We start from the raw sequence: 57671 nt of genomic DNA on the forward strand, positions 1-57671 counted from the left end.
CATTACCTTGGTGGCCAATGGGTTGTCGCTCAATAACGATGCAACAATTGAGGCCGATACGATTGCCGCCAATAACAACCTAGGTAATATTGTATTAAATTTAGACACCCTGACCTTACAACAGGGGAGCCGCATTAGCACCAATGCCCAAGGTAGTTCCACGGGGGGAAATATTACCATTGATGCTACTATCGCCCTGATTGCAAAAGACAACAGCGATATTTCCGCCAATGCGCAGCAGGGGGCAGGGGGGCGCATTGTGGTTAATGCCAGCCAAATTTGGGGCACCGAATTTCGGCCCCAGCTCACCCCAGACAATGACATTACCGCAAGTTCTGACCTCGGGCCTAGCTTTGGGGGCACCGTTGAGCTAAATACCTCCTATCTTGAACCTACCCAGGGGGTGGCGACACTGCCCGCCGCAACGGTAGATGCTGACCAGCAAGTCGCCCGCCAGTGTTCGGTTGATGATGCCAATTCGTTGGTCGTTAGTGGTCGGGGTGGGGTTGCCGATGACCCCACCCAATCCCTCAGAGACAATCATGTTTGGGCGGATTTGCGCCTGCCTGCCCCAGGTCTGTCCCAGGTAAGTGCATTGCCGGACTCTGTAACTGTTGCCGCAAACCAGCTTGCTCCCTCGGAGGGCGATCGCCTGGTGGAGGCCCAAGCACTCGCCATGGAAGATGGACAGATACAGCTAGTGGCATCAACACAGAGGGAAACCAGTTTTTCAAAAGCAGTAATCTGTGGTGCCGAGGCTTAATACGCTAAGTCGTCCACAAAGATTTCTTCTTCGAGATAAATCACTTCTTCCTTCAGGTAGTCTCCTTCAAAAAAGTCGTCTTCTTCCAGGATGACTTCTTCATCAAACTCGATCTCTTCTATAAGGAATTCTTCTTCAAGGTAGTCTCCTTCTAGATATTCTTCTTCGAAAAAACCGTCTTCTGGGTATACGTTTTGAGCGGCAGTAGGCGAAGCGACTAACAGGGCTATAGCCAGTGCAAATATGATGTGTTTCATAGTTGGTTTCTTAAATGCTGTTGATCGGTAGATCCGTGCCTGATGTATACCAAATCTAAATTCAACAACTTAGATAAAAACTAGATAAATCTGTAGATTCAGCGCCTTCTAGTTCCTCGCTGATGGCTGATAGCATTAACCAGGATTGCCGTTGCTGATTTAGAAGATCAATCGGTCGGTCAACTATTCACTCTTTTGGAATTTATCGGATAATATTATCGAGAGAATGAGCAACGCCCAGAATTTTATCTAAGGTTATTCATCAGAGTACCCTGAGATATTTGTAGACTAACCTGTAATACAAAAAACAATGGAGATTGTTGTTCCCCTGTGGGTTTATAATTGTTTACATTGAAATTCTTGGGTTAGGTGTCACCACTACTGACGAGCTGATGACGTTAGGCTAAATTTTTTGTAGCAGAACGATGCAGCAGCAAATGAGCCGATGGAATAAAGTACAGTGCCAACAGCGTTGCCCCACTTAACCCGCCTGCAATAGAAATCGCCAACGGTGGCCAAAACCCAGTCGAGTCCAATAAGAGTGGCGTGAATCCAATAATTGTGGTGACTGTGGTAGCGACCACATGGCGTGTTGCCTTAACGACGACATGGCGTGTTGCGGCGGGGTCTCCTTTGCGCGCCAGCGGATCATCACGGAGGGCGGCTAAAACAACAATTGAATCATTAATGGCAAGGCCAATTAAGCCTAATGTTCCGAGGATAGCCGTAAAGCCAAATAGCGAGTTGAACAGCCACAGGGCCATGGCTGCTAGACCTACTGCCGCTATGGCAACAACTGCGAGCAACCCGGCGAGGGCAAAGGAGTTAAATGACAACACCAGGGTGGCTGTCATCAGAACCATTAAAACACCCACGGTGGATAACAAACTCCCCACCGCTGAGCCCCGGGCATCCGCTTCACCGCCATAGCTCAGGCGATATCCTGCGGGTAGCTCGAAGTTTTGTTGTGCTAGCGCTGTTTGGAAATCAGCTAAAACACTGCTGGGCAGCGAGCCAGCGGTCAGAAATGCTTGGACCGTATTTACCCGTTGGCCGTCTGTGCGGGCAATCGTACTCAGTTCTGGTTTGAGCTCTACGGCGGCTACGGCAGAAAATGGAATTGTCGTGCCAGTGGGGCTGAGTAAATCTAAGGACTCAATGCTGGGTAGGTCGCCCCGCTCGGTGGTTGGTAGCTGTACCCGCACAGGAATGTTTTCCGTATCTTCGAGAATAGAGCCCCCGAGCTGTCCATCGAGCAGAGTGCTGAGTTGAGCGGCGATGTCACCATTGCTGAGACCCACCCGCTGTGCCGCCACCTCATCTACGGCTATGGCTAGTTTGGGTGACAATTCTGTCAGCGTTGCCCGTGTGTGGGTAACATTGTTGAGCTGGGATAAGGTTAGCCGTAAATCGTTGCCTAGGGTTCTTAGGATTTCTAGATCTGGCCCATACAGGCTAACCTCAATGGGGGCATCAAATGGGGGCCCTTGTTCTAGCTGTTTTACTAAGATTTGGGCATCAGGAAATGCGGCATCCAGCTCGCTCTGTAGGGTGCGGATGGTGCCACGCAGGTCGTCTGTGGAGTTTAGTTGGACAATACCCTGGGCATATTCAGCCGCGTTGCGACGACTGCCCACGACGTTATAGAAAAATGTTGGGGCACTTTTGCCGAGAAACCAGTGGATATCTTGGACCGCTGGATGTTGTTGAATTAATTCGCGAATGGCTAAGGTTTCTTGTCGGGTGGTTGCGATCGCACTTGCAGCCGGACGTTCCACTTCAATCTGAAACTGATCGCGGTTGGTGGGAGGAAAAAACTGTTGCGGCAGGCTAGCAAATTGGATAAACCCCACAACTGGCAACACCATGGCCACCAATATCCCTAGAACTGGCCGTCGAAAAACGACCCTAAGACTGCCCTCATAAAGGCTAGCCAGCTTCGGATTAGACCACCCTCCCATGCTCCAGTGTTGCGATTGGGGCCGTAACGGTTTCCAACGATACACTAAACCTGCCAAGGCCACGAGCACGGTTAGCGATAAAGTGAGTGAACTAAGCAGGGCCAAAATAACCGTCGTGCCAATGGTGCCAATAAATTCTCCTGTGCCCCCAGGGGAGGTGGCAATGGGCACAAAGGCCAACACCGTTGTGAGCGTCGAAGCCAGTAGCGGCACCGCCAAATGCTTCACGGTGGTAGAGACAGCCTCAGCTGGGCGGCTACCATTTTGCAGATGTGAGCTGACCTCATCCACCACCACAATGGCATTGTCAATCAGTAGGCCCAACGCAATAATCAGCCCGGTAACTGACATTTGGTGCAATGGAATGCCCAACACCTTCATGCTGCCAAATACCATGAGCGTTGACAGCGGTAATGCTAGGCCAACAATCAGGGCAGATCGCCAGCCCAAAACCACGAGCGATATGCCTATTACCAACAGCGAACTCAGCAGCAGGTTGCCAATGACGCCATTTAAGCGCTCTTGCACATACCGACTCTGATCCAGCACAATGCTGATCCCTAACCCGTCGGATAGCTCCGCTTCAAATTCTTTTAGCGCCTTTCTTGCCTGGTGGGCCCATTGGTCTACGCGATAATCAGATTCCACCGTTGTCGCAATCACAATGGCTGGTTTGCCCGCCACCAGGGCCAAATCAGACACCGGATTTTGGATTCCCTTTTCTACCCGGGCAATGTCCCCTAGCTGGGCGATTTGGCCCTCGGTGCCTAGCCGGATAGGAATGGCCCGAATCCGATCTAATGAATCCAGGGCGCTATCGACCTCAAACAAGAGTTCGGTATTGTCCCCTTGCAGTTCTCCGGTAGACACCTTGGCATCACTGGCCGCAATCTGTTGCGAGAGCTGTTGCGCACTGATGCCCAGCTGGACTAAATCCGCCTGGCTAATTTCCACGCGAATCTCTTCAGCGGGCTCCCCAAATAGTTCCACACTGTCGGTGCCTGGCAAGTTCCGCAGGCTGGCATCCAGACCCTCTGCCACCCGTCGTAAAATCGTATAGTTGGCGGGGGTGTCTAGGTCCCACGTCAGACCCACAATCATGGCACTGGCCTTAACCTCTGAATCCTCATAGTCTGGGCGGCTCGCTTCAGCCGGCAAGGCCGGAATGACATCGTCAATTTGGCTGCGCACCCTGGCCCATACTGGCTCCACATTGGCGATGGTTTCCTTTAGCTCTACGGTGACGACAGATAGGCCCGGACTGGACGATGACTGAATTTCTTCAATTGCTTCAATGTCCGCTAGTTCTTCTTCGATTTTGTCTGTGACTAGAGACTCTACCCGCTCGGCACTGGCCCCCGGTAAAACAGTGGTTACCGTTGAGACACGCTGCACAATTTCAGGATCCTCTAGTCGGGGTAAGGAGAGAAACGCCGATAGGCCCCAAACAATTACTAAGGTGAGGGTCAGAAATAATAACTGACGATTTCGGAAGAACAGATTAAACATAAAAAATCTGGATTTTGTAGAGTTTTTATAGGGCACTAGTTAACCAATCAAAACTCGCTTCACTCGCCTGAGTTTGGCCTCCATGCAGGGAGACCTGTTCGCCTACCCCTGGGGCTAATTTTGCACTAATTGCCCCGGCACCAAACGATGTGCCCCTCCGGTAATCACTTCTTCTCCCGTCTTTAGTAGCCCCCTGACAAACGCCCTATCCCCGTCTGTGTAAAGTACCTCCACCTCCCTCCGGCTGACCTGATGAAACTCTTCATTGGCCGCTTTAGCGTCACCCAGTACATAGGCCGACCATAGCCCCCGTTCCCCGGCCACCAAGGCACTGGTCGGTAGCCAATATCCCAGTTCGTTTTGTTTCTCTGGTAGGTTCCACCGTGCTGTTGCCCCCACAATGGGTTGTGCGTCAGCGGACAGCGTCACCACCACCGTTACCGTTTGGCTAGCGTCATCTATTTCGGGTAATAGTGCCGTGACGTTGCCTGGGTAAGCCTGACCGTTCACTTCAATCACTTGAGCGCTGCCGGTTGTAATGCGACTGGCCAATGGGCTGGGGACTCCAATGCGGGCTTCAAGGGCTTGGTTTTCTACCAAACGCAGCACCGTTTGCCCTGGCCCGACCACCGCACCTTCATCCACCATGCGGGCTGAGACTCGACCATTAAAGGGGGCATAGATCACACTTTTGGCAATGGACACATCCATATTTTTTAGCTGTGCATCAATTTGTTCTACTTGGGCATCCTGGGCCGTAATTTGTTCTACTCGGGTGCCCGTATTCAGCTCATTTAACTGGCTGGTGGCCTGGCTCAGGCGACTTTCTAGGGCATTGGCACCAAAGACAGCCTGGTCTCGTTCTTCTAGGGAAATGGCACCTTTGAGGTATAGCTCTTCCCGGCGTTTCTGTTGTAGCCTTGCTAGATCTAGCTGAGCTTGTAAATCTTCCACGGCGGCGGCGGCGGCAGAAATGTCTTCCTGGCGAGGCCCCTGTTCTAATTCTTGAAATTGGGCCTGGGCCTGGCGACGTTGGGCTTCTAGCTGTTGTCGTTGGGCTGCCAGATTACGGGTATCGAGTCGGGCTAGGGGGGTACCTTGGGGGACGGTGTCGCCATCTTCGACGAAAACTTCCATCAGGGTGCCGGTTTGCTCAAACCCTAAATCGCTGCTGCGTCGGGCAACGATGGTGCCGGTATAGGTGCGTTCTACCTGGTATTGGGTGACTGGTTTGAGTACTTGGGTTTGGACGGGAAGCGGAGACCCGGTGTCCTCTGCGATCGCAGAGTCAGAGCGAAAGCGTCCTAACCATAGGGCGGGCACGGCCAGCATCGGCAGCAACCACAGCCATTGTATGGACCGACCGCTTTTGCCCTGATCAGACCTGGAGTCGGATGTTGGGGAAACCATGGCATCATATCCAAAAGGTTGATATTCAAATAGTTGATATTCAAATAGTTGAATATATGTCCGTAGCGTATACTCAACAAGTTGGATATGTCAATGTGAACTTGCAACGCCTATGGCCATAGCCCATACCATCCTTGCGCTGCTTGCCCAGCGACCCAATAGCGGATACGACATCAGCAAACGTTTTGATGAAGGATTAAGCTGCTATTGGCAAGCGTCCCAGCAGCAGATCTATCGAGAACTTGGCAAAATGGAAGTCCAGGGCTGGGTGGATTTTGAGAAAGTGCCCCAAGCTGGCAAGCCCGATAAAAAGGTCTACAACATCACCGATGCCGGATGGGTAGAACTGACTCGTTGGTATGCAGAGCCAACGGAGCCGACTCAAATCCGTGAGGATTTGCTGGTCAAGGTGATGATTGGCTATAAAGTGCCTCGGAAACTGTTATTGCAGGAGCTACACCACCGTCAGGTGTTACATCAGTCTCAGTTAGACGACTATCGTGCCATCGAAGCGGCCTGTTTAGGAGAGCCCGACCCTTCGGTGGAAATGCAGTTTAAGTATCTCACCCTCAAGCGCGGCATTGCCTTTGAAGAAAGCTGGTTGCAGTGGTGTGATGATGTGCTTAATTTTTTAAAGCAGCACGATGCTAATCCGTAGGGAAGGAGACCGCAAAGGCGGAATGCGGAAAGAAGCGTATATGCCGCATCTTGAACTGCAAATGCTTGAAACACATCGTGCGTTGTGTTGATGGATTAGGTGCTGCCTTAGGACTGGCGCGATCGCAAACGCTGCAACGAGACCAAACGATTTTGGCCTGTGGGTTCTCGTTATACTTCTTTACGAAAATATGAGGGTTTACACCAACGTTAATCATTTGCTAAAGACTTCCACGCTCAAATACTTTGGAGCCTGAACGGCCTTAGATAGGCCTCTGTTTTCTGAGAAAAAAGCAACATATTGAAACAAATTGAGTAAATATACTTATCGGTTTGCAGGCTGGGGTCAGTCAATCAAATACAATCTTTTGGACTATAAAGCTCAATGAATTTCAGCTTGTCCATTTATAAAAGTCAATTCAAAATGCAAACTCTTGCCAATAATAATCAGGTTATCCCCGTATCCACCAATGGCTTTATTCGTCTAGAAAGCGGTGATACTAGCGGCATTAAGACGTTTACGAAAATGGATAAAGTCGACTGCCTCCAGGCGGTCTATCGTCGTCTTTTCAAAGACAATCGCAATATTGACTTCCATCACAATGAGTCTCTAGATTCTGCCTACCTCAATGGTGAAATCACCACTCAAGAGTTAGTTCGTGAGCTAATTTGCTCCGATATGTTTATTAACTATATTCTGGCTACTAACAGCAACTATCGCTTTGTGCAGCTTTGCTTTGAGCGTGTGTTGGGGCGCCCCGCCATTCAGTCCGAAACGTTCCAGTGGAGTTCTTTGTTGGCCTCCGAAGGAATTCATTCCTTTGCCGACAAGCTCACGACTTCTGATGAGTACATGGCTGCTTTTGGCGCCTATCAGGTGCCTAGCCGTCGTTCTATCAAGCTATCTTCTAGCAATCAGGATCTGCCTGCCCTACCCAAAGAGCTCAGCATCAAGCGCTATCAGGGTGAAGGTAATCAAGCGCAGTTTAGCTTTGTGGGTGCCGTCAATCCCCTATGGGAAGGCAACATGCCCCCTGCCATTATTCGCAAGCTTGGTGCCGTTATCACCGTTGCTGGTGTGATCGAAGTGACTCGTATTTTGCTAACGGTTGCCGCAGGGGCCGTCACCGCTGGTCACATGTAAAACGCTTGATTGCGGTTTACATCGTTTTCTGAGTAAAAAAGGCCGGTCCATTGACCGGCCTTTTCTTTGGCTATGGCTGGGTGTGGCCTTTAATGGGCTTGGCCTTTAAGGGCTTTGAATTATTTCCCTTCCGGTAGCTGTTGGTTGTTGCCAAAGTTGTTGACGGCGCTGGCAAGGTCGAGGCCAGTACTTTGTTTCAACTGTTCCATAATTGCGATCGCTTGCTTTGCGCCACCGCTAGCACCATCGATCATGGTCACATTCTGCACCTCCACATCCGGCACCGTAGAACTCAACGTCTTCAGCAATACTTCCAACTTTTGCAACAGGAAAATATCCCGTGCATTCTCTCCCGCAGCCCGCCAGGACTCCGCCAGTTTCTTAGTACCTTCCGCCTGGGCCTTGCCATCCTCAATAATCTGAGCGGCGTCACCCTTGGCTTCAGCCATGGCCCGCTTGCAATCCGCTTCAGCCGGCGCAATGACGTCTGCCTTAAGCTGCTCGGTCACCTGCTTGATGCGCTCTTGTTGCACCGGAATCTCAGACTGAAAGCGCACCAGCTCAGAGGCAATCTCCGCTTCCACTTCAGCGACAACGGCCCCTCGCTTGGTTAAAGCATCCTGGATCCGACGTTCCGCTTCCGCTTCGGCAATGCCCGTATCCCGCGAAATGCGTCGCACAGAGGTTATTTTTTCATTTTCTGCGGTTTGAATGGCAGAGGCTGCCTGCGCTTCCGCTTCGGCAATGCGGGCATCTCGCTGGAGCTGGGCCTGCTGTTTACGACCGATGGAATCGAGGTAGCGCACATTGTCAGAAATATTTTGGATCTGCAGCGTATCTAGCACTAGGCCTAGCTTTTCTAGATCCTCTTCGGCTTCATCCAGCAGGCTTTTGGCAAAAGCAATTTTATCTTCGTTGACCTGCTCGGGGGTTAGGCTGGCAAGGACACCGCGTAGATTTCCTTCTAGGGTCTCCTTGGCAATCTTCTCAATCTCTTTTCGACTCTTGCCCAAGAGTCTTTCGATGGCATTGTGGATGGCGGGCTCTTCCCCAGCGACTTTGATATTGGCGACGCCATCCACCTGTAATGGGATGCCGCCCTTAGAATAGGCGTTGGCCACCTTTAGCTCAATAATCATATTGGTGAGGTCCATGCGTAACGCCCGTTCCACCAACGGTTTACGGATGCTACTGCCGCCTTTGACTAAGCGGTAGCCCACTGTTTTTTGCCCTCGGCGTTGCTGGCCCCCGGCAAAAATGAGCACTTCATTGGGCTGGCAGATGTAGTAAAGGTTGCGAATGATTAGGGAGATCACACCAGTGCCTCCCCCGGCAATCAGCAATAAAAGAAAGATAGCTGGCATTAGCGTGTGGTCTCCAAAAGGTTACGAATCATCAGGTAGGTCATGCTAGACCCACCGGCAACAATAATGAGCAGAAAGATCAACCCTGGCATTAGTGGTTATCCTTCGGATTGTCTGCAGCCACGGGGTTGAGGCGCTGTTGAAAATCTAAACTTTGGTGCAGAGTGCCGGTGACATCGATGCCCAACGTGTTGTCCACTTGTTTTAGAAACTGTCGCACCACATCGGGATAAACATTCACCAGGTTGGCGATAGACTGGCCATCGCCGTTGTCGATAACGTTGACATTCTGTAGATGAATGCGAGCGGGGATTTTAGCCGCTTCCCGCAGGACCATGTCAATCTGTTGAATCAAAAAGACTTGGGTGGCGTCGGTGCCGCTTTCGGCCCACACCTCAGCCAGCATGTCATTGACTAGGGCTGCGGCCTTGGCATTTTCTTCTAGGGCTGCGGCTTGGCCCTTGGCATAGAGTTCTTGCGCCTGTTTCGCGGCCTGGGCCGGCAGTACTTCATCGGCTTGCAGGCGTAAGCGCTCTAGTTCAGCCCTTACGGTTTGGAGCTTTTGCTCTGCGCGCGCCCGTGCTTCTTTTGCTGCTGCCGTGGTCCGTTCCTCTTCAGATTTGGCCCGTTCCTCTAGCTCGGCTTTGATTTTACGCAGTTCATTTTGCTTTTGCTGCACCACAGTGAGGGCCTGGGTTTTTGCCACTTCTGCCTGCTTTTGGCAGTCGGCTTCAATCCGGTCTGCTTCACCAACGGCTTCGGCTTCGGCGATCTCTGCATCACGAATGATATTGGCAATTTGGCGACGCCCGATGGAACTGAGGTAGTCCATGTCGTCGGTGACACTTTGGATTTTTAAGGTGTCCAGGTGCAGCCCCAGCTTGCCCAAGTCCTTGGCCACATCAGCGGCGATGCGTTCGGCAAAGTTTAGCCGATCTTCGTTTACCTGTTCTGGTGTGAGCAGGGCGACCACACCACGGAGGTTGCCTTCTAGGGTTTCTCGGACGACGCGTCGGATTTCAGAACGATTGCGCCCCAAAAAGCGCTCAATGGCGTTACCCACAACGCTGGGATTGCTAGAAATTTTGACATTGGCAATGGCCTGAATATTCAGGGGGGTGCCGCCTTTGGCATAGGCATTGGTGACTTCTACGGGAATGGGCATGGTGGTCATATCCATGCTCTGTACCCGCTCAATGATGGGGATAACCAGGGTGCGTTCACCAAAAACCACCCGATAGCCAATGGACTGTCCCCGTTTGTTTTTGTACTTGCGCCCCGAGATAATCAAAATTTGGTTGGGGTTGCAGATACGTAGGCAGGTTTTGAGTAATACAATCAGTGCCCCAACGCCCACTAGGCCCAGCAATAGGGCGCTTCCCCCAATAAATGCACCCACTTGGGCCGTATTTTGGCTGGCGTGGTTTAGGGGAATGGCCTGGGCTACTTCATAGCTGATAATGTCAGCTTCGGTTGTTTCTGTTGATGCTGGTAGCGGTTGTCCCAACAGAATGGGAGGAGTATGTTTCATTGGGTGAGATATAAATTTGTAAACTGTTGTGGAGATTATTGTTGTGTGGCAGTTTCCTCTGAAACGACCCACAGCCGGTTGTTGTCAACATTGATGATGAGTACTTTGTCCCCCGGTGCAAACTGCTTGTGGTCGTCTGTCAGCGCGATCATGTGTAGGACACTGCCGCGCAGTTCTAACTGCACTTTTCCTTTACTGTGTTGGTCAAAGGGGAGTTCGACGATGCCTACTCGACCGGCAAAATCTTCGGTGCGAATTAGGCTATCGGCATGGCGGCGAGCTAGGTGGCGTAGGGCAATGGCCAATGTTCCCCCTAGCAATGTACCCATGGCGAGCGCTGCAATAAATACGAGCAGCGGTGGCAGGTTGGACTGGACCCAACCGAGGCTGAGACCTGTGAGGCCAAAGAAAAAGCCGCCGACGGTCCAAAATTTGAAGCTAGTCAGGATATTGAGGCTAAAGACGTAGACTCCTTTTACTTGGCGTAGGAGCTGGAGGTCCGTGTCAATTTCGGCATCTAAGCTAGCCTCTGGACTGATGCCATCGGGCATACTGCTGTTAAGATCTGTGTCTAGATCTACGTCAGCATCGAGGTCTGCATCAAAGTCGGCATCGATTTCGGCGTCAAAGTTAGCTCCGGCATCGAAGTCGGTATCACTAGCGCCGCCTAGGGTGGCGATCGCAACAAAGACGCCACCGATAACAAAACAAAACCAATAAACTGACTGCACAGTATCTCCTTAGGGCTTATTCCCTAGTGGTAGTTAGATACAGGTTGTGACTTAAAAATTCCCGATATCTTGAACAAAAAAGGCACCCCCTAAGGAGTGCCCGTTGCTTATCTTCTACTGAAGGTGAGTGTGTGTTTCTCCCATTCAGCGGAAGGCTTGATTCACGGAAGAACGGTTGAGGTTTGCCTAACCAGGTTTTTTCTCTGGCAGCAAACACTTGTCAGAGTCACATCCAGCCGGCCCTGCCTCGATGAGTTCACCGGCGTCATAGCCTTCCAAGGCGGAGTGGAAGTTATCGGTTTTACGGCGACCCACAACTTCACTGCACAGTTCCTCATATCGGGCCTTGTCAATGGGCTCGAACGGCAGACGGGGGAACGTTTGTAGGTCATCAAAACGAGCTAGCAGTGCCGAAGAAATATAGCCCTCATCGTTTTCGACCGCCTGGTGAATGCGCTGGGCCAAGGGCTCAATTTCGTTTTCACGGAACTCGATGGTGGCGGAGGTGTTGTGGGCTGTGTAGTTGCTTTGCACCTGCATGTAGAAATCGAACTGGGCCAAGGCCGAGAACTGTTCAATGGCCACGGCATCTGCTCCAGGCAGGTTTGCCCAGGGCACTTCCACGGGCATTTCCACCAGCCACTCCGTGCAGCGTGGATCAAAGGGATCGTTGAGCAGGTTGCCATTTTCATCCTTATCGGATTGGGATGGCACCACCGAATAGCCGTAGTCGATACAGGCTAGGGCTACGGGATCGTCTTTGCGGAATGTGATGCGACGGATAAAGCGCTGGGACTTGGGGGGATGCCAGCCTGAGGAGGCACCACTGAGCAAGCTCTTTGTGCCAGCGGGCTGGACTGTGGTGCAGCGATTGGGGCGCTTGATGCCGTGGCGATCGCAATAGTCCCAAACCGTTTCATGGACAATTTTTTTCCAGCGGCTGAGATACTCTTTTTCCTTGGCCTTAAAGTCCAGTCCCTGCATTGTGTCTGGCCGACCCGCTTCCCACCAGTGGAGCCAGTCTACGCCAAAGGCCCGCACAAAGAAGTCGAATAGCCCGGTGAAGGACACCCCCACGATGGGATCTTCTAAACGGGAGTTTTGATAGCGCTGCTCAATAAACTGATGGTTTAGCAGGGCAGCCACCGCAATGCCACCGGCCCGAAATGCATCGTCCTGTTCCTGCACATTTTTCGGATCGAGCTGGTTCAAATGAATTTCCGCCAGGTTGCAGTGGAAGTTTTGACCAATAATTTCACCACAGGGGTTGAGTCCGTAACGGCCTTCCCCTTGGGCGCGGCGCTCAGCTTCCCCAGCCCACTGGATCGCCCCTTCCCCCGAATAAAACTGCTTGCGCACGGCTTCAGTCATTTCTTCTAGGGACGGCTTGGTGTGGAACACCCGAGTATGGTTGGCCATGCGCAGGGCGTCCCGTTCTGGGTCGATGCGCCAGTTGCCCTCAGAGTCTTGCTGCCACAAATTGTTCTTGGCATTTGCCGCCAGCTCATCCTGGCTGTCAAACTGGCGCATCCCGGCGGAGCGGCGGATATTGCCCGCCACCACGCAGGCCGCGGCTTCATCAATCAGTAGGCAGCATTCCACGGAATTTAGCTGGCGACCGATGGCCTTATTTAAGAGGTTGGCACAGCGGTTATATAGTTCGGGTAGCTTCACCGGGTTGGCCATGCCACCAAAGCCCTTTAGCTTTTCCCCCGCCGGGCGAACATCGCTGAGGCTTACCGTAATTTCAACATCGCCGGTAAAGCCTGCTTCGCTGGAGAGTTCCAAAATTTTCTGATACGACGCCACCCAACCGTTGCGGCTATCTCCCACACGGATTGTCACCCGGTTGCCATCGACGGTAACCTCGGTTTCCTCGCGGCGCTGGTCGGCCGGGGTGGTGCCCACATCCCCCGCCATGGTCACCGTTAAGTGATTGCGAATGGTGGGCAGCTGGTTGATGTACTTGGGCTCAAGGACCGCCCCGGTACCACAGCCCATCATGGCTAGATCCATCATCAACCCAAAGGAGCGCCAGTCCACGACGTTTGTGCTGGTGCAGTTATAGGCTCCCGAAAAATTCTTTTGCTGCTTGCTCCAATCGGTGCCGCCTACCCAGAGCCAACGACCGGACGGCAGTGCTTTCAATTCCCGATGCATACGCTGCACCAGCGTCTTCTCTGCGTCGGTGAGCTGACCTAACTCGACTAAGCCACCCAGGGTGCGATCGCACACGTCGTACCAAGACTCGCGACGACCATCATCTAAACGACGGCTGTAGGTGCGATAAAAAACAGGGTAGGCCGCTGGTGCAGTTTCAGGAAAAGGCGTTTTTGTCCGTAGCCGTTCTAACTCTTGAACCATTCGTCCGAGCTTCCTTGCGAATTTAGGGGGTTGAGTGGAGAAAATTAGAAGACTAACAACGGCACATATAGCGTTAGTCGCATCCTCAACAATCGTTAACACTCTAAATGTGCTTTGCACATGGAAATAAAGACTAACATCCCTAATCAAAAAAATCTAGCGTTTTGTATGGAAGGTAAAACACTAGATGTAGTGATTTGTGTATATAGAGAACTTATTCCTAATAAAGTCAGTCGATTCATACAAGCGGACAGGGTAACGCTGTGGCTTAATTTGTGTAGATATCTATCATTGTTGTCCAATGTAAAATTGGGTGACTGATGCGCATAGCAGCCGATTACATCGGTAAATCCCAGTTGTTAGGGTGTAGTTAGCGAGACATGACCCAAGCAGAATCAATTTGGGTATGGGTGTGGAGCTGTGGCATGGCTATCCTACGTATTTATGCCTAATTCTTCACGAGAACTTAACCGCAGTTAGCCCTTAGCTCCTGTAATAATGCTGTGAATCTACCAACTGCCCAATGAGCCACTCAGTCGTGTTGTCCTCTCCTGCTATAGAGACAGTGCATCGGCCGTGTAATTTCACCATTGCAATTTGCACCTACAACGGTGCGAAGAGGCTTCCCGCCGTTTTTGACCACCTAAGACAGCAGCTTGGCACCCAAGGCATACATTGGGAAATTTTTGTCATCGACAATAATAGTAGCGATGCCACGGCAGATGTGGTTCGCCAATATCAGCAAGACTGGCCGTCGGAAGTGCCACTGCGCTACTTCTTTGAGCAGCGCCAGGGAGCGGCCTATGCCCGACAGCTAGCGATGAAGTCGGCCCAAAGTGAATTAGTGGGCTTTTTAGACGACGATAATCTGCCCAATGAACACTGGGTCGCTGAGGCCTATGGGTTTGGTCAAAAATATCCCCATGTGGGAGCATACGGCAGTCAAATTCATGGCCAGTTCGAATGCGACCTGCCTGAGGACTTTGAGCGGATTCGTTCATTTTTTGCCCTCACCCAGCGCGGTGAGGCGGCCCATGTGTACCAGCCACGGTTGCGGGTGTTGCCCCCCTCGGCAGGGCTGGTCGTGCGTCGTCAAGCCTGGCTCAATAACGTGCCAGAGCAGCTCATCCTGACGGGGCGCCATGACGAGCAGATGCTCACCGGAGAAGACCTGGAGGCAATTTCCCATATTCGCCGGGGCAACTGGGAAATTTGGCACAACCCAGCCATGAAGGTGCGCCATCAAATTCCAGCCCATCGGTTACAGCGCAGCTACCTGTTGCCGTTTTTCCGTGGCATTGGCCTCAGCCGCCACGTGACTCGCATGATCAATATGCCGCTGTGGCAGCGACCCATTATGTTCTGGGTTTACATCGCCAACGATCTGCGTAAGGCGCTACACCATTTAGTTATCTATCGCAGCCTGCTCAAAACCCATACCGTTTCTGCCTGCGAACTGCAGCTATACCTCAGTAGTTTGATGAGTCCTTTTTATATCTGGGGCATCCTGATTAAGCGTCGATTTCGCTAACGGGCCTGGGCTGATGGCATCCCATTCAACGGTAACGGTTTCAGTAATACTCCCCACCTATAATGGCGCACAGCGTATTCCCGCTGTGTTGCAGCGGCTGTCTCAGCAGGTTGTGGCTGCCAACATTAGTTGGAACATTTGGGTTGTTGACAACAACAGCAGTGATGACACCGCTGCTGTGGTGCAGCAATATCAGCGGCAATGGTCTGCCTGTCCCCTGAACTATGTATTTGAGCCTCGTCAGGGCTTAGCCTATGCCCGTCAGTGTGGCATTGATAGTTCGGACGGTGCCCTGGTCGCCTTTTTGGATGATGACAATTGGCCCCCGGCTGACTGGGTAAACCAGGTGGCCGAATTTGGGCGGGGCTATCCTCGGGCTGGGGCATTTGGTGGTCGCATTGCGGGGGTGTTTGAAGGGGATACGCTCCCCGAGGATGTGGAGCCGCTTTTAGGCTTTTTGGCCATTCGCGATCGCGGCGAAACCCCCCATCCCTATCCCATCGAACAGCTCCAGTTTCCCCCCGGTGCCGGTCTGGCTGTGCGGCGGGATGCCTGGGAGCAATGTATTCCCCCAGTGCTGGTGCGCAATACCCGCGGGGCCGATGATTCCGAAATCTCCTGGCGCATGGTGAAGGCGGGGTGGGAAGTTTGGTATAACCCCTACACCACCATTGAGCACTTTATTCCCCAATCCAGGTTGCAACGCGCCTACTTACGCGCCCTTACCCATTCCTATGGGCTGTGCACCTGCGACCTGTTGATGATTGAAGCCTTGCCCTGGCAGCGCCCCATTTTGTTGCTCAAGTCTGCCCTGGGGAGTTTAAAGCGAATTTTCAAACACCTGGTGAAATATCGCCATCGATCGGTGGCAACGGTGGAAGCAGACTGTCTGCTGTCCTTTCATGTGGGCAATCTCAAAAGTCCGTTTTGGTACCTGTCTAAGCAATTTTTTAGCGTATCTAAATCCAACGCCTAGCATTGAGTCGCCATCCTGGCCACAACCCACCGCCGCCCTAACTTTTGAGCCCATATGCCAACTATTTCCGTTGTTATTCCGCTCTACAACGCCGAGAAAACGATTCAACTCACCCTGGATTCTGTTTTCCAACAGACGTTTGCCGATTTTGAGCTAATTATTATTGACGACGGATCTACCGATGGATCCCTCGAAATTGTCAAGGCTTGTCAAGATCCAAGACTGCGCCTTTTCTCCTTTGAAAATGCGGGGGCTGCCGCTGCGCGCAATCAGGGGATTGCCCGGGCTCAAGGGGACTATGTTGCCCTCCTAGATGCCGATGATGTGTGGACGCCGACAAAGCTTGCGGATCAGCTCGCTATTTTTCGCGAGCACCCCGAGACGGGCCTGGTCTACAGTTGGTCAGACTACATTGATGAAATGGGGGAGCCCGTGTGCCCAGGGAAGCGGGTGATTACCTCTAACGACTCTGAAGCCACCTATGGCAAGCTGCTGGTTTCCAACTTTCTTGAAAATGGTTCCACACCGTTGATTCCCCTCAAGGTATTAAGGGAGGTGGGTGGTTTTGATGAAACCCTAAGTAGTAGTCAGGACCTGGATTTATATTTGAAAATTGCCGCCCACCATAGCTTTGCAGCGGTGCCCAAGGTGCAGGTTTACTATCGCATTACCCCCGGTTCGATTACGTCTAAAATCGCCCGCAATGAACAAAAAGAGCTGGAATTTATCGATCGATTGTTCGCCAATGTCCCAGGCAAATTTCAGCACTTAAAGCGGCAAAAGCTCTCGAATCTCTATCGATATCTAATGTTGCGCTCCGTTGAAGATGGCGGCACCCTTGGGGATAGTTTCAGAGCCCTCAGGTATTTGGGCTGCCATGTTTTTTATACCCCTTCAATTCTGCTTCAGCAGTGGAAGTTTCTGATGGTGATGGTGAGCAAAATGCTCCTGGGTAGCGTGGCAAGGATAGGGGGGAATCCTGTTGCCAATCGCTAAGCCCAGACCGATGCGCCCCTGTGAGTCTGCTCTAGGGACGTTGGCCCAAAAACTTAGGCTAAAAACTTAGGCTAAAAACTTGGCCCTTATCAATCTTTAATCGCTAACTAGTCGCAGATATGACCGCCTTAAACACTCCCCCTACCATCTCTTCATCGCCGATTTTTGTGGTGGGGTGTGCCCGCTCTGGCACCACGTTGCTGCAAAGCTTGTTGGCCAGCCATCCTGAGATTGCTTCATTTCCGGAGTCGAAATTTTTTGTTGACCTGGTAAGGATGCCAGAGGAGCGATCGCGACGATATCAATGGGGCATTGTGGCTCCCCAACTGCGGTCTACCCTAGAAGCTTTTTTGGATGAGGTGGAGCACCCAGAGCTAAAACGTCAGCTGCCACGGTTACCCCTAATCAATTTATATGTGCAAAGCTTCAAGGCGATTTTTGCAAAATTGACCCAGCTCCAGGGAAAGTCTATCTGGCTAGAAAAAACCCCCGAACACCTACATCGGCTGAAATACATCGAGCACTATTTGCCAGGTGCCAAAATTATTCACATCGTCAGAAGTGGTACGGATGTGGTGGCGTCTCTCTATGACACCGCCCAGCGCTACCCGGAGCACTGGGGGACCACCTTTAAAACCGTGGATAGCTGCATTCAGCGGTGGACCGATGATATTGCCATTACCCAACGCCACTTACATAAGCCCAACCACACCCTGGTGTCTTACGAGCAGCTGGTCGACAACCCGACCGCTGAGGTCAAACGCCTGTGCCAGTTTGTGGGGGTTTCGTTCGATGCCCATATGGTTGACAACTATCGGAATACGTCTAATCAGCTGGTGCGATCGCGCGAAGCTTGGAAAGCGACTAATAACCGAGCCATCCAAAACACCAACTCCCAAAAGTTTTTATCCGTCTTTACCCCAGAACAGCAAGCCCACATCCGCCAGGCCGTAGCCCAGGTAGATGTACCCACACTGCCCGCTCCAGTGGCATAATGAGATCCCGGAGCTCACCCCAGAATGGACATAAGCATCAAACACAGTCGGTAAACCGAACCTAGAATGGTTGGTTTCTAGTCTTGAAAAAGTGTCGAAAAATCAAAAAAATAGACACTAATATAGCAATCTGCTGACTACACCAGCAGACTGCGTTCCCATATTTGACAAACTCACACAAGGCAAGGAACTCACTATGGCCACGGTTCTAGAGCAGGGCAACATCAGTATCCATACTGAGAATATTTTTCCCATCATTAAAAAATGGCTCTATTCCGACCATGAAATCTTTCTACGGGAGCTCATCTCTAACGGTGTGGATGCCATCAGTAAGCTGAATATGGTGTCCCGCAGTTCTGAATTTACGGGTGAGGTCGGCGAACCCGAAATTTCCATCGCCATCGACAAAGAGGCCAAAACCCTCAGCATCACCGATAACGGTATCGGCATGACCGCTGATGAAGTCAAGAAATACATCAACCAGGTTGCCTTTTCCAGTGCTGAAGAATTCGTTACCAAGTTCAAAGACAGCTCCGACGAAAACATCATTGGTCACTTTGGTCTAGGCTTCTACTCCTCCTTTATGGTGTCCGACCAGGTGGAAATCGATACCCTGTCCTATCAAGAAGGCGCCACCCCCGTTCACTGGAGCTGTGACGGCACCACCACATTTGAACTCAGCGATTCTGAGCGCACAGAGCGGGGCACCACCATCACCCTGCACCTGATGGAGGAAGAAGCTGAATATTTAGAAACAAACCGCATTCAGCAGCTGATCAAAACCTACTGCGACTTCATGCCGGTGCCCATCAAACTAGATGGAGAAGAGGCCAATAGGAAGATCGCCCCTTGGAAACAGTCCCCCAGTAGCCTCACCGACGAAGATTACCTAGAGCTATATCGCTACCTCTACCCCTTTCAAGAAGATCCCCTGCTGTGGGTTCACCTCAACACCGACTATCCCTTTGTCGTTAACGGCATCCTTTACTTCCCCAAACTCAAGCCCGATGTGGATGTCACCAAGGGGCAGATTAAGCTTTTCTGCAATCAAGTATTCGTCAGCGACAACTGCGAAGAAATCATTCCCCAGTTCTTGCTGCCGTTGCGCGGTGTTGTAGACAGTAGCGACATTCCCCTCAACGTCTCCCGTAGCTTTCTCCAGAACGATCGCACCGTTCGTCGCATTGCCGACTATATTGCCAAGAAAGTGGGCGACCGCCTGAAAGAGCTTTACCGTTCCGATAAGGCTAAGTACATTGAGTGCTGGCAAGATCTGGGCACCTTCGTCAAATTTGGCTCCCTCAATAACGATAAATTCAAGCAGCAGATTGCCGACTTTATTATTTTCCGCACCACCAACCAAGTGAGCGGCGATGAACCCAAAGTAGAAGTGCAAGCTGCAGAAGACGATGCTTGGCAGTCTGCCGAGGGCGAAAATGCGGCGGCAGATGCTAAAGGCAACCTATACACCACCCTCAAGGAATACCTAGAGCGCAATCAAGAAAAGCACGAAAACCGTGTTTTCTATGCCACCGATGAAGTCTCCCAAGCGACGTATATCGACTTGCATAAGCGCCAGGGCCTAGAAGTCCTTTTCCTAGATTCCTTTATCGATACCCATTTTGTCCCCTTCCTAGAACGAGAATATTCCGATGTTAAGTTCTCCCGTGTGGATTCCGACCTGGATAACACCCTAATTGACGAGTCCGGGGGGGACATTGTCGACCCTGCCACCAACCAAACCAAGGGGGAGCGGGTTAAGGAACTGTTTGAAAAGGCGTTAGCCAAGCCTAAGGTCACGATTCGTACCGATGCGCTGAAAGCCGATGATGCCCAAACAGCGCCTCCAGCCATTGTGCTATTGCCCGAAGAAATGCGCCGCATGCAGGAAATGATGGCCATGATGCAGCAGCAAACGGCACAGTTTCCTGAAGAACATACGCTGCTGGTAAATACGGCCCATCCCTTGATTCAAAACTTGCTAGACATGAGTCAAGGCACCATTGTTCAGGCCGATGGCACCGCGTCCCCCACGACCGCAATGGCTAATATGATTTGCCAACATGTCTATGATTTGGCACTCATGGCCCAAAAAGGCTTTGACGCTGATGGAATGAAGTCCTTTGTGGAGCGTTCTAATAGCTTGCTAACGGGTCTAACTAAGGCCTAGGAGCTGGGTTGGAGGATAGGCCTTCAACCGCTAAAACCAATCCTGCTGGTCAAATGCGAGGTTAGTAGCCTGCCATGGACCAGCAGGATATTTACTAGCAGGATAAAGCTGCCGTTGCTTATTCAAGGCCCAAGTCGCTCTGTCGAGTTGGCCCATGGCCTAGATATTGAGAATAAAATCATACTGGGGATCGGCAACGCCATAAATTTAAGGGCACACTTTACTCGGATGCGGCTTCAATTCTGTTAGTCAGACCTTAGGGATATGATTATTTCTCATAAATATAAGTACATTTTTATCAAAACCACGAAGACCGCAGGTACCAGTGTCGAAATTGCCCTGTCCAAATTTTGTGGTGAAGATGATGTGATTACGCCCCTCATGGCAAAAGATGAGGTGATGAGGAAAAAACAGGGGGGCATGGGGCCGCAAAACTTTGAACATCGCCGCAAGTTGAGCGAATACTATAAAGGGGATTGGTGGCGTTTAGTGACCCAGGGCAAGCGGCCAAAACATACCTTGTTTTGGAATCACATTACGGCTAAACAAATCAAAGCAAGAATCTCGCCCGATATTTGGAATAGCTACTATAAATTCTGTTTTGTGCGTAATCCGTGGGATAGAGCAGTCTCGAGATATTTTTGGAATATAGAACGGGACGGTGTTCAAGAAAATCTAGACGACTCATTGCAAAACAACGACCCCAACTCTAACTTTGAGATTTACTCCATAGATGGTCAAGTCGCCGTGGATTTTGTGGGTAAGTACGAGAATCTGCTGGCAGATTTAACCACCGTCTGTGAGAAATTAGATATTCCTTTTGGTGGAGAATTGCCTAGGGCAAAAGGTACATCCAGGAAAACCAAAAAGCATTATTCCGATATTCTCAGCGCTGCCCAGGCAGACTATATTCGTCAAAAATGCTCCCAAGAAGTTGAGCTATTCGATTATCAGTATGCAAAAGCCAGCCAGGTGTAGAAAAGCGCGTATATCTTGCTGGGAAAATTTATCTGTGGGAATAGGCCGTTTTTAGAGCCGAACGGCTCACTGCGCCGTTGCGCTATATACCGAACATTAGTAAAATTGTAAGCTGCTCTATTTATTTGCGAGTCCAAGGAATGCTGCCTGTGGGTGAAGCAAAGTCAAAATGAGTGCAAACAATAGTTTCGGTTGCTTCAGTTCTTTAGGAGTTGGTTTTCATGAGTCGTAAATGTGATTTGACTGGCAAAAAGGCAAACAATGCGTTTGCAGTGTCGCACTCCCATCGACGTACCAAGCGTCTGCAGGGTGCTAACTTGCAGGATAAGCGAGTGTGGTGGCCCGGTGGCAAGCGTTGGGTAAAGCTGCGTCTATCGACCAAAGCGATCAAGACCCTTGAGAAGAAAGGTCTTGAGGCGATGGCTCGGGATGCGGGCATTGACTTAAATAAGTATTAAGTAGGGTTAGTGCTGAAAATAGCTAATTACTTGTGATTTTCAGCTTTTAACGTTCGCTTCGTTAATTTGAAAGCAACTCCAAATTTATTGTGCGGTCGTTCAATGCAATTGAACGACCGCACAGTTTTTATGGCCAACAATGGCGTTATGGTCGTTCTAAGAAGTAGATGAATATACTGAATTTTTGACGACGTTCTGAAAGTTTTGCTACAACGTTTAAACACCACAAAACCCTGGGAAATATCAGGAAAATTCATGATAAGTTCATCAGTCCTTAATGTTGGCTGTCGATGCTGGTTAAAGGTCTGAACCTTTAAACCCTCAAGACATTGGCCGTATTTTAGAATTTTGAGCTTATTTATGGGTTTGTCGTTGTAAGTCAATTTATCCAATGGCTTTCAGGGCTATGGCTGAATTTTATTTGCAATTAAGATTTGTGGAAGTATTTATCCCTCGATGGGGTAACCTCTACCTTGCATGCACTGATTAGTCGCAGCTTGGCAGTTCTAGTGTGTTGCATCTCTGTTGATGAAAGTCGCGATCGCAAAATGCGAGTAGCAATTTAAGTACTTGATCATCCTCCGTTTTTGATTGACTTATGGGCCGTCGAAACTTTAATTGGCAAAGAATCAAGCAGCGTCCGCTCAACTATTTCATGTCGAGCGTTCTGCGATGGCTGATGTTGCTGTCAAAAACTGCCAAAACATCAAGTGCAGGTTTTGTATTGCCAACTACGGTGCTACTGCTACTAGTGGTTAGCTTGACCATGGGAGCCCTCAGCTTCCGATCTTTTAGTCGAGTTGAACGCACCATCGCGATCCGTGATCAAAAAATTGTTGATAGTTTTGCCGCACCAGCCATCGATAGGGCCAAAGCGAAACTAGAGTATCTATTTACCCAAGACGATCGGGTTGCTACCAAGCGGCCGCCTTCTAGCGATGACCTTTTCCAGGCCCTAACTTCCCAGACGGCTTCAGGTTCTGCAGTAGATCCCTACACCCTGCCAGATGAAACTGCTCTTGATATTGATGGAAATCCTGGTGTTGATCCGGCATGGTCATTTGAGTTTGAAGGCAACACTGTTGTCTATTCTTTGCTAGTCGCCCATGAAAGACCGGTTCTTGGTGGTGGTACCGGAACGGTTTCTTTATCCAATGATGATGCTTCAGCCAAAGCAGAGGTCTTAGTTACTCGCAATGCTCCGATCACCACAACAGATGGCGGCTTTGGCTGTGCTATTTCTCGTTTAGCTGGTGATGGGTGGCAAGAAGGCCCCTCAAATCTTCAAAAGAATTTTCAGGTCAATGTGTTGACCATTAAGGGGGCTGGTGGACCGAACAAAACTGTTAGCGCAGCTGAATATCAGCAGGTGCGTAGTTCGCCAAAGGGTAATAAATTTGGGGCATATTTCAGATATGACCTAGATATCTCTCCTGGTGATCCGTTCCGGTGGAATGGTGCAATGCATTCGGAGTCTAATGTTATTGCAGGGCGAAATTTACAGGCCTATCTAGTTAGTTCCCCCGAGTCTTGTATTTTCAGTCCAGATAGCTCTGAAATTACCATTAGCGAATCTGATTTTGATGGCGATGGTACGGGCGATTACAGGGGCAACTTAATTGCCGGTGTTGTTCGAGATAATGCTTTTGATATCGATGATGCCGTCAGATTTCATACGGATGCAGCGCTCGATGCAGCTGGCAATGTGACTGTAACCGAAGTCAACTTTGATGAAACAATAGATTCAGTTAATGCTAGTAATAATGCTCAGAATCTAGATGATACCTATGCCGATCCGGTTCAAATTTTTACGGAAGACGTGACGAAGCAGTTAGATGGCAGTACTTGGACTGCTGTGTACCCTATTGGTGATACGACCAAAAAGCTGTTAGACGATCGTGTTCTTAATAAAGATGACACTACCCGTCCGTTCTTGGATGATGGGTATAGAGCGGATGATAGATATGGTCCCAAACCCCGCTATAACGCCTCGAAAGACTTGGCTGGTAATCTTATTGGCGCACAGATTCCGCTTTCTGATGTTGAGTTAACGGGCTTTGATAAGGCGGCTGGGGAATATGGCCTTGATGGCTATTGGGAAAGACGTTCTATTGCTGAAGGTTTGAGGGTTATTGTTGGTCAACGCTTAGAGCTGGGTAATCAGTTTGGTTGGAAAGGTCAAGAAGCTGATCCGAACGATAACGATCCTCTTTATCCGCCTGCTACGATCACTGAACTAGTCAGGAACAATGATGGTAAGCGATTGAAAGGTCCTTCTGAAGCCAGGCAGCAAAAAAGCTTGCGGGATAACCTTTCGGCCGTTCAGGGAATGGTGGCTTATCACTATTCCGTCAATGATGGTGAGATTCCATACTTTTGTATGGCGTCGACGGTGCACCCAGGGACTCAACAGTCTCTAATTGACAGCCGAACGTTTAATAATTATCCATCTCCTGCTGCTCGTAAAGAAATCAATTTCTTTACAGGGCACGGTACTAACGGTTGGGAATTTAATTTTCCCTATACAGCTGGTGACTATGCCAGTGGTCAACCCTTGGGCGATGCCTTGAGAAACCTTAAAAATTTTGCTGGAGATCCTCAAGGGGGGGCGCCGTCCTTTACTCCCGTCCAAGGAGAACAAGGGCAGCCAGATGAGTTTGTTCATCCTTATCCCTATTTGGCTATGTGGGGAGACTTTTCAGTTCTGCGACGTATTTTGGATTTGGGTACTCCCTATAGCGATCTAAGCCCTGCTGATAAATCAACCCTTGATAGCACTGCTTGCACCCTTGGTATGCTGGCAAGAAATGTTGAGGATCTGAAGGAGGAATATACCGCTATTACCTCAGATGGTGCCGTTTTAGATGATATTGCAACGGCCCTTGGTACGGTTACTCCTGGTGGTCAGGCAAGTGAGTGGTTAGCTCCGTTACCTGACCCAGACGATCCGTTGACAACAGCAACTGATGCTCTGTTGACTCGGAGAGCTAGGGTTCTAGCCTTGTATCGACAAATTGTTCGCGACAGAAGGTTTGGTTTCCTAGTCCCAATTACAAATACATGTGTAGCAGCCACTGATTTTGCTAATGCTTCTGCAGCTAATCAGACTAAGTTGATGGATGCGTTTTGCTCCACTGCTCAACTGCCAGCGTATCCATCTCTTTACTATGTATTGCCTGAATTTAAGCATGAACAGGCCGGAGATGATGGCACTACAGGTACAGCAGGATATGCAACTTTTGACACCACTCAGCCAGCTGGCGAGGAGTACATATCTGAAGGAGGGGCGGCTACCAAGTATGTTTTTGATACTGCCGTAACCACTGATGTGAATAATGCAGTTGTTTACGAGGCCATTGATACAAGTCTTCTGGATTTAACTCCTGCTGCATCACCTAATGATTTTCAGCAACCAACTGCTTCTGGCGGTGGTTTAGTTGCCCCCAATGACTTTGCTTCTACAACGGCAACAGATGATGAAATTCGTAAGAGTCTTACCCAGAGTGAAATTAAGGATGGGGCAACTGTCTATGAACTTGCATTTTTAGACAAGGCAATGATGGATGGTCGTCAGCAAATTAATGTAAGAGTTTTAGATCTGGACATTGGTAAGCTGACCCTGGATAAGCCAGCTGCATTCGGCAAGGATTCAAGTGGTCTAGATGTTACTTGGATTCCTGAAGAAGAAGGTCTTTTTTATGCTGCTCGGGAAGATGCTGTGCGAGAGGATAGCGTTGTTCGCCCAAGACGAGATACTTGGGCGAACTGTCAGAACTTTGCGAACCTGCAAACTGGCAACTGCACCATGGATATTGAACCAACTCAAGCAAATCAGGTTGGGACCTACGACCCTCCTCTCAATTCAACAAACTCCATTAGTCCTAAGCCGGTTGATATGTATCCAGACCCAGACCGACGCCCCCATGGTTTTCGACTGGTGAATGGATATAACTTGAACCGTTCAGGTGATGATAAAGCAGCCGGCATATCTTTTATTACCGATAATCCGGCCTATATCTACGGGGACTTTAACCTGCATCAATCCTATGGTACTCCAGTAGATCCAGCGACTGGGACCCCTACGGTGATTGAGGAATTTACCACCACCCTTGATACCACCTTTGCATCTTATGGTACTGGTAATGCTGATCGAACAGCTGCCAAAAACCTCTTTTACGGTCGAGACACCTTAGACACTAGATTCGCGGATGGTGACGAAGATACTTGGAGAGCGGCTGAAATTTTTGCAGATTCCATCACTATCCTTTCTAATGAATTTAGGGATGGCTGGATAGAAGATGCCTACATACACGGCATTGGAGCTTCAGTAGGGGTACCAAAAGTTGCCTCCTCCTATGTCAACTACAACCGCTCCAATAAAACGGCTGATGAGAGTCCAGATCGTTGGCTACGGGAAGATAGCATTGATGCTGCTCAATGTGACACTGCCACTGGTGGCGATTGTTCTTTACCAATTCGGTTTAATCGAAACGGGGTATCTAAAGGTTGGAAGAATAGTGCTGCAACCGGCCTCCCTGCCATAACCTGTGCAGCTAGTGCATTTGGGGACTATCCAAACTGTTTTAATAACGACTTTATCGATGTTAATGACACATCAATAAGTAAGACAGCCCCAAATGACATTGCAAATGCCATTAAAGAAGAGCGTCAAAAAAATCAGGTGACTCCACCAGATAATGTGCGTGTGAATGCTTTGCTGGTTGCTGGTATTGTTCCAATGCGTCAAAACCAGACCTACGGTGGCATTCAAAACTTTCCAAGACTATTGGAGTATTGGGAAAATAAGAACCTGATTATTTCAGGCGGTTTCTTCCAGTTGAACTTTAGTACCCAAGCAACAGCTCCCCAGGATCAGGATGCTTGGGAGCCTGGAGCTGTACCCATAGCAGGATTGAACAAAAACCCTTTCTACAACCCAGCTAAACGTATTTGGGGTTATGACGTGGCTTTCCAATACACCAGTGTGGCGCCCATTGCCCAGAGATTTGTCTCGGTGGGTCGTCCTCGAAGTGAGTTCTATCGTGAGCTACCTCTAGATGATGCTTACATTCAAAATTTGTGCGCAGCTACAGATGCTGGTGGCAATGCTGTAATTTCCTGCAATTAGTAGAGGTTGTTCAATGATTTTGAAAAATTGGCTTCAGTACCGACGAAAGCAACAGATGTTTGATATACCTTCGCATGGTGACGTGCTGGATACTAATAACCAAGGACTTACTTTGATTGAGTGTTTGGTGGCTATTGCAGTCATAGGTATTTCCATGGCTGTTACGGCTCCTATGATTGTTTTGTCAGTTGCGACACGCACCCAAAGTCAACGGGCCGATCAGGCTTTGCAAATTGCCCAAGCCGAGGTGGATCGCATCAGGTTTACCGTTATTAATAACGATACGTATGCTGTTTCGGCTGCAACGGTGGCGGTTAATAGTGTGGGTAATTTTGTGGCTGTTGCAGCACCAGAAGATATTAATAACGCTGCTTACTCCACAACATCAGCTGCAGCAAAAGGAATCGATGTCGATGGGGATGGTAACCCAGATTATGCAGCTCAGATTTTTAAGACCGTTGGCAGTACTGTTGGTACAACGCCCGTAGCGTTTGACCTTGGCGTTAGAATTTACGATGCTGATGCGGTTAATACTAAAACGAGTGCTCAGCTAGATGTAGACCAAGCGCGAATTGGTCTGACCAGTGGTGAAGGGCAAAGAGGTACGAAGCCACTATCAGTTATATATACGAGTGTTATTAAAAGTGACACATCTCGATCCCTCTGCGACTATCACAACTTTATTGATAGTGTGCAGGGCACAACAACTTCGTCCCCATCTCAGTGTTAAGCAACGATTTCATTGAAATTTACATCATGGCAAAGTCTAATTTTCGCATGTTGCTTTACAAGGTCCTATTGCAGACTAAAGGTCGGCAAACCTCTTCCAATCTAGGGTTTACTCTGATTGAGTTGTTGGTTTCCATTGTCATCGCAGGGATAGTGGTATCGGGGCTGCTTTTTGTTGTGGTTGAGCTACTTCGCGTAGATCAACGCGAAGTAGCTCTAGATCAGGTTCAAAGCGATATGCAACGGGCCATAGACTATATTGCCGATGACCTCAAAGAAGCCATTTATGTCTATAGCACTCCTGCAACTGTTACTTCTCAGCTGGTTAATTTAGATAATGATATAACCACTAATAATGGAGTTCCTGTCTTAGCCTTTTGGCGCACCGATCCCATTGAGGCTGCTGAAATAGCGTCTCTACCATCAGGCTCTGAACCCGATGGCTGTCCTACAGGTGACACGGCCTGTTCTGCAATTAAGGCGCGTAGGGCAAGTTATACCCTAGTGGCGTATTACCAAACCGAGGAGTATGGGGCTTGGGAAGGAAATCCACTAAAACGTTATGAGTTGGCTCAGTATGATGATTTAGCCGCAGGATACGACCTAACACCAGGTTTTACAGCACCCTTTAATGCGGCAGGAAGTGCTAACGATTTTGCTGGTTGGACTGCTTCTGGTACGGGGGATGATGGTACTCGAAATGTGTTAGTCGATTACGTATCAGCTATTAAAAACACGACTAATGATGCGCCTAATCCAGTGGTAGATTGCCAAGCTTTCACAGATGATTCGGCCCATGTACTCTCTCCTGCAGATGCCACTGAGAATACGGGATTTTTTGCTTGTGTAAGACCAACGACCGTAACGGGTACGGGAGGATTTAGAACTAATCAGGATGTGTTTCTTTTCTTGAGGGGAGATGCAACCCCGGCTAGTAGTTTTTTGCAGCCTGCGAGTGCGGGCAGCCGATTGCCTATCTTACAAACTCAAATTAAGTTAGGCGGTGTGATTGATCGAGATGAGTAGTTGGAAGTTTGAGCGGATATACGAGTTAAAAAATAAAAATGGCCTATAAAAAGCTACTTCGATCTACTTCTAGCACTGCTGGTTTCTCAATCCTTGAGATGTTGGTTATCGTCATTATGGTCGGTATTCTAGCTGCTATAGCTGCTCCGGGATGGTTAGGCTATCTCAATCGTCAGCGCATTAGTCGAGCCCGTGGTGAGCTTGCTCAAGCTTTACAACAAGCACAGATAGACGCTAGTCAGCAAAATCAAACTAGGGTGGTTAAGATCTCCTCTGCTAATCCGCCTCAAATAGAAATTTCTTCAACGCCTACTGCCGCTGGTAGGGTCATTGAGTTAGGTGAGCAAAATTCTGAGTTGAATTTGACTGGTGGTGGACCTTCAGGTGGTGCGGCTTCAGTGTCCTTTGATTACAAAGGAACTGTTACCAGTGGTAATTTGCCTTTTGTCTTTAGTGTTACCAGTGATAATGCAAGTGCCAATAATGTGCGCTGTGTCGTTGTTTCCACGTTGCTAGGTAATCTGGTTCAGGCTGAAGGAAATGAGTGTAATGACGTATCAGGGCTTAACTGATGGTTAAAATCACTGATTTTTGCTGATCAAGCTAAATTTTGGCGAAAAGTAGTGTGAATTTTCCCTCTTGTATGCCAATCCTTGAATTATCCTCACGGATTATTTCAGGGTATGTCAAAGCATTTTTTCTTATTCAATCAGAGGCGATCTAGGCAATCGGGCTTTACGTTCATAGAGATTTTGGTGGTCGTTGCCATCGTCGGGATTTTGGCGGGTATGGCGTTGCCTGCATGGAACCAAGCCTTAGGAAAATGGCAGGTGTCTGATGCGCAGCAGCAAGTGGCGTCAGCTATTCGCAATACGCAGGTAAAAGCTCAAAGTAGTAGTGCCAATTGGCAATTTAGCATTTACGAAACAACCTCTGGCGAGGTTCAGTGGTCCAGCCATCCCCAAACCGGTATGCCGACGAATTGGACCAGGGTGGGCAATAGCGCCATAGATATTGATTTAGCCGATACCACCCTCGATAGCAAAAGTGGGGCCTATTATATCCGGTTTGATTATAAGGGCAACTTAGCGTCTCGAACACGTACGCTGACGTTAACGCACCGTAGCTTTCCGGGCATCAAACGCTGTTTGATTATGTCTACGATCTTAGGGAAAATGCGTTTGGCCACCGAGCAAGAGAATCCGAGTTCTGCAGGGCGATATTGCCATTAAATTGGGAATAGCATGCAGGTGAAACAATGACTCAGAATTCTGTGCGAGACGAAGGGGCCATTAAATATCAGTGTCATTGGCGGCAGACGGAGCCATTGCCGTTAGACCCTTACCAAGCGTTGCTGAGCTATCGCGATCGCACCTACATTGCAGGCCTCATCGGCGTTTACCCCGACGGCATTGGCTATGGCAATATTAGCTGCCGTTGTGCTGACAATCCCGACCACTTTGTTATTTCAGGCACCCAAACGGGGCATATCCCCCAGCTCACCATCGACTACTACGCCAGGGTAACGGCGGTAGATTTGCCCCAAAATACAGTCACCTGCGAAGGCCCAGTAAAAGCCTCTTCTGAATCCTTAACCCATGGCAGCATCTATCAGCTGATGCCAGCTGTGCAAGGCATTATCCATGTGCACCACAAAGGCCTTTGGCAAACATTGCTAAACCAGGTACCCACCACATTGCCAACGGTTCCCTACGGCACTCCGGAAATGGCAATGGAAATGGAACGACTGACGCAGGAAAGTAGTTTGTTAGACGACAAAATTTTTGTGATGGCAGGCCATGAGGATGGTGTTGTTACCTTTGGTGAGTCCCTCGAAGTCGCCGATAAGATTCTCCAAAGGTACTATCAACCGTTGCTGTAGGTAGCTTGGGATGATGCGTTCTCAGGCCGCATACAGCTGCTGCAGATTACTCTCAAATGGAGCCTGAACAATGCCCCGCTCTGTAATGATGCCTGTTACCAAATGGTGAGGGGTGACATCAAAGGCAGGATTACGATACTGAATATTGTCTGGGGCGGTACGGCGCAGGCCAAAGTGGGTGACTTCCGTTTCGCCCCGTTCCTCAATCACAATGGAGTCGCCTTTGGCGGTGGCAAAATCAATGGTGGAGTAGGGACACGCTACGTAAAACGGAATATTGAAATGGTTGGCCAAAATCGCAACGCCCAGGGTGCCAATTTTGTTGGCCACATCTCCATTGGCGGCCACCCGGTCGGTGCCAACGATCACCAGGTCAATCAACCCTTGGGACATAATGTGGGCTGCCATGTTATCGCATAGCAGGGTGACATCTATGCCAGCCTGCTGCAGTTCCCAGCTAGTCAGGCGTGACCCTTGCAGCAGCGGTCGGGTTTCGTCGGCATACACCTTAAACGAAATACCCCGTTCATGGGCCAGGTACATGGGGGCGGTGGCGGTGCCCAGTTCGGAGGTGGCGAGGGAACCGGCATTGCAGTGGGTCAAAATGCCCATATTGGGCTGAATTAGGGGCAGACCCTGCGCCCCGATGCCACGGCATAGTTGGCGGTCTTCCGTATGGATTTGCATGGCTTCTTGCTCTAGGCGATCGCAAATTTCGGCACTGGGTCGATCGGCTAAGGAGTTGGCCAACTCTACTAATCGGGTCAAGGCCCATTTGAGATTGACAGCGGTGGGGCGGGCGCTATCAAGATAGGCGGCATTTTTTTCAATGGTCCGCAGCAAATCTCTGGAATTTAAGTGGGTTTTATCTTTGAGGCTCAGAACCAACCCATAGGCCCCGGCGACACCGATGGCCGGTGCCCCCCTCACTTTCAGCTGTTTGATCGAATCCCACACCTGTTCAATGTGGTGCTGTTCTTCAAAAACGGTCTTGATGGGGAGCTGGGTTTGATCCAGCAGGGTTAAGGTGCCGTTATTCCAGGTGATACTTTTTGGCAGATTGAGGTAGTTTGCAGCCATGGGGATCTAGTCCGTCTAAATAGTGGATTAGGAGTGAATTAGGGCGATTGCCTACGATGGGCTTGGCCGTTGGAAAAATTGATTTGCTGCCAGTAAAAACCGTTTAGTCTGGATTTCTTGAAGTTTGGGGACAAATTGGCAACGGCAGAAAGTATAGAATACTGATTGGCCCTTTTGTTGTTGCGATCGCATGAGCTATTTAGATTTTGCCCTATTTGCCTTGTTAGGTATTGGTGCTGGCACCATGGCCGGCATGTTAGGCATTGGTGGGGGCATGATCATCGTACCGGGGCTATTTTACCTATTTTCATTGATGGACTTGCCCAGCTATGCCTTGATGCACCTAGCCGCAGGCAGCGCCATGTGCATTATGATTTTTACCTCCGCATCGTCCACCTTGTCACACCATGCTCAGGGGGATGTGCAATGGGGTATTTTTGGCCGCATTATTGCGGCGATTGGTACGGGGGTGGTGCTCGGTAACCTGCTCTCCAATCATCTAGATACCCATTGGCTAGAAATTATTTTTGGTGCGTTTCTACTGTTCGTATCCGTCAAAATCTTGTTGGATTGGAAACCCGCGTTTGAAGAGACTACGGTTCCTCCCCTATGGGTGACAGCGTTGGTGGGCGCCATCATTGGCTTCAAGTCAGGTATTTTGGGCATCGGCGGCGGCGCCATCAGCGTCCCCTTCTTGCTTTACTGTGGTTTGCCGATGAGTAAGGCTAGCGGCACATCCGCATCGTTTACCTTGCCCATTGCCATTGTCGGCACCCTGTCATTTTTGTTGTTTTCCCAGGGGTATACAGATATTGAGTGGGCCACCGGCTACATTTACTGGCCAGCGGTGGCTTTGGTCGCCCCATTTACCATGATTGGCGCACCCATTGGCACCAAGCTATCCCATTCGATTTCCCCCCAGCAGCTACGACGTATTTTTGGCTGGCTGTTGGTGGTGATTGGTCTGCGCATGTTTGGTGGTGGTGTGCAGTTTTTTGCCTAGGGGCAAAACCTGCACGAGAAACCCCTGGTAGGGGCGTCCCATGCAACGTCCTACCAGGGGGAAATGGTCACTAGATAATGGTTAGGCGTTTTCTCGCAAAGACTATACCGGTTGAAGGCCCCCCTAGCCCCCCAATCCTGGGGGGACAAGATTCAAAGCCCCCAAAATTGGGGGGTTGGGGGCCTGGGTAACTGGTAGCTTTTTTGTCAGAAATGGCCTTAGCGGCTGTTACTCACCTCAGTGACAATTTTTTTCTTGATTCGCTCAGGGACCGCACTTAGGTGGTCGTACTGCCAGCTAAAGAAACCGACACCCATGCTTAAGGAGCGTAGCTCCAGGATCAGCGTTTGCATCTCAGCAACAGGTAGCTGGGCCGATACTTCATCCCAACCAGGCCAGTTGTGCTTATTGTCGTAACCCATTACCTGGCCACGGCGACCGCTAATTAGCGTGAGCACATTGGAGGTAAACCGATTGGGCACTGACACCGATAGCGAAGCAACCGGTTCTAATAAGGTGGGCTGACATTCCGGTAATCCGGTCTGCATTGCTATCCGCGCTGCCTGTTTAAAGGCTTGGTCGGAACTGTCTACATGGTGGTACGACCCATTTTTGAGGGTGACGGAAACATCCACGACCGGGAAGCCCAAGGGCCCCTGCTTGAGAAATTCCCTCACACCGGTTTCGACACTGGGGATATATTGTCTGGGGACGACACCGCCCACAATTTTCTCGTTGAACTTAAAGCCTTCGCCTCGGGGTAGGGGATTAATGTCGATGTAGATATCGCCAAACTGGCCGTGGCCCCCGGTCTGGTGCTTATAGCGACCGCGAATGTCGACTTTGGCATGGCGAATGGTTTCTTTGTAGGCGACCTGGGGCACATGGGTGGCCATGGGTAAGTTGTATTTGCGCCTTAGCAAGTCCATGGCAATTTTCAGGTGCACATCCCCCTGTCCCCACAGGATCACTTCGTGGGTATCGCCGTGCTGTTCCCAATGGAGGGCCGGATCTTCGTCTATGAGTTTATTCAGGGCACCGCTGAGTTTGACTTCATCGTTACGGTTTTCTGCGGTGAGGGCTAGGGAATAAACGGCGGGTAAAATGTCCGCCTTGGGTAGGCTCTGGCTCGTTTCAACGGTGCTGAGGGTGTCGCCGGTTTTGGCATTTTCTAACCGGGCGATCGCAACGACATTACCCGCTTCTGCGGCACTGAGGGCCTGTTGCTGATTGCCCATCAAGGAATATAAACCGCCCATGCGGTCTCCCCCCAGGCTGGCCCCATCCTTGAGCGTACCCCGCCACAATCGGGCTAATGACAGCTTGCCACCCTGGGGACTGTAGTAGGTTTTGAGAATTTGCACCAAAGGTTCACTGGCCTTTAGGTCGATGCCTCGCCGTTCCGCCGTCACTTGAGGTTCGGGGGTTTCGCGCACCAGGGCATCCAACAGTGGACGTACCCCATAGTCATTAGACGCCACACCCACAAATACTGGCACCACTAGGTCGGCGCCCAGTTCCATTTTTAGGTCTTGGATAATTTCGTCTTCTGGCGGATCAATTTCTTCGAGCAGTTCTTCTAATAGGTGGTCGTCGAAGTCAGCCAGGGTTTCTAACATTTCTGTGCGGGCTGCTTTTTCCTCTGCCGCCAGTTCTTCTGGCAGCGGCACCGGGTCAGCGGCAGCACCCGCATGGTAGTGATATGCCTGTTCGCTAACTAAATCGATAAACCCAACCAGGTCCTGGCTGATGCCAATGGGATATTGATGGGGCACTAAGGGACGACTGGAGACCGATCTCAGCGCATCCAGCACCTCAGCAAAGGGGGCACTGGCCCGGTCCATTTTGTTGAGGTATACGACGTGGGGAATCTCCCACTTATCTAGAAAATGTAACAGCGGAGATACGGTGAGGACTCGGCTGGGATCGGGTTCACACACCACAATGGCCGCATCCACTCCCATCAGAACATGTAGCGGTTCCTGAAGTAGTTCGATGGAGCCAGGGCAATCGAGAAACGTAAAGCGAATGCCGCCGTACTCAGTACAGGCGGCATTTGTTTCGACCGTCATTTGGCGATTGCGAGCTTCGGGCGTATGGTCACCAACCGTATTGCCCTCCGGGATGGAGCCTTTACGAGAGATGGTACCGGTGACCGAAAGCAGACTCTCAAGCAGGGTGGTTTTTCCACTTGAGTAAGGACCCACAATCGCCACGTTTCGTGAACGAGATACAGCGGCTTTTGCCATAGGTTTACCCCTTTTTCTAAAGAGAAGAAGATTGGCTAAGCTCAGATTTGGATTGTTAGGTTATGGGACGTCTGAACTTATCGATCAGGGGAGATGACCTCTCAACGGATGCTTAAGGGTGAAATCAATGGGTTAAGAATGCTCCGATCCCCTGGCTTATTAATGTCAGCCTAACGCGGCTAGAACCCTCTAATGTCAAGGGGGTTGAAAAAGTTCACCAGGTTAAGAAGGGTAAGGGGGGATTAAGTTTTGATTTTTGAATGTTGAGTTTTAATGGGATGCGAATTGCTGCGAAATAAGATAGAAATAGGTCTTGAAAAGCACTATTTCCAGTTGTTATTAACGCCAATAAGGTTGCCAAACAGCATAATAAAGCCACTGATCAAAATGATGATGGCCAAAACTACAAAGATGCCATCATATGCTGCTAGGTCTTCCATGGTATAAATAATTTTCTACTTCTATAGTTTAAGAGGTCGGGGTCGCGTTAGGGCCGCGTTGGCCTCCAAATTTATCAATAATCATGGTGCTATAGCGCGTTGCGATCGCTCCCACCGACAATAGGCACACTTCCAGCTCTGTGGGGTCCATGTGTTGGCCACCTAAAATTCGATTGGCAAAAAATACGGTGCCCGCTTCATCGGTTTGGAACGAGCCAAATCGCATTTTACGATTTTCGTCTAGCAAAAAACGCAGCAGCTCTAGTTCAGGCCCACAGCCGGTGGCCACACAGCTACTGGCCCGCACAATGGCCATGGCTTGGTCGGGGTAGGGGTGGGTTTCCCAGGGCAGGATATATAGTTCGATCGGGGTGGTGCCTTGGTAGCTTAGAGCAAAGTAGGGCCGCTGCTCGCTAGCCTCCATGGTGTCCTTAAATTGGCTGTTGTTGAGGTAATCTTTTACCCGTTCATAGGTCAGTTCCTGGGCGGCGTTTATGAACTGCATGGGCTGTCCTCTACATGATAAACATATCGGCACTCACATCCGTGGGGTCGCCTTGTTTGCTTTGGATAAAGGCATTGGGGCTACTGTCCGACTCCAGCCGCCCGTCCACCAGGTTAATAATGCGGTCGGCCACATCTAAGATGCGGTTGTCGTGGGTGACCATGAGCACGGTGCAGCCTTCTTCTCGCGAGAGGGCGTGGAGATAGTTCACCACATCTCGACCCGACTTTTTGTCGAGGGCCGCTGTGGGTTCATCGGCCAGGATCAGCTTGGGGTGGTTCACCAGGGCGCGGGCAATGGCCACCCGTTGCTTTTGCCCACCGGACAGCGATTGGGGTTTGTAGTCTACGCGGTCGGCTAGCCCGAGGGCACTGAGCATGGCACCGGCCTGATCCCGCTTAGATGAAAAATTACCGGTGAGTTCCACGGCCATTTCTACGTTTTGGCTGGCGGTTAATGACTCGAATAGATTGTGGGCCTGGAAGATAAAGCCAATGTTGCGGCGCACCCCCACCAGGGCGCGATCGCTCAGACCCACCAGCTCTTTCCCTAGGACCCTCAAGCTGCCGTCTTTTAGGCTGCGGAGGGCTCCGGCCAGGGTGAGCAGGGTGGTTTTGCCAGAACCCGATGGCCCGGTCAAAATCACAATTTGGCCCTTGGGCAGCTCCAGGGAAATGTCGAACAGTACCTGTTTGCTGAGGTCCCCGGCACCAAAGAAATAGTTTAGGTGCTGGATGTGTACCGCCAGGTCTTCCCTGGCTGGGGCAAATTGTTGTGAGGTTTGTTGCGGCTTAAACATGGGTTTACCCTAGCTCGGTACCTGTGTATAACTGCTCGATAGCTATTGCTAAGTTGATAGTTTTGAAGATGGCCTATTTACCCTGCTAAAAAACATCGGCGGGGTCGGTGGTTTGGACTTTGCGCACTGCGATCGCGCCCGACACCAAGCACATGACAAAGGTGGCCAGCAGCAGGTTAATCACGCGGGCCGCCGTCATCTGAAAAAATAGCCCCGTGGCGTTGCCTGCGGCCTGGTACAGCAGCTGACTGACCAATACCCCCGGAATAAACCCCAGCACCGACAAAATTACCGCCTCCTGCATCACCACCCCCAGCAAATAAATATTTTTGTAGCCCATGGCCTTTAGGGTGGCATATTCCGCCCAGTGATCGGCCACATCCGTATAGAGAATCTGGTACACCAAAATGATGCCAACAAAAAAACCCATGCTGGTGAGTAACGAGAACACAAATCCAATGTTGGTATTCTCCTGCCAGTATTTGCGCTCACGGATAACAAACCCGTTTTCGCCATCGCGGGCCAACACCAACACATCGTTAGGAAGATTCTCCTGCAGGGTTTTGACAATGCGTTCCACATTGGCCCCTGGTTCGAGCTTCAGCACGCCCACATCCACGGTGGCAAAGCTACGCTCCACTTCTTCTGGTCCGCGGTCGGCAAAGTAGCGCAAAAAGTTTTGATCGCTCATCAACAGGTTGCCGTTGCCCGACGCGAAATCAGTGCCCATGGTAAAGGTGCCCACCAGTCGAATGTGGCGATCGGCCAGTTCTGTTATCACCCCCGCTTCTATGGGGCCCACTTCGGCTCGAGATTGGGTATCCATCAGGGCCGTTTCCGGTAGCCTCAGCGCCTGACGGTGGGTGTCTAGTTCTGGAATGTTCAGCACCGGTTCATCGGGGTTGATGGCAATCACGCGCACTACGCGAGATTTGCGCGTGTCTGGATTTTTCCAATTTACCTCGCTGATGTAGACCGCATAGGCATTTTGTACCCCGTCAAAGGCGCGGGCCTGGTATAGCCTGCGCCGAGCAAAGGCCCGCGGCACAAACATGTTGGTGCGCAACCGGTTGACAATAATCACTTCGCCGTTAAATCTGTTGAGCAGCTGCAGCTGACTGTCGTATAGGGCATTCATAAACCCGTTGAACATAAACATCAGTAGGACGGCAAAGCCCACCCCGGCCAGGGATGTGGCAAAGCGACGACGGTCGTGGATAAGATTGAGCCAGGCGAGGGGGATGCGTTTAGCCATAGTCCCTCCTAAAAAATCTCGGCTGGGTCAGCCGTAATTGCTTTGCGTACGGAAATAAGACCCGACAAACAACACATCAAGAGGGTGAGTCCCAACACAAAAATGACCCGGCCTCCGTTCATGGCGACGGGCAAGGTGCCAGCGGTGGCCTTGGCGGTGAGGTGATATAGGCCTAGGGCCGCCGCTAACCCTGGCAAGTAGCCCAGCACAGCTAACAAAATGGCTTCTTGTAAAACAATTTTGAACAGATACCGAGAGCGGTAGCCCATGGCCTTCATGGTGGCGTACTCTGGCAGATGATCGCGAATGTCGGTGAACAGAATTTGATAAACAATGACGGCTCCGACAACAAAGGAGACGACAACTCCCATGCTGAAAATAAAGCCGATGGAGGTGGCCTCTAGCCAGTAGGTGGCATCGTGGTCAATCATGCCGGGTTTGGTATACACTGCCACATCCGCTGGCAATAGGCTGTCCATTGTTTCTGCCACTTTTTCTGGGGAGACTGCGGCATTGACCTGAATCAGCCCCATGTTGATGAGATTCAGGGGGCGAGGTTTGAGGTAGCGTACAAAGTTTTGGTCGCTCATGATCAGGGTGCCGTCGGCGGCAAAGCCGCCCCCCAGGGTATAGGTGCCGCCAATGGTGGCCTGACGCCGGTCGGCTTCGGTGGTGGTGCCGATGTCCTGGGGGCCAAACTCTGGGCGGGAGAGCCGGTCAAAGAAAACGGTGTTGGGGCGACTGAGGATGCGCCGGGCCTCGTCTCCCTGGAGTTCGGGCATGAGAAAAACGGGATCGTTGGGATTAACGCCGTAGGAGAAAATGGCGCGACTCACCCCTGTTTCTGGATTGCGCCACAGTAAATACTCGCTGTAAAGCGGCATGATGCGCTCTACACCATCGATGCCGGCTACCTGGTAAATGCGCTCCCGTGGAAATGCGGTGGAGGTACTAATTTCTAGGGTTTCGGTGGAAATTATAAAAAGATCTGCATTGAACTGTTCGTAAAAGTTGGTGGCGGTGGAGATCAAGGCTCCCATAAAGCCGAGGTTCATGAAAATGAGAATGACGGCAAAGGCCACCCCTGAGATCGCAACCAATAATCGGGTGCGCTCGTGCAATAAGTTGGACCAAGCCACCGATACCCTAGCCATGGTTAGCTTGCTCCGGCTCCAGACTTAATATCGATCAGCACATCCACCTGGAGATTGGTCAGTGTGGCCACCGCGTCATCTTGATCTACGGCAATGCGCACTTCCACAATGCGGGCATCGGCATTGGCCGCTGGGTCATCATCTAGCACGTCATTTTTGAAAATTTGCAGGCCAATGGATTCTACGGTGCCGCTCAGTTCTCCTTCAAAGGCCCCGTTGCGACTGGTAATGGTTGCTGTTTGTCCTGTTTTTACTAACCCCACATCGGTTTCATAGACTTCGGCCACTACGTACATTTCTTCGGTATTGCCCATGGACAGTAAGCGGTTGTCGTTGACCGCTTCTCCGGGACGCACATAGATATCTAAAATTTGGCCCGTCGAAGGAGCCTTAATAACGGCTCGATTGAGGCGGGCATCGGCCAGGGCTAAATTTTGTTGGGCGGTATCCACCCCAGCGGTCACCGCAGAAAGTTCTAGATCGGCTTCTGCCATGGAAACTTGGGCCGCGGCATTATCTAAGGCGGTTGCCCTGGCTAATTCCAACTGGATTTTGGTGGCATTAGCATTGGCCACTTGGTTTATGAGTTCGTCGACTTCTGTCTGTTGCCGATCAAATTCTTGCTGGGTGACAGCGCCCTGGCCCAAAAGATCGGCAAAGCGATCGCGGTCGGTTTGCGCGAGTTCTAATCGCGCTTCTAAACTTTTGATTTCTGCAGTTTGGGCGGCAATGGCTTGCAGCTGGGGCTGATCAATCTGTCCGGCTTGGGTATTGGCCTCGGCGATCCGGGCGGCGCCTAAGCTGCGCTCAGCCCCTAGCTTGCGTTGGGCTTCTATGACCTGGCTGGCGGCATAATCGCGCTCGGCTTTGCGGACCTCGTACATGTCTAGCTCGGCGAGCACCTGGCCCGTTTCCACCTGGCTGCCCTCTTGCACCAGCATTCTGGCTAAAATGCCAGATTCTGCAGCGGCAATATCAATCACTTCATCCTTGGGCTCAATGCGCCCTAGGGCGGCCACATCCACCCGAGCCGGTGGTGGTTTTGCGGCTTCTTCTAGGGCCGCTTGCCTAGACCGTTGCGCCGATCGCAGGGCTAACAATGATGCACCGCCCACCAATAAAAGTAGTGCGATTGCGATCCATACACTAGTTTTTTTGAGGGGACTTTGAGCAGACTGGGTCACCATGGGGGGCGTTTGTTCCTCTGCTGTTGAGATGGGTAAAAATACACAAGCTGATGTAGCTAGTGTAGATCTTCTACCAAAAAATATGGGCTAGTGATCGGTGATTCGGTGCATGATTATGGGCCTTGGTCCCCCATGATTATGGACCTTAGTCCCCCATGATTATGGGCATTGGTGCCCCATGGTCATGGGCCTTAGTCCCCCATTAAATTCATTAGGGTCACTTCCCACACCAGCCTGGGCTGTACGTATCGAAGCAGTTGTTTCCTTGCTAGCTCTAGTTGCTCCATGCCCTGGACTTGGCCCCGTTGCCAACGGTTTTGCTGTAAATATTCCAGCAGCCATAGCTGAGATTCGGGTTCTAGGGTTTGGGCAATTTGACGTCCTAGTTCTAGGGCCTGACGCAATGTTTGGAGAGGCTGGCTAGCTTGTTGGAGCAATTCTGGGGGAATGGTTTGTAGCTGTTGCCAACTTGCGATCGCACCGCCGGGACTGCCCTGGGCTAACCCTAGGATCTCGGTCGATTCTAAAATATCTGCTTGGCCCACTTGGGTCAGCACCTGGGCTAATTCCGCCGGGTTTAAGCGACGAAATGGAATGGTCTGGCAGCGAGAAATAAGGGTGGGTAATAGGGTTTGCTGATCCGGTGCCATCAAAATTAAGCTAGCTTGGCCCGGTTCTTCTAGGGTTTTTAGCAACCCGTTGGCCGCCGCTTCTGCAATCAGTTCCGCCGCGTCAATGATAACCACTGATCTAGAGGCTTCTAGGGGGGGACGGCTCAAGAAACGAGCGATGTCCCGAATTTGCTCCAGGCGTATTTGAGGACGACCGCGCCGTTTGATGCCTGCCGCCTGGGCTTCGGCAACGCTAAGTAATTTACCTTGGTGGAGGTAGGTGGGTTCGACCCACAGCAGATCAGGATGGTTGCGCGATTCGACGCGGTGGCGCACATTGTCCACGGAGCTATGGCTGTCGCTCAGCAAGGTCGTCGCAAATGCGGTGGCCACTAGGCTACGGCCTATGCCGGCGGGGCCTACAAATAAATATCCTGGGGCAATTCGCTGTCTAAGGATGGCCTGGATCAGTAAATCAATCGCTTGGGATTGGCCGACGATATGGGCGAAATTTGCCAGTAGGGATGATTTATCGGGCAGGGTTGGGGACATGCTAGAGGGCATACCATGCTTGTAAATGCTGACGAATAATAGCCTGAACCTGTTCAGCCACGGCCGCTGGGTTCAGGCTACCATCTACCGTTACGAATTGCGGCGACTGGGCTTGGGCGGCAAACCCCTGGTGTACCCGGCGGTGAAAGTCAATCCCGGCCTGCTCAATCCGGTCGGTTTCCCCTCGTTTGGTCATGCGCCCTAGACCTTTATCCACCTCTAGTTTGAGCCACAGGGTAAGGTCACTCGTCAGCCCACCGGTGGCAATGGTATTGAGCTGGTGAATTAGGTCTAGGTTGAGTTGGCGGCCATAGCCCTGGTAGGCAACCGTGGAGGCGGTGTAGCGATCGCAAAGTACCAAATACCCTGCTTGTAGGGCCGGCACCAGCACCTGTTCCACATGCTGCGCCCGGTCAGCCGCATATAGCAATAGTTCCGAGGTGCTCGTAATCTCCTCATCTGGGCTGGCTGGCTGCAGCAATACCCGCCTAATCTCTTGGCCAATATGGGTGCCACCTGGCTGCCGCGTGACCATGACACCCGTCGGTTGATTTGGCCATTGCCCTGCGGCTAAAACCTCCTCTAACCATCGATGTACCAACTGAATCTGGGTGGTTTTTCCACTGCCCTCAATGCCTTCAAAGACAATCAGCTTACCGTGCATTATTGTGCCAATCTAGAATTTTGTCGTTGCCATTCGGGGCCTGCACCAAACAATATCTCAAATGCGTCCAACAATAAGACACTTAGCTCCTTTGGACGCGCTATTATGTGCTAGTTCCTTGCCTGCAGGTTACTAGGACACGCTAGTCTCTTGAAAAAGGTATTATGGTCACACGCAACAGTTAACATGCTTCCTTAGACTTAACCTATAGTTATTCTGAAAAGTTTACTGTTCCCCGAGAAGGGTAAAGCTGGATGCAGATTTTTTCTGGTTTGACTGACATACTAAAATCCAGAAAAATCCAAGAGCTTCGCCATATTTCGAAGTATAGGCTTTAGCCTTGATCACACTGTAGATTCTAAACCTGTGTAGTCGCTCTAGAGTTTTCTATGGCCCGATACACCAATCTTTTTGTAAGCGTCATTCCTGCTCGAAACCTCCGTGAATCCCTACCCGATGTGCTGCAATCCTGCGGATTGCACATGGTATATCAGGACGGAGACTATATGATGGCCAAAGAACGGCCTGGTATGGTTTCCTACAGTCAGCTAGCGACTGTGGAAGTTCTAATTGGTTCAGCTGATATAGATCAGCCTGTTGCCCAGCAGGATCCGACGGCAACGGTTAATCTAGTCGTCAAAAATGAAGAACTACCCTTAAAAACAAATAATCACTGCCATAAGATTTTCCAACTTGTCAATCAAGCTATTGAACGTAAGGCGAGCTAGCCTAGGTCGCCAAGACATGGCCTTCAAATCAAAAAACACGATGGGAAACAGTATCCCCATCGTGTTTTGATTTTTGTCGGCTATTTTTGATTGTCAGCTTTTTGGGAAAAATATCCAAAAATCAACCATCTTCCTCTTCATCAATCATGTTGGGACTAATCAACGTGATGTCAAATTCGTCCGGCGGCACCGTTGAAGTGGTATCTCGTTTCAACTGATAGTAGATCGCTCGGGCTTGGGGGCCAAAGACAATTTCGTCTTCATTTTTTAGATCGTGGGCCTGTAGCTTACGCCCATTGATTAGCATTCCATTGGCACTAGGTTTGCCTTTGAGATTGCCATCAACTATACGATAGTAGTAGGTTTCGTCGTCCCTAGGTAATTGAACTAGAGTTGCGTGATGCCTAGAAACAAACTGTGAGGCTAATCTAATATCACACTTTGCATCGCGACCAACAGAATAGACAGAGCTATCCAGGACAATTTCCCGTCGACCTTGACTATCTTCGACGATAAGAATGCTGCTGAGATGGGAACCTGAAGCCATACTAATCGTTAAATGATAAATTCTGGAGAAAAATTAGGCTGTTAAAAAGTTCATTACGTCAATATTCTGTCAGTATTTGGTGCCCTCAGGATTCTCCTTAACTATTTCGTTTGATGCAACACCTAATATCACCAATTACTGTTTGCGCTTTAGATCAAAAACTGCACCAAGTCAGCTATACCATATGCATTTTGGGCAGTATCTATGGAAGACACAGCTGACAATATAGCATTCCCGCCCCAATACTAAAACCTTAGGATGGATGACTTTGACGTATAGATCAACTCCAGGGGGTAAAAAATATATGACTTTAACGATCAAGGTCCTGTTTGGCAACGTTGCCAAACAGGACCTTTAAGAATGCGATATTTAGTGGAGATGCGCTTTACACGACAGCAGCAGAACCAGCCGCTTTAGTACTTGTCAATCGCTCGTACGTTGCTCGCATTTTGAGGCCCACTAATACCTGGAATAAACCTGTTCCATTGTTGGAACCAGGATACTCGCGGTGCTTGAGTAATAGTTCAGTCATTTCCCCATAACTGCGGGTATCAATGTTACTGAGATGCTCTTCAACATAGATGAGCTCTTCGAGCTTTTCGAACTGGCCATCGATCTCCAAAATGGAGACTTCGTTGCCCATATAGCTGTCTGGACCATAGGCCATCCGAATTCCAGGGTAGGAACATGTGAGCTTACGACCGCAGGGAACCCAGTTAATGGTGGATCCTTCGTCGAACAGGTAGGCAGGAGAAAGTCCTTCCACACCTTCTTTTTGAATCATCTGCACTCGCAGAATCTTACGCTCTTCATCATCCTTGATAAGATTGGTGGGCAGCACCTGAAGGACAATGTCTGCATATTGCTTCTGGACATCAATGTAAGCTTCAAAATCAGGCTTACGGGCTTGAATTGATGCCAACACATCTTCGTAAGTGTGGCCCCGCTCTGCCATATCTCGCTGGATTTTCCAGGCGATTTTAACTTCGTCGCTGATGTCGAGATACACACTAAAGTCGAGCAAGTCGCGTACACGCTGGTCATAGAGTGGGTGCAACCCTTCAATTACAACAACGTGATTGGGCTCGATGCGCTCGGGGGGGTCGATGTATCCGGTTTCGTGGTTATAAATAGGCTTATCAATGGCCACGCCTGATTTCAGGGTTTTGATTTGCTCGTACATCAAATCAAAGTTGTTAGCCTTGGGATTCAGAGCCGTCACCCCTACTTCTTTGCGCTGCTTACGATCCAGACTGTGATAGTCATCTAGGCAGATGACTGTCATAAATTCTTCGCCAAAAAGATCGCTGAGACGCTTCAGGAACGTGGATTTTCCACACCCTGAGTCACCAGCAACACCAATTAAAACCACGCGTTTGGGCTGACTGGTCATGGAGTCCTCTTATCAAAATAGTTAACAAAATTATGTGAAACCAATCAACGAGCCTGTAAACCCTTGGCTCTGTTAGGTATCAGCAGTGGGTTTTGAACGTTGCAAAAGTTAAGAATGATCGTATCAGAATCTGTAACCTTTTAAAAGGCTGGTCACGGGCTGTTTTGACCACCGCTGAAGCGTTGAACTTTCAGGCGGTGGTGAATGTGTTCCCTGGCAATTCTTGATAGTCTAATAAGGGCACCAGCTCAGTTCAAATAATTGCAATATGACTGTCTGCGGACAGATCCAATTGTTAATGAATGACATTGATGGGATGATTTTGAGCCCTTAGCACACAGCTGTTGGCTAGACGCTCAAGCCTCTGATTAAAAACTGGTCCAATTTAACAACATCTGCTTTATATTGATGTCTTGGCAGTTGTGTTCGAGATGCCTTTTGTCAAGCTCGTTTCATCTTTTTCTTTAAATCAACATGGCTGTTTCTAAAGCAACTGTTTCTGGTGTGACTGATAACGATACGCTCCTACGGCGAGAAATTTTGGGCTCGCGGCGTTTAAGTAATTATTGGTGGGCCTCAGTGACGTCGATCGGTGGGGCAGGCTTTCTGTTGGCGGGTTTATCTAGCTACACCGGTGTTAATTTGCTGCCGTTTGCGGATCCCACCCAGTTGATTTTTATTCCCCAGGGCATAGTCATGTGTTTCTATGGCACTGCTGCTCTACTGCTATCTATATACCTTTGGTTCCTCTGTGCCTGGAATGTTGGTGGTGGTTACAACTCCTTTGATAAAACGGCTAAAGAGGTGCAAATTTTTCGCTGGGGTTTTCCGGGGAAGAATCGAACGATTGATTTTAAGTATCCATTGGATTCTGTTACGGCCATTCGGGTGGATATTCGTGAAGGGCTAAATCCGAAGCGGGCAATTTATCTTCGGGTCAAGGGTAAAGGTGATATTCCGTTAACTCGTGTGGGGCAGCCCATGTCTCTGGCTGTGGTAGAAAACCAGGGGGCTGAACTGGCTAAATTTTTGCAGGTACCCCTAGAAGGTCTCTAATCACTCAAACCCCGGTGTGCTTTTTGCTGGACCTTACTGTTGAAAAGGTGGGTGCCCTGTGACAAGATATGGTGCCTTGCATGCCTTGACTAAGGAAGGATTGATCATGATTTTGGGTTTCCGCATGAGATGGGCCATTGGCCTGGTGATGGCGTTGTTTATGGTGGGTTGCACTGCTGGAGTGACTAAGCCGTCTGCTTCTGATGGTGCTGTGGCAGAGTCTCAGGAGAGTGCCACGGAAGTAGTGGCGCCCCCGTCGTCATCTGCTCCTGAGGGATTTGCTCAACTTGAGGGGACTGCCACGGTTGAATTGGTCGTGAATGGTGAGCGCATTGTGGTTGAGGTTGATGGTAGTCAGGCTCCCCTTACTGCTGGAAACTTCGTTGATTTAGTGCAGCGCGGTGTTTACGATGGCACGGTATTTCATCGGGTAGTGCGTGAACCCCAGCCCTTTGTGGTGCAAGGGGGAGATCCCCAGAGTACGGATCCTGCGGTGCCGGTGCAGCGTTTGGGAACCGGTGGATTTGTTGACCCTGATACGCAGCAGAAGCGTGTGATTCCTTTGGAGATTACGCCTGCGGGGGCAGACCAGCCAATTTATAGTCAAACATTTGAAATGGCCGGTCAAACGGCTAAGCCTGCTTTGCAACATACCCATGGTGCATTGGCAATGGCGCGTTCCCAGTTTCCTGATTCGGCGTCATCTCAGTTTTACTTTGCCCTGGCCGATCTTCCTTTTCTAGATGGTAGCTATGCTGTGTTTGGCTATGTGACCGAGGGGCTAGATGTGGTTGATGCGATTCAGCAGGGGGATGTTTTAGAGTCTGCGGTGGTGGTTGAAGGGCTGGATAATTTAGCCACTGAGTAAATTTCACTGGGTAAATTTTGGGGTGAAATTTTTATTGATCTTGCGGTTGGGGTGCTAGGGTTTCTCCGGGGTATGGAGATATCCGCTGATGGTTGATGTGGTAGCTACCGGTGTTGGTCTCTGGACGGCATTGGGGGCAACGGTGCAGGCGACATGGTCGGCGTTGCTGGCTGGGAAAAGTGCGATCGCACTGCGTCAGCCTTATGGGTCTTTGCCCGCTATGCCCTTGGCGATGACGGATAAGCACCCTGCAGATCCAGACGCTTTGGTTTCAGCAGTGGTTAGGGCCGCCCTACGGGATGCTGGCTACAGCGCACCGCTGCCAGATTGTGGTGTGGTTGTAGGCTCTAGCCGTAGTTATTTGAATCGATGGGAGGCCATGGCTCGTGGCGAACTGGCCATGGCCCACTGGCTGACGGCGCTCCCCTGTGCCCTATCCCACCAAGTGGCACAGGTGGTGGGCAGCGAAGGGCCGGTGTTAGCGCCCATGGCGGCCTGTGCCACAGGCATGTGGGCCTTATTCCATGGTTGCTTGCTGTTGCAAAGCGGTCAGTGTAGTCGGGTGGTGGTGGCGGCTGTGGATGCCACCATGACGCCCTTAACCTTGGCCGGATTTCGTCGCATGGGGGCCATGGCTAAGGACGGGTGTTATCCGTTTGATTGCGATCGCAGCGGTTTAGTCCTAGGGGAGGGCGCCGCTGCCATTGTTTTAGAAACCCAAGACTCGATCAAGGCCCCCACCTACGGTCGCATCCTCGGGTTTGGTCTGAGTAACGACGCTTATCACATCAGTTCGTCTCGGGCGAGTGGGGCCTTGGCCGTAGCCCAGCAATGCTTGCAGCGGAGTGGTCTCAACCCCGATGCCATCGACTATGTCCATGCCCATGGCACCGGCACCCGCCTCAATGACGCCAACGAAGCTTACATGATTCAAACCCTAATGCCCCAGGCGGCGGTCAGTTCTACCAAAGGTGCCACCGGCCATACCCTGGGGGCAGCGGGCCTAATCGGCGCGGTGTTGAGTCTGTTGAGCCTTCACCATCAACGTTTGCCGCCCTGTGTGGGGCTGAAAAATCCTGAGTTTGCCCTCAATTTTGTGCAGAATGATGGGATATATCCCGTTGCTGTGAACCATGTGCTGTGTAGCAGTTTCGGATTTGGTGGGCAAAATGCCCTGGTTGCGATCGCCCGTGATCGTAACTTTTGAGCATATTGCCAATGCCCAAAAAGCCCTGGCCCTCTCACCTGATTCTTAAAAGAGAGCGCTAAACTGGGGATGATTCAACTTAGTCCCTCCTCCAAATCTGCCCTAAGGTTTACTTTTTCTTCTATTTGTATGAATAACCCCGCCCGCTCCCTCTCCCTAAATGCTACCCGTAGGTTTGCGACTGCCTGGTTCTTGCTGCAAAGTCTGATTGCGGCTCCGCTGGTGGGTATGCAACCTGTCCACGCCCAAGAAGCCGAAGAGCCCAAAATTACCTATGGTCAGCTCCTAGACAAACTAGATCAGGGCGAAGTAGAGCGGGTAGAACTCGATAACTTGCGGGGGGTGGCCAATGTGCGCATTAAGGGCGATGAAGAAGATGCCCCCCTACAGCAGGTGACCCTGTTTGCGAACGATGTGTACAATCAACGGCTACTTCAAAAGTTGCGCAGCAGCGATGTAGAGTACGAAGTTTTGGAGCGCTCGGATAATAGCGCCCTCACCGGTCTGGCCGTCAATGCCTTGTTGGCGCTCATTGTCGTCTTTGCCCTGTTGATGATTCTGCGTCGTTCCGCGAATTCTGCCAACGGTGCCATGAATTTTGGGCGTTCCCGCGCCCGCTTTCAAATGGAAGCCAAAACGGGGGTAATGTTTGATGATGTGGCCGGTATCGAAGAAGCCAAGGAAGAACTCCAAGAAGTGGTGATATTTCTCAAAAATCCTGAGAAATTTACGGCCATTGGTGCCCGAATCCCTAAAGGGGTGCTTCTCGTTGGCCAGCCTGGTACCGGTAAAACCCTATTGGCTAAGGCCATTGCCGGGGAAGCTGGCGTGCCATTCTTTAGCATTTCGGGGTCCGAATTTGTCGAGATGTTCGTAGGTGTCGGTGCTTCTCGGGTGCGGGACCTCTTTAAGAAGGCCAAAGAAAATTCCCCTTGTATCGTGTTTATCGATGAAATTGATGCCGTGGGTCGTCAGCGGGGCGCCGGCATCGGTGGCGGCAACGATGAGCGGGAGCAAACCCTCAACCAGCTACTGACAGAGATGGATGGCTTTGAAGGCAATAGCGGCATTATCGTCATTGCCGCCACCAACCGTCCCGATGTCCTAGATGCGGCCCTGCTGCGTCCCGGTAGATTCGATCGTCAAATTACCGTAGACCTGCCTAGCTACAATGGCCGCCTAGGCATTTTGGAAGTACACGCCCGCGACAAAAAAATCGCAGATGATGTCAATCTGGACGCCATTGCCCGTCGTACACCAGGTTTTTCTGGGGCCCAGCTCGCTAACCTGTTGAATGAGGCCGCGATTTTGACGGCTCGACGTCGGAAAGATTCGGTGACCATGGAGGAGATCGACGATGCCATTGATCGACTCACCATTGGCTTAACCCTCACACCGCTCTTAGATAGTAAAAAGAAACGCCTAATTGCCTATCACGAAGTGGGCCACGCCTTGGTGAGTACCATGCTCACCCATTCAGATCCATTGGCAAAGGTGACTATTATTCCCCGGTCCGGTGGGGTGGGCGGTTTTGCTAGCTATTTACCTAAGGAAGATCGGGTAGATGACGGCTTGATTTCCTATGCTGAGCTTATTGATCGAATCACCATGGCCCTAGGCGGACGGGCTGCGGAAGAAATTGTCTTTGGGTCCGATGAAGTTACCCAGGGGGCCGCTAATGATATTCAGCAGGTGACCAACATTGCTCGCCAGATGATCACGCGCTTTGGCATGTCAGAACTAGGGTCCTTTGCCATGGAGGCCCCTAGTAGTGCTGTCTTTCTTGGCCGTAGCGATTTGATGCAGCGTTCTGAATATTCTGAGGAGATGGCGGCCAAGATCGATCAGCGGGTGCGTGATATTGCCATGACGGCCTATGAAAAAGCCCGATCTATGTTGAAGAACAATCGTTCCTTGTTGGATCGATTAGTGGATCGACTAGTGGAAAAAGAGACGATTGATGGCAATGAGTTCCGCGACATCGTTAGTGAATATGTCACCCTGCCTGCTACTAGCCAATAGACCGAATTGCCTGGTGTAGGTAGACCCTATTCGCGGTATCCGGTTCAAAAAATCTATAAACTTTTAGGGGCATCCATAAAGAGATGCCCCTAAAAGTTTGAGCGTTGGTAACCCGAAATTTCTTGTAATGCCTGTTTCTGGCACTAGCCAGCCCTGGAATCAGCAGTGGAAAACCCTAAAGCACAAACAACCATGTTCCCTATTAAGTCCTAGGGAACATGGTTACTTCTATATATCCACTAGCATCTACTAGTTGGTATTCGACCGCTCTCTGGCACGGTTGCCTCCTGTTCTTATGGCAAGCGCTCAACAGCCTGTTTTGCCCTTGCCACTCAGCAGTAGTTCAACCAATTACTCTAGGGGTTCACCATCTAATAGTTCAATTCGGCCAGAGGAACGGAGGCATTCTAAGCGCCAACGTTGGCCGGATACTCGACCAGGGAGAAACCCTAAAATGGTTAAATGATTTTCTCCGCGATCTGTTTTCACTTTTACTAGCAAGTCGTGTTTGCTTTGGCTAACGATCAGTGCCTCTATTTCGAACTCGCCTTCACGGTTCCAAGGAAGTTCATACTGGGATTCTGGTTCTTCTGAACGAAGAACAGCACGAGTATTTTCAGCTTCAGACATTGGAGCAGTCATAGGTAGTGGGAGGAGGTTATCGAACAGGGGGTAGCGAACCCAGCCATTCGGGATATAACTTTCCGCACATGGTTCCACCAGGGCTGGCCAAAGAGGCTGAGGTGGTAACGCTATATGCGGCACAATGTGCTGAATGCATTCAGCACATTGCCATATGGCTTTAGGTAGACCATAGCATTTTGACTGGTGGATAGATTGTGCTTCAGATCATAAAGCTCTGTATGTCTATCTCAAGGTCTAGGTGATGCGAAGGTGAATGTTTATCGTCGTGATAGATTCAGAAACTGAATCTGTTGGTTAAAAATACTGTGTTGGGCCATATTTCACCGATACAGCCCATCCTAAGGGGGCAGCAACCTTTATTGATAGGGTTTTATCTTGTTGCTTGTTGGTCGTCGTACATGGCGCGCAGGATCATGGCGGGATCTACCCAGCTGCTTTCAAATTTTAAGCCCCAATGTAGATGGGGGCCTGTGGTGCGGCCACTCATGCCCACTCTGCCGATGGGTTGACCGGTGTTGATGGTGGTCCCTTCACGGATTTGAATGTTGCCGTCGGGGTCTACCATGACCCGTCGACCGCCTTCTGAGGTAACGTACCCTTGCATGTGGCAATAGATATGCTGCCATTCTCCCGATTCAATGACGACCGATGTGCCGCAGGCGCTATCGTCTGAAATTTCGACTACGCGACCTTCCCACCAATTACGAATGTAGCTACCGAGCGGTGCGGCAATGTCGAGTCCGTAGTGAAACTGTTCACCACCGTAGGGGGATTGGCGATAGCCAAAGGGGGAGGTATAAGCCTGAAAATTTTCCACTGGGAATGAGGCGAAACTCCAGGGATTACTTGCTCTGGCAAGTTCAATGTCTGCTGCTTTGGCTGAGCGACGCTGGGCGGGGAGGATAATGCCCGTGAGGGTCCATAGGGATAACCCGCCGAGCAATAGGACTTTGAGATATACCCCTGAACGTCTTGGTTTAATCCATTGTTGGCATTGGCCCATTAGGGTGCGAGCAACACCTTTTAAGGATATGGATTTAACAGGACGCGATTTCATATATCCAGAAAACCTATAGTGGCTGGTTAATGATTGACTCTTAAATATTTCCCTAGGTTGCCTGGGTCATCAGGCGGGATATTAAAAGTCGAGGCTGCAAACCAACTCACTGGTTATTTAAAGCAAGGATGATTGCATTGCCCGATAATGTACATCAATTTCTTGGAATTGCATACATTATTAGTCTCTTAAGTTAGTAAAAATATTCTTTATTTTTATTAGTTAAGATAAAACCTTTGGGGGAATGGTTAAGCTTGGGCAATTGGGTTTTTCTTATCAAACGGGGCTATGGATCAGCAATTGCAAACGTCAGATCAGTGGTACGAGCAGGGCGTTACGTTTGATCGGCAGGGGCAGTTGCAAAACGCGATCGCATGTTATACCCAAGCCATTGATCTCCAGGCCGACTATTACGAAGCCTGGGTGCGTCGCGGCTTAACCCTAATGCTGTTAGAAGATTTTCGCCCGGCCATTGGTAACTTTAATCAAGCCGTTGCCCTAAAAATGGATTTAGATTTGGCTTGGTACCTCAAGGCCTATTGCCATGCCAAAATGCAGGCCGATGATTTTGCCCTATTGGCGCTACAAAAGGCGTTTGCCCTCAACCCCCAGCAATGGATCGAAATGGCGGGTAAGGAACCGGCCTTCGATCATCTCAGGCAGGACCCCCGCTTTCAGGAACTGGTGGTGAGTTAGTTCAATTCAGGCGGGACCCCGCTTTCAGAAACTAGGGGTGGTTAGTTCAATTCCGGTGGGGCCCCCGCTTTCAGAAACTCGTGGTGAGTTAGTTCAGTAAAAACTCACGTGAAATTAAATTTTTTCTGGTATCTATGGTGAGCGCGTTGGTCTTTACATAATTAGGCGGGCTTTCCAGAGGTGATGCAGGAGACAACTTCGATTCATACAGATTTATTTTTTGTCGGTGGTGGGCACACCCACGCCATTGTGCTGCGAAAAATTGGCATGGAAGGGTTGCCTCCAGGGGTGCGGCTAACCTTAATTACGAATTTAGTCGATACGCCCTATTCGGGCATGTTGCCCTGTCATATTTCGGGGCTGTATGACTTTGATCAATCCCACATTGATCTGCGGCCCCTGACGCGCTTTGCCAACTGCCGCTTGATTATGGATGAGGTGGTGAATATCGATCCACAGCAGCAGCGGATTCACTGTCGGCACCATCCCCCCATGGCCTACGATGCCCTGTCGATTGATATTGGCAGCACCCCCGGAACGGTTGCGGTGCCTGGGGCCAAGGAATATGGGATTCCGGCCAAACCGGTGCCCCGGCTATTGCGGGCCTGGCACGACTACCTGGAGACATTAGCTGGGGCTAGTGCCGCCACCATTGGCATTGTGGGCGGTGGGGTGGGCGGTGTGGAACTGGCGCTAAATATGCAGGTGCGTTTGCAACAGGTGGTGGGGCCAGGGGCCAATATTCATGTGTTCCATCGGGGGGGGCGCTTGGCCACAGGCCGCAGTCGTGCCACCCAGCGGCAGCTGGCGAAGATTTTTCGCGATCGCCACATTCACACCCACCTATCGGAATCTGTCTGTGGGCTGGCATCGAACGCGCCAGATGCGGTGCAGGTGCACTGTGAGTCGGGGCTTTCGGTAACGTGCGATCGCGTCTTTTGGGTGACTAATGCCAGTGCGGCCCCTTGGCTAAGCCATACCGGCCTATCCGTTGGCGAAGACGGCTTTTTGCAGGTGCAAGATACCCTGCAAACCCTGTCCCACCCCAATGTATTTGCCGTGGGAGATGTGGCCACCATGGTGAATCACCCCCGACCCAAGGCCGGGGTATTTGCCGTGCGCCAGGGGCCGCCCCTCTACGAAAACCTCTACCGCTACCTGGCGGGTGATCGGCTCAAGCCCTTTAAGCCCCAACGTCAGTTTCTCAACATTATTGATCTTGGCGATGGCAATGCCATTGCCTCCCGCGGCCGGTGGTCAGCCCAATCGGTGTGGTTTCGCCGTTGGAAACACTGGATTGACGGCAACTTTATGGCGCTGTTCCATCAGTTTCCGGCCATGGAGCAGCGCTCGAAGCCCATCGCCCCAGACAAACCAACGGCTCAATGTGCCGGCTGTGGGGCCAAGGTGGGGCAATCGGTGCTAAGTCAGGCCCTGGCCCGTGCCCGTAGCGACTTTCCCGAAATCCAACAGTGGGCCAATCCCGTCAAAATCGGCTTAAACAGCCCCGATGACGCGGCGGTGGTTGCAATTCCGGCAGGCAAGCTGGCGGTACAAACCGTCGATCAGTTCCCCGCTCTACTAGACGATCCCTATATATTTGCCCAGATCTGCGTGAATCATTGCCTCAGCGATTTGTTTGCCATGGGGGCCACCCCCCAAACGGTGCTGGCCTTGGCCACGTTGCCTTATGGCACAGATGCTGTGCAGGCAGAAACCCTCTATCAGCTGATGGCGGGGACCTACCAGGCCCTGTCGCCTTCCAAAACGTGGCTGGTGGGTGGGCACACCACCGAAGGCCCACAGCTATCCCTAGGGTTTGCCTGCAATGGTTGGATTGATCCCGATCAGATTCTCACTAAACAAAATCTGCGGCCTGGCCTCAGCTTGGTATTGACCAAGCCCCTGGGCACAGGGGTGTTATTTGCCGCAGATATGCAGCTGGCCGCCAAGGGCCGCTGGATCGACGCCGCTGTCACCAGTATGGTGCAGTCCAATCAACAGGCCATGGACTGTTTTCGTGCCCATGGAGTCGTGGCGTGCACTGATATTACGGGGTTCGGTCTATTGGGCCACCTCTATGAAATGCTGCCACGGTCAGCCAACTTGGCCGTGGAGCTAAGCATCGATGCGCTGCCGGTTTTGCCTGGGGCCCACAGGTGTTTGGCCGCCGGGTATCGCAGTTCGCTCCACGACCGTAACTGCCAGGTTGCTTGCCAGGTGAGCAACCCCCAACCCCAGCACCCCAACTACCCCCTCCTTTTTGATCCTCAAACCTCCGGTGGGTTGTTGGCGGCGATTCCGACTGGGCGGGTGCCCGATTGTTTAACCGCCCTAAACCAATCGGGCTATGTGCACAGTGCGGCCATTGGTGAGGTGGTGCCTGGAACCGGGCAAACGCCTTTTGCAATCCGGGGGTTGGCCTCGTAGGATGTATCTGGCTGCTACCTTATACTTTGTGACTCGGTGACCCAGCTTCTTTCCATTACTGATTTTTGGCAGGCCCCGGGGCCGATTTTGGATGTGCGTAGTCCCGGGGAATATGCCCAGGGCCATTTGCCCCATGCCGTGAGTTTTCCTCTATTTTCCGATGAAGAACGCGCCCAGGTGGGCACCTGTTATAAGCAACAGGGGAAAGAAACGGCGGTGGAACTGGGCCTGGAAATAGTGGGACCCAAAATGGCCGGTTTAGTCAAACAGGCCAAGACCCTAGCCCCTGAGCGGCAAGTGCGGGTGCATTGCTGGCGCGGCGGCATGCGCAGCGGCTCGGTGGGGTGGCTGTTGGAAACCAGCGGCTTGGATGTGGCCCTATTAACAGGGGGCTATAAGGCGTTTCGAGGCTGGGTCCGGTCCACGTTGGCGATGCCCCGACCCATGATTGTGGTGGGTGGCATGACGGGAACTGGGAAAACCGACATCCTCCATGCCCTCAGGGACCTGGGGGAACAGGTGCTGGATTTGGAAGGGTTGGCCAATCATCGGGGCAGTAGCTATGGCGCCTTGATGCAGCCGCCCCAGCCTAGCACCGAGCAGTTTGAAAATTTACTGGCAGAGCAGTGGTGTCAGTTTTCCCCGGACCGCCCAGTGTGGATTGAGGCGGAGAGCCGCCAGGTGGGGGCCTGCCGGGTGCCAGATGAGATTATGCAGCAAATGGAAGCGGCGAACACCCTAGAAATTCTGCGCTCTGAGCCAGAACGCTTGAAACTATTGGTGGAAATTTATGGTCAAGCGGACCCCGACGGTTTAATTGCGGCCACGGAACGTTTGCAACGACGTTTGGGGGGCCTGCGGACTCAGACTGCGGTAGAGCATATAAAACAAGGCGATCTAGCAGCAGCAGCTTCAGTAGTTTTATCGTATTATGATCGTACTTATCGACATGATTTGGTGCGTAGAGGTAAGGAAATTCCCACGGTGAATGTAGCTGAGATGTCAGCCATGGATGCTGCCCGGTGTTTACTATATCAAGTGAAAAATTGGGAATGGTATAGCAGTTGTTAACTGTAGGGAAATCATCAGCGGTGGCAGCTTTATCAATGCGTTTGCTGTGCTGTCAGCATCACCACGACTGGATTTAGGTCCCCAAGGATGAGAGTCCCGATGAGCTATTTGTACTATGCGGTTCCGGCTGGAATCACCTTTTTGATTGCTCTGGTTGCTTTTTTAAAGGACACTGGGGCGTCAAAGGCCAGTGTCTTCAATTGGCTATTTCTTGTTGTGGTTGGACTGCTGTGGCCCCTCACCCTACCGTTTATTGTGGGGAAAAGGCTGCTGTCACTGTTTCAGTCCGAAAAGATCGAGGCCTGAGCTGGGTGCGCTTAGTGGACAACCTGCAATCGGGGCGCATCAAAGATCGAGGCCTGAGTAGGGGTTGCTTAGTGGACAACCTGCAATCGGGGCGCATCCATATAAGTCTCGGCGGTTTCTAGATGCTTAACCAGCGTACTTTTGGGTAACGGTCCTTCTAGGTGATCCCAGGGTAGGGGTTGGTCTAGGGGCCAATCGTCATAGACATAGTAGTCCAACGGTGGCAGCTGCCCTTTGAGTTCTTTGAAGGCACGGCGGTAGCTGCCCAGGGAGTTGCCGTAGTGTCGAGTCAGTTCTAGGAGGTTGCTGATGCGGCGGTCTCCTCGGGAAATCAGGGTTTGAATCACCGACCAGTTGTAGCTTTCGGGGCGAAAGTCGATGCCTTGGGAGCGCAGATTTTTTTGTAAGAACTTGAGCCGCTTTTCAGCTTTTTTATTGACGCCGTACCACTGGAATGGGGTGTGGGCCTTGGGGACAAACGTGCTACATCCCAGGGTTAGCTTGATGCCTTTTGCCGCTTTTTTGAGTTGTTGCATCATGGTGGCGGTGGCTTCTAGATCCGTTTCGGTTTCGCCCGGTATGCCGGCCATGCCATAGAGTTTGACGTTGCTAAGGCCGCCGGTTTTGGCATTGATAACGGCGGTTTCAATATCGGCGGTCTCTAGTTTTTTATTGATGGTTTGCCGCACCCGTTCTGAGCCACTTTCGACGGCAATGGTAATGGATTTGGTGCCATGGTTCACCAGGGTTTTGGCTAGTTTTTCGTTGACCGTGTTGGTGCGGACGGAGGCAATGCTCAAACGCACATCGTTATAGGTGGGCTGGTTAATGTAATCCAGCAGTTCTTCAAAACCTGGGTGCTGGGTAACCGATGCGCCCAGGAGTCCCAACCGTTTGGTGACGGTTAAGCCGCGCTCAATGGCGGGAATTAGGGATTCATCTAAGCTAGCGGTGCGGAAGGGCAGTGTGAGGTAGCTGGCTAGGCAAAAACGACACATTTCGGGGCAGCTGCGCACCACTTCCACCATAAAGATGTTTTCCCAGGCCGCCTTTTCGGTGACCACCGTGGAGGCCAGCAGGACATTCCCCCGGTAGGTTTGTTTTTTGACTACCTGGGGCACACCGCTGGCGGGTTCCACCGCCTGAATCGGTCCTGTGGCATCACTATAAATGGGTTGGTAAAGGCTGGGGATGTAGATACCAGGGACCTGGGCCAGGGTTTTTAGCTGTTCTACTCGATTGGCAGTGCGAACGGTTTGGTAGGTGTCGATAAAGGTGGGAATTAGATCTTCCCCATCGCCCAGCAGAATAATGTCGAAAAAGTCGGCAAAGGGTTCGGGGTTGGCGGTGAGTACGGGGCCACCGCCAAAAATGAGGGGATGGTTTTCGGTGCGATCGCAGCTGCGGATGGGAATCTGCTGTTCTTCTAATAGATTCAGAATATTGATGTAGTCCAGCTCCCAAGACACCGAAAACCCCATCAGTTCTGGGTTGGCAGGTAAATCTTGGGACATATCTGTAAACAGTCGCCCCACAGCTAAATCACTGCGCTGCGCGAGCATTGCCCAGATTACCTGATAGCCCAA

46 protein-coding genes and 1 pseudogene (2 of these 47 cut by a window edge) are annotated in these 57671 nt (G+C 50.8%); 26 read left to right on the top strand and 21 right to left on the bottom strand.

What is annotated here, in order from left to right:
* A protein-coding gene (locus IXB28_RS04690) for a beta strand repeat-containing protein (RefSeq protein ID WP_215617377.1) crosses the window boundary here: on the top strand, positions 1–763 show its 3' end. It extends 1835 nt beyond the left edge of the window; 763 of the gene's 2598 nt are visible here — the last part of the coding sequence; its start codon lies off the left edge, out of view; its stop codon occupies positions 761–763.
* Here IXB28_RS04690 and IXB28_RS04695 read toward each other — a convergent pair.
* The 3 genes from IXB28_RS04695 to IXB28_RS04705 form a co-directional block, all read right to left on the bottom strand.
* The gene (locus IXB28_RS04695) at positions 760–1020 is read right to left on the bottom strand and encodes a hypothetical protein (protein ID WP_215617378.1); all 261 of its coding nucleotides are present in this window, start codon (positions 1018–1020) and stop codon (positions 760–762) included. The two genes, IXB28_RS04690 and IXB28_RS04695, sit on opposite strands and share 4 nt — an antisense overlap.
* 398 nt (positions 1021–1418) lie before the next feature.
* Positions 1419–4490 carry an efflux RND transporter permease subunit gene (locus IXB28_RS04700; protein WP_215617379.1) on the bottom strand — a complete coding sequence of 1024 codons (3072 nt, stop codon included), beginning with the start codon at positions 4488–4490 and terminating at the stop codon, positions 1419–1421.
* Positions 4491–4604: 114 nt separating this feature from the next.
* The gene (locus tag IXB28_RS04705; protein WP_215617380.1) at positions 4605–5900 is read right to left on the bottom strand and encodes an efflux RND transporter periplasmic adaptor subunit; all 1296 of its coding nucleotides are present in this window, start codon (positions 5898–5900) and stop codon (positions 4605–4607) included.
* A 112-nt stretch (positions 5901–6012) separates the two neighbouring features.
* Between IXB28_RS04705 and IXB28_RS04710 the strand changes: the two genes are divergently transcribed.
* A complete protein-coding gene (locus tag IXB28_RS04710) occupies positions 6013–6558 on the top strand; it encodes a PadR family transcriptional regulator (protein ID WP_215617381.1) in 546 nt (181 codons plus the stop codon).
* A 423-nt stretch (positions 6559–6981) separates the two neighbouring features.
* Positions 6982–7701 (top strand): phycobilisome rod-core linker polypeptide, encoded by a 720-nt coding sequence (locus tag IXB28_RS04715; RefSeq protein ID WP_246559608.1) that lies wholly within the window; start codon positions 6982–6984, stop codon positions 7699–7701.
* Between the two features lie 119 nt (positions 7702–7820).
* Here IXB28_RS04715 and IXB28_RS04720 read toward each other — a convergent pair whose 3' ends face one another.
* The 4 genes from IXB28_RS04720 to nrdJ form a co-directional block, all read right to left on the bottom strand.
* Complete coding sequence (locus IXB28_RS04720; protein WP_215617383.1) at positions 7821–9065, bottom strand: flotillin family protein; 1245 nt, start codon at positions 9063–9065, stop codon at positions 7821–7823.
* 91 nt (positions 9066–9156) lie between these two features.
* The gene (locus tag IXB28_RS04725; RefSeq protein ID WP_215617384.1) at positions 9157–10596 is read right to left on the bottom strand and encodes a flotillin family protein; all 1440 of its coding nucleotides are present in this window, start codon (positions 10594–10596) and stop codon (positions 9157–9159) included.
* Positions 10597–10631: 35 nt separating this feature from the next.
* Positions 10632–11327 carry an OB-fold-containig protein gene (locus IXB28_RS04730; protein WP_215617385.1) on the bottom strand — a complete coding sequence of 232 codons (696 nt, stop codon included), beginning with the start codon at positions 11325–11327 and terminating at the stop codon, positions 10632–10634.
* Positions 11328–11513: 186 nt separating this feature from the next.
* A complete protein-coding gene (gene nrdJ, locus IXB28_RS04735; protein ID WP_215617386.1) occupies positions 11514–13691 on the bottom strand; it encodes a ribonucleoside-triphosphate reductase, adenosylcobalamin-dependent in 2178 nt (725 codons plus the stop codon).
* Positions 13692–14229: 538 nt separating this feature from the next.
* Here nrdJ and hpsE (IXB28_RS04740) point away from each other — a divergent pair.
* The 14 genes and pseudogenes from hpsE (IXB28_RS04740) to IXB28_RS04800 all read left to right on the top strand — a co-directional run bounded on the left by hpsE (IXB28_RS04740) (position 14230) and on the right by IXB28_RS04800 (position 30560).
* Positions 14230–15222 (top strand): hormogonium polysaccharide biosynthesis glycosyltransferase HpsE, encoded by a 993-nt coding sequence (hpsE, locus tag IXB28_RS04740; protein ID WP_326520949.1) that lies wholly within the window; start codon positions 14230–14232, stop codon positions 15220–15222.
* 13 nt (positions 15223–15235) lie between these two features.
* Positions 15236–16198, top strand: a complete 963-nt coding sequence (hpsE, locus tag IXB28_RS04745) for a hormogonium polysaccharide biosynthesis glycosyltransferase HpsE (RefSeq protein ID WP_215617388.1) — start codon at positions 15236–15238, stop codon at positions 16196–16198.
* A 54-nt stretch (positions 16199–16252) separates the two neighbouring features.
* Complete coding sequence (locus tag IXB28_RS04750) at positions 16253–17194, top strand: glycosyltransferase family 2 protein (protein WP_215617389.1); 942 nt, start codon at positions 16253–16255, stop codon at positions 17192–17194.
* Positions 17195–17313: 119 nt separating this feature from the next.
* Positions 17314–18189: a sulfotransferase family protein gene (locus IXB28_RS04755; RefSeq protein ID WP_215617390.1), complete on the top strand. Its 876-nt coding sequence runs from the start codon at positions 17314–17316 to the stop codon at positions 18187–18189.
* A 196-nt stretch (positions 18190–18385) separates the two neighbouring features.
* Positions 18386–20359 (top strand): molecular chaperone HtpG, encoded by a 1974-nt coding sequence (gene htpG, locus IXB28_RS04760; protein WP_215617391.1) that lies wholly within the window; start codon positions 18386–18388, stop codon positions 20357–20359.
* Positions 20360–20623: 264 nt separating this feature from the next.
* Positions 20624–21337: a sulfotransferase family 2 domain-containing protein gene (locus IXB28_RS04765; RefSeq protein ID WP_215617392.1), complete on the top strand. Its 714-nt coding sequence runs from the start codon at positions 20624–20626 to the stop codon at positions 21335–21337.
* A gap of 221 nt (positions 21338–21558) precedes the next feature.
* The gene (rpmB, locus tag IXB28_RS04770) at positions 21559–21795 is read left to right on the top strand and encodes a 50S ribosomal protein L28 (protein WP_215617393.1); all 237 of its coding nucleotides are present in this window, start codon (positions 21559–21561) and stop codon (positions 21793–21795) included.
* Between the two features lie 598 nt (positions 21796–22393).
* Positions 22394–26923: a hormogonium polysaccharide biosynthesis protein HpsA gene (gene hpsA, locus IXB28_RS04775; RefSeq protein WP_215617394.1), complete on the top strand. Its 4530-nt coding sequence runs from the start codon at positions 22394–22396 to the stop codon at positions 26921–26923.
* Positions 26924–26936: 13 nt separating this feature from the next.
* Entirely contained in the window at positions 26937–27653 is a 717-nt protein-coding gene (locus IXB28_RS04780; protein WP_215617395.1) for a type II secretion system protein, read from the top strand.
* A 26-nt stretch (positions 27654–27679) separates the two neighbouring features.
* Positions 27680–28678, top strand: a complete 999-nt coding sequence (locus IXB28_RS04785; protein ID WP_215617396.1) for a prepilin-type N-terminal cleavage/methylation domain-containing protein — start codon at positions 27680–27682, stop codon at positions 28676–28678.
* 38 nt (positions 28679–28716) lie between these two features.
* Positions 28717–29250 carry a pilus assembly FimT family protein gene (locus tag IXB28_RS04790; RefSeq protein WP_215617397.1) on the top strand — a complete coding sequence of 178 codons (534 nt, stop codon included), beginning with the start codon at positions 28717–28719 and terminating at the stop codon, positions 29248–29250.
* Positions 29251–29361: 111 nt separating this feature from the next.
* Positions 29362–29466, top strand: a pseudogene (locus IXB28_RS16995) (type IV pilin protein); the annotation flags it as partial.
* Positions 29467–29910: a hypothetical protein gene (locus IXB28_RS04795; protein ID WP_246559609.1), complete on the top strand. Its 444-nt coding sequence runs from the start codon at positions 29467–29469 to the stop codon at positions 29908–29910. It abuts the pseudogene before it with no gap.
* Positions 29911–29936: 26 nt separating this feature from the next.
* Positions 29937–30560 (top strand): class II aldolase/adducin family protein, encoded by a 624-nt coding sequence (locus tag IXB28_RS04800; protein ID WP_215617399.1) that lies wholly within the window; start codon positions 29937–29939, stop codon positions 30558–30560.
* A gap of 21 nt (positions 30561–30581) precedes the next feature.
* Here IXB28_RS04800 and mtnA read toward each other — a convergent pair whose 3' ends face one another.
* A complete protein-coding gene (mtnA, locus tag IXB28_RS04805) occupies positions 30582–31640 on the bottom strand; it encodes an S-methyl-5-thioribose-1-phosphate isomerase (RefSeq protein ID WP_215617400.1) in 1059 nt (352 codons plus the stop codon).
* A 190-nt stretch (positions 31641–31830) separates the two neighbouring features.
* Between mtnA and IXB28_RS04810 the strand changes: the two genes are divergently transcribed.
* The gene (locus IXB28_RS04810; protein ID WP_215617401.1) at positions 31831–32643 is read left to right on the top strand and encodes a sulfite exporter TauE/SafE family protein; all 813 of its coding nucleotides are present in this window, start codon (positions 31831–31833) and stop codon (positions 32641–32643) included.
* Between the two features lie 218 nt (positions 32644–32861).
* On the opposite strand, the gene IXB28_RS04815 is transcribed toward IXB28_RS04810, so the two are convergent.
* From IXB28_RS04815 to tmk, 8 genes are all read right to left on the bottom strand, one after another.
* Positions 32862–34892: an elongation factor G gene (locus IXB28_RS04815; protein WP_215617402.1), complete on the bottom strand. Its 2031-nt coding sequence runs from the start codon at positions 34890–34892 to the stop codon at positions 32862–32864.
* A 468-nt stretch (positions 34893–35360) separates the two neighbouring features.
* Positions 35361–35837: a T3SS (YopN, CesT) and YbjN peptide-binding chaperone 1 gene (locus tag IXB28_RS04820; RefSeq protein WP_215617403.1), complete on the bottom strand. Its 477-nt coding sequence runs from the start codon at positions 35835–35837 to the stop codon at positions 35361–35363.
* Positions 35838–35847: 10 nt separating this feature from the next.
* Positions 35848–36636, bottom strand: coding sequence for an ATP-binding cassette domain-containing protein (locus IXB28_RS04825; RefSeq protein ID WP_215617404.1), 789 nt, complete (start codon positions 36634–36636; stop codon positions 35848–35850).
* A gap of 85 nt (positions 36637–36721) precedes the next feature.
* Positions 36722–37891, bottom strand: a complete 1170-nt coding sequence (devC, locus tag IXB28_RS04830; protein ID WP_215617405.1) for an ABC transporter permease DevC — start codon at positions 37889–37891, stop codon at positions 36722–36724.
* Between the two features lie 8 nt (positions 37892–37899).
* Positions 37900–39045 carry an ABC transporter permease DevC gene (devC, locus tag IXB28_RS04835; RefSeq protein WP_215617406.1) on the bottom strand — a complete coding sequence of 382 codons (1146 nt, stop codon included), beginning with the start codon at positions 39043–39045 and terminating at the stop codon, positions 37900–37902.
* A 2-nt stretch (positions 39046–39047) separates the two neighbouring features.
* Complete coding sequence (locus IXB28_RS04840) at positions 39048–40232, bottom strand: efflux RND transporter periplasmic adaptor subunit (RefSeq protein ID WP_215617407.1); 1185 nt, start codon at positions 40230–40232, stop codon at positions 39048–39050.
* 191 nt (positions 40233–40423) lie between these two features.
* A complete protein-coding gene (locus IXB28_RS04845) occupies positions 40424–41395 on the bottom strand; it encodes a DNA polymerase III subunit delta' (RefSeq protein ID WP_246559610.1) in 972 nt (323 codons plus the stop codon).
* Position 41396: 1 nt separating this feature from the next.
* A complete protein-coding gene (gene tmk, locus IXB28_RS04850; RefSeq protein ID WP_215617409.1) occupies positions 41397–42059 on the bottom strand; it encodes a dTMP kinase in 663 nt (220 codons plus the stop codon).
* 389 nt (positions 42060–42448) lie between these two features.
* Between tmk and IXB28_RS04855 the strand changes: the two genes are divergently transcribed.
* Positions 42449–42787 (top strand): hypothetical protein, encoded by a 339-nt coding sequence (locus IXB28_RS04855; protein ID WP_215617410.1) that lies wholly within the window; start codon positions 42449–42451, stop codon positions 42785–42787.
* A 121-nt stretch (positions 42788–42908) separates the two neighbouring features.
* On the opposite strand, the gene IXB28_RS04860 is transcribed toward IXB28_RS04855, so the two are convergent.
* Together IXB28_RS04860 and IXB28_RS04865 are read right to left on the bottom strand one after the other, a co-directional pair.
* Complete coding sequence (locus tag IXB28_RS04860; RefSeq protein ID WP_215617411.1) at positions 42909–43334, bottom strand: FHA domain-containing protein; 426 nt, start codon at positions 43332–43334, stop codon at positions 42909–42911.
* A 385-nt stretch (positions 43335–43719) separates the two neighbouring features.
* Positions 43720–44727, bottom strand: coding sequence for a phosphoribulokinase (locus IXB28_RS04865; RefSeq protein ID WP_215617412.1), 1008 nt, complete (start codon positions 44725–44727; stop codon positions 43720–43722).
* A 474-nt stretch (positions 44728–45201) separates the two neighbouring features.
* On the opposite strand from IXB28_RS04865, the gene IXB28_RS04870 reads away from it, so the two are divergent.
* The 4 genes from IXB28_RS04870 (at position 45202) to ftsH (ending at position 49880) form a co-directional block, all read left to right on the top strand.
* Positions 45202–45783, top strand: a complete 582-nt coding sequence (locus IXB28_RS04870; protein ID WP_215617413.1) for a photosystem I assembly protein Ycf4 — start codon at positions 45202–45204, stop codon at positions 45781–45783.
* Between the two features lie 106 nt (positions 45784–45889).
* A complete protein-coding gene (locus IXB28_RS04875; protein WP_215617414.1) occupies positions 45890–46651 on the top strand; it encodes a peptidylprolyl isomerase in 762 nt (253 codons plus the stop codon).
* A gap of 88 nt (positions 46652–46739) precedes the next feature.
* Positions 46740–47858: a beta-ketoacyl-ACP synthase gene (locus IXB28_RS04880; protein ID WP_215617415.1), complete on the top strand. Its 1119-nt coding sequence runs from the start codon at positions 46740–46742 to the stop codon at positions 47856–47858.
* Positions 47859–47987: 129 nt separating this feature from the next.
* Entirely contained in the window at positions 47988–49880 is a 1893-nt protein-coding gene (gene ftsH, locus IXB28_RS04885) for an ATP-dependent zinc metalloprotease FtsH (RefSeq protein WP_215617416.1), read from the top strand.
* A gap of 351 nt (positions 49881–50231) precedes the next feature.
* Here ftsH and IXB28_RS04890 read toward each other — a convergent pair whose 3' ends face one another.
* Positions 50232–50522 (bottom strand): hypothetical protein, encoded by a 291-nt coding sequence (locus IXB28_RS04890; RefSeq protein WP_215617417.1) that lies wholly within the window; start codon positions 50520–50522, stop codon positions 50232–50234.
* Between the two features lie 373 nt (positions 50523–50895).
* Positions 50896–51582 carry a M23 family metallopeptidase gene (locus tag IXB28_RS04895; RefSeq protein ID WP_246559611.1) on the bottom strand — a complete coding sequence of 229 codons (687 nt, stop codon included), beginning with the start codon at positions 51580–51582 and terminating at the stop codon, positions 50896–50898.
* Positions 51583–51870: 288 nt separating this feature from the next.
* On the opposite strand from IXB28_RS04895, the gene IXB28_RS04900 reads away from it, so the two are divergent.
* The 3 genes from IXB28_RS04900 to mnmH all read left to right on the top strand — a co-directional run bounded on the left by IXB28_RS04900 (position 51871) and on the right by mnmH (position 55779).
* Complete coding sequence (locus IXB28_RS04900) at positions 51871–52278, top strand: tetratricopeptide repeat protein (protein ID WP_215617418.1); 408 nt, start codon at positions 51871–51873, stop codon at positions 52276–52278.
* Positions 52279–52461: 183 nt separating this feature from the next.
* The gene (gene selD / locus IXB28_RS04905) at positions 52462–54708 is read left to right on the top strand and encodes a selenide, water dikinase SelD (protein ID WP_215617419.1); all 2247 of its coding nucleotides are present in this window, start codon (positions 52462–52464) and stop codon (positions 54706–54708) included.
* A gap of 36 nt (positions 54709–54744) precedes the next feature.
* Entirely contained in the window at positions 54745–55779 is a 1035-nt protein-coding gene (gene mnmH, locus IXB28_RS04910; protein WP_215617420.1) for a tRNA 2-selenouridine(34) synthase MnmH, read from the top strand.
* A 374-nt stretch (positions 55780–56153) separates the two neighbouring features.
* Here mnmH and IXB28_RS04915 read toward each other — a convergent pair whose 3' ends face one another.
* Positions 56154–57671: the 3' portion of a B12-binding domain-containing radical SAM protein gene (locus IXB28_RS04915; protein WP_215617421.1), read on the bottom strand. It continues 117 nt past the right edge of the window; 1518 of the gene's 1635 nt are visible here — the last part of the coding sequence; its start codon lies off the right edge, out of view; it ends in the stop codon at positions 56154–56156.

This window comes from Leptothoe kymatousa TAU-MAC 1615, assembly GCF_018739865.1.
GTDB classification, from domain to species: domain Bacteria; phylum Cyanobacteriota; class Cyanobacteriia; order Phormidesmidales; family Phormidesmidaceae; genus Leptothoe; species Leptothoe kymatousa.

Bases quoted from the DNA above. Each gene is read 5' to 3' on its own strand.
- IXB28_RS04695 (WP_215617378.1), bottom strand. From the start codon at position 1,020: ATGAAACACATCATATTTGCACTGGCTATAGCCCTGTTAGTCGCTTCG.
- IXB28_RS04700 (WP_215617379.1), bottom strand. From the start codon at position 4,490: ATGTTTAATCTGTTCTTCCGAAATCGTCAGTTATTATTTCTGACCCTC.
- IXB28_RS04705 (WP_215617380.1), bottom strand. From the start codon at position 5,900: ATGGTTTCCCCAACATCCGACTCCAGGTCTGATCAGGGCAAAAGCGGT.
- IXB28_RS04710 (WP_215617381.1), top strand. From the start codon at position 6,013: ATGGCCATAGCCCATACCATCCTTGCGCTGCTTGCCCAGCGACCCAAT.
- IXB28_RS04715 (WP_246559608.1), top strand. From the start codon at position 6,982: ATGCAAACTCTTGCCAATAATAATCAGGTTATCCCCGTATCCACCAAT.
- IXB28_RS04720 (WP_215617383.1), bottom strand. From the start codon at position 9,065: ATGCCAGCTATCTTTCTTTTATTGCTGATTGCCGGGGGAGGCACTGGT.
- IXB28_RS04725 (WP_215617384.1), bottom strand. From the start codon at position 10,596: ATGAAACATACTCCTCCCATTCTGTTGGGACAACCGCTACCAGCATCA.
- nrdJ (WP_215617386.1), bottom strand. From the start codon at position 13,691: ATGGTTCAAGAGTTAGAACGGCTACGGACAAAAACGCCTTTTCCTGAA.
- hpsE (WP_215617388.1), top strand. From the start codon at position 15,236: ATGGCATCCCATTCAACGGTAACGGTTTCAGTAATACTCCCCACCTAT.
- IXB28_RS04750 (WP_215617389.1), top strand. From the start codon at position 16,253: ATGCCAACTATTTCCGTTGTTATTCCGCTCTACAACGCCGAGAAAACG.
- IXB28_RS04755 (WP_215617390.1), top strand. From the start codon at position 17,314: ATGACCGCCTTAAACACTCCCCCTACCATCTCTTCATCGCCGATTTTT.
- htpG (WP_215617391.1), top strand. From the start codon at position 18,386: ATGGCCACGGTTCTAGAGCAGGGCAACATCAGTATCCATACTGAGAAT.
- IXB28_RS04765 (WP_215617392.1), top strand. From the start codon at position 20,624: ATGATTATTTCTCATAAATATAAGTACATTTTTATCAAAACCACGAAG.
- rpmB (WP_215617393.1), top strand. From the start codon at position 21,559: ATGAGTCGTAAATGTGATTTGACTGGCAAAAAGGCAAACAATGCGTTT.
- hpsA (WP_215617394.1), top strand. From the start codon at position 22,394: ATGGGCCGTCGAAACTTTAATTGGCAAAGAATCAAGCAGCGTCCGCTC.
- IXB28_RS04780 (WP_215617395.1), top strand. From the start codon at position 26,937: ATGATTTTGAAAAATTGGCTTCAGTACCGACGAAAGCAACAGATGTTT.
- IXB28_RS04785 (WP_215617396.1), top strand. From the start codon at position 27,680: ATGGCAAAGTCTAATTTTCGCATGTTGCTTTACAAGGTCCTATTGCAG.
- IXB28_RS04790 (WP_215617397.1), top strand. From the start codon at position 28,717: ATGGCCTATAAAAAGCTACTTCGATCTACTTCTAGCACTGCTGGTTTC.
- IXB28_RS04795 (WP_246559609.1), top strand. From the start codon at position 29,467: ATGGCGTTGCCTGCATGGAACCAAGCCTTAGGAAAATGGCAGGTGTCT.
- IXB28_RS04800 (WP_215617399.1), top strand. From the start codon at position 29,937: ATGACTCAGAATTCTGTGCGAGACGAAGGGGCCATTAAATATCAGTGT.
- mtnA (WP_215617400.1), bottom strand. From the start codon at position 31,640: ATGGCTGCAAACTACCTCAATCTGCCAAAAAGTATCACCTGGAATAAC.
- IXB28_RS04810 (WP_215617401.1), top strand. From the start codon at position 31,831: ATGAGCTATTTAGATTTTGCCCTATTTGCCTTGTTAGGTATTGGTGCT.
- IXB28_RS04815 (WP_215617402.1), bottom strand. From the start codon at position 34,892: ATGGCAAAAGCCGCTGTATCTCGTTCACGAAACGTGGCGATTGTGGGT.
- IXB28_RS04820 (WP_215617403.1), bottom strand. From the start codon at position 35,837: ATGCAGTTCATAAACGCCGCCCAGGAACTGACCTATGAACGGGTAAAA.
- IXB28_RS04825 (WP_215617404.1), bottom strand. From the start codon at position 36,636: ATGTTTAAGCCGCAACAAACCTCACAACAATTTGCCCCAGCCAGGGAA.
- devC (WP_215617405.1), bottom strand. From the start codon at position 37,891: ATGGCTAAACGCATCCCCCTCGCCTGGCTCAATCTTATCCACGACCGT.
- devC (WP_215617406.1), bottom strand. From the start codon at position 39,045: ATGGCTAGGGTATCGGTGGCTTGGTCCAACTTATTGCACGAGCGCACC.
- IXB28_RS04840 (WP_215617407.1), bottom strand. From the start codon at position 40,232: ATGGTGACCCAGTCTGCTCAAAGTCCCCTCAAAAAAACTAGTGTATGG.
- IXB28_RS04845 (WP_246559610.1), bottom strand. From the start codon at position 41,395: ATGTCCCCAACCCTGCCCGATAAATCATCCCTACTGGCAAATTTCGCC.
- tmk (WP_215617409.1), bottom strand. From the start codon at position 42,059: ATGCACGGTAAGCTGATTGTCTTTGAAGGCATTGAGGGCAGTGGAAAA.
- IXB28_RS04855 (WP_215617410.1), top strand. From the start codon at position 42,449: ATGGCCCGATACACCAATCTTTTTGTAAGCGTCATTCCTGCTCGAAAC.
- IXB28_RS04860 (WP_215617411.1), bottom strand. From the start codon at position 43,334: ATGGCTTCAGGTTCCCATCTCAGCAGCATTCTTATCGTCGAAGATAGT.
- IXB28_RS04865 (WP_215617412.1), bottom strand. From the start codon at position 44,727: ATGACCAGTCAGCCCAAACGCGTGGTTTTAATTGGTGTTGCTGGTGAC.
- IXB28_RS04870 (WP_215617413.1), top strand. From the start codon at position 45,202: ATGGCTGTTTCTAAAGCAACTGTTTCTGGTGTGACTGATAACGATACG.
- IXB28_RS04875 (WP_215617414.1), top strand. From the start codon at position 45,890: ATGATTTTGGGTTTCCGCATGAGATGGGCCATTGGCCTGGTGATGGCG.
- IXB28_RS04880 (WP_215617415.1), top strand. From the start codon at position 46,740: ATGGTTGATGTGGTAGCTACCGGTGTTGGTCTCTGGACGGCATTGGGG.
- ftsH (WP_215617416.1), top strand. From the start codon at position 47,988: ATGAATAACCCCGCCCGCTCCCTCTCCCTAAATGCTACCCGTAGGTTT.
- IXB28_RS04890 (WP_215617417.1), bottom strand. From the start codon at position 50,522: ATGACTGCTCCAATGTCTGAAGCTGAAAATACTCGTGCTGTTCTTCGT.
- IXB28_RS04895 (WP_246559611.1), bottom strand. From the start codon at position 51,582: ATGAAATCGCGTCCTGTTAAATCCATATCCTTAAAAGGTGTTGCTCGC.
- IXB28_RS04900 (WP_215617418.1), top strand. From the start codon at position 51,871: ATGGATCAGCAATTGCAAACGTCAGATCAGTGGTACGAGCAGGGCGTT.
- selD (WP_215617419.1), top strand. From the start codon at position 52,462: ATGCAGGAGACAACTTCGATTCATACAGATTTATTTTTTGTCGGTGGT.